This window comes from Streptomyces sp. NPDC059874 (assembly GCF_042731135.1).
Taxonomy (GTDB): domain Bacteria; phylum Actinomycetota; class Actinomycetes; order Streptomycetales; family Streptomycetaceae; genus Streptomyces.
Window position 1 is genome coordinate 1 of the sequence record NZ_JBHWJY010000034.1, and the last position, 56,611, is coordinate 56,611.

The window sequence follows — 56,611 nt, forward strand, 5'->3', positions numbered from 1 at the left end:
CATCACGTCCGGGCCACCGATCTGCTGGCGAAGCGCAGCCTCCCAGAGCACCGCATGAAACTCCAACGGCCTGTCACCCCATAGCCGTCCTTGCCACTTGATCCGCGTCGCCACCATGACCTCGATCTCGTCAGGATGCGTCCAGTCTGACGTGACACCCAACGCTCGGACATAGTCCGCGGTCTGGAGCAATCCGGGGATGAGGGCCAGGTGCCAGGTTCGAATGCGGGTGGCCACATCTTCCATTGCGACGTACTCGGCCAGGCCGCGCATGGTCGGCACCTGCTGCCACCAGCCCTTGGCCTTACGCCGCTCGCGGTCCAGTTTGGCCAGGGACAGCAGGCTGCGAACCTTCGCCTCGTCGGTCACGCCGTACAGCTTGCAGAGGGCGACGATGTCCGGATCCCGGAACGGGACCCAGCCGCGCTCCATCTTGGCGATCTTGGCCGCCGTCGCGCTCAGCACCTGCGCCGCTTGCGGCTGCGTCAAGCCCGCTTCGTCGCGCAGCCGCAGCAGTTCACCGCCCAGCCGACGCGCCAGCACCGTGGATACCCGGTTGTCCGTGGGCACTTGGTCCACCTCCTTGTACCGGAGGCAGTCTTCCGCGCCCTGCCCGGAGGGCACAACTACTCCCTGGGGATAGATTTCCCCGGAAGAGCTTGCACCCCCAGCGAGCGGAGCCCTACCGTCGGTGACGAACTGCTCACCGCACAGCGTCAGTTGGCGGAAGTGCACCGCGCTGCCCACAAGGCGGCGCCGGCATGCCACCGCCCGCACAGGAGGTGCTCGGGACATGGACCAGCTCACCCGGTACGACGTACGGAACTACCCGCCCCGGCAGGACTCGGTGCCCACGGCCCGGCGCCGCGCCGCATGGCTCGCCGTGGTGTGGGGGCACCCGCAGCTCGCGGCCGATGCGGCCCTGCTGACCAGCGAGTTGACCACCAACGCCCTCATTCACGGCTCGGTGTGGGACCGGTACCTCCGGGTCGAGGTCGAGCTCCGCGGAGCAGTGCTCCGCATCGCGGTCACCGATCCGAAGGGAGAGCGGCAGCCCGAGCCGCGAGCAGCCGCACACGACGACCAGTACGGGCGCGGCCTGCACATCGTCAGCGCGCTCTCGGAGCGGTGGGGGGCGGCCGAGCGGGTCGTCGGGAAGACCGTCTGGGCGGAACTGGCCATCGACGGCACGGCGGCGCCCCTCCTCGACTTCGTGTAGTCGGAGAGCCGAATCCGACACCGCCAACTAGCCTGAGCCGCATGACTGTTGAGCTGACCGAAACCGTGCGGCAACTGCTGGACGCGCCGCATCCCGCCGTCCTGTCCACCCTCAACCCCGACGGCAGCCCGCAGAGTTCCGTGGTCTGGGTGAGTCGGGACGGGCACGACATCCTGATCTCCACCGAGCAGGGCCGCCGCAAGGAGCGGAACATCGTCCGGGACGGACGGGTCGGTGTGACCGTCTTCGACCTGGCCAACCCCTACCTGTACGCCGAGATCCGCGGCACCGCCACCGTCACCGAGGACACCGGCCGGGCGGTCGCGGTCCGCATCGCCGAGGAGTACCTGGGCCCGGGCGGCGGCAAGGAGTACGCGGAGGGCGCCGACGCGGCCGTCCGCGTCGTCGTGCGCATCACCCCGACCAAGGTCCTCGGCAACGCCGCCAAGGCCGACGGCTGAGACCCGGGCAGGCAAAAGCCGGGAGCCCCGGCCTCCGCTCTGCGCGGGGGCCGGGGCTCCGTGGTGTGCGTCGGGTGATCAGCCCTGGGTGAAGTACCCCAGCAGGTCGGTGATCACGTGCGTCGAGCCGCCCCACGGGCCGTTGTAGACGCTGATCCTGCCGTCCCCGACCGGGGTCGTCACGTGGTTCGGAACCGTGATCCCCGGGAGGGTGTTCAGGCTGCTGGCATTCGGACGGGCCGCGCCGAAACCGTACGCCGTCAGGTAGCCCGCGCCGGCGGACTCGGTCGCCGTCAGGTTCACCACCGCGCCCACCGCACCGGCCGGCACACCGGCCGCCGTCGTGGTGCCGCCCTGGGCGAGCTTGCCCGTGTCCCGGGTGTCGGCGAGACGCTTCGGAACGACCGGCGTGAAGAGCGCCTTGCCGTCCTTGCCGTAGTAACCCACCGCGTCGACGACCAGGTGCGTGGAGCCCCAGTGGTTGTAGAGGGTGATGGTGCCGTTCGGGCCGACCGGGACGATGACCTGGTTGGCCTTCGCCTTGCCGGGCTCCGGGTTCAGGTTCGAGGCCACGGGCCGCTTCGCCGGGTCCGGGTAGGCCGACACGAACGAGTTGGCCGTCGCGTCCGTGCTGGTCAGGTTGAGCGCGACCGCCGAGGCGTCCGCCGGGATGCCGGCCACGCCCGCGACCTTGACCGTACGGGTCTGACCGCCGCCCAGCGCGCCGCCCGCCTCACGGGTGTCGGCGAGCCGGCTCGGGTTGATCGGGCTGAACTTCTGCCCGATGTTCGGCTGGTAGTAGCCGACGAAGTCGACGATCAGATCGGCCTGGCCCGCGTTGAGCGTGAACCACGACTGTCCGAGCGCGCTGACGGGGACGGTCACCGTGTTGGAGACCGTGCCGCCCGCGCGGACGTTGAGGTTCGAGGTCGTCGGACGCTCCTGCGCGTACGGAGTCACCGCGAGGAAGGCGTCCTGAGTGACGTTGGTGACGGTCACGTTGAGGACCACCGAGGCCATGCCGCCCGACATGACGTGCCCCGGCACGTTGAGGCCGACCGGTAGGACCGTCGAGGTGGGCACGCCGCCGCGCAGCGAGCCACCGGTGTTCCGGGTGTCCAGCAGGCGGAACGGCTCCGTCGCCACAAAACCGGAGGCGGCGTAGTCGACCTTCACGGCCTTGGTGACCTTGGACGCGGCGCCCTTGGTGTCCTTGAGGGAGACCGTCACCTTGTACTCGCCCGGCTTGTCGTACGCGTGCCGGACGCTGCGCAGGTCGGTGCCGTAGTCGAGGGCGCTGCCGTCACCGAAGTCCACGGTCGCGCTCTCCAGCGGCCACGGAGCCGCCGAGGAGCCGAGGTCGACGGCGACGGTCAGCGGCGAGATGCGCTCGATCGGGTTGTCCGAGGTCGGCAGGACCGGCGCGGAGGTGAAGTTCGCGGTCAGCGGACCGGCCGGGGTCACCTTGGTCGGCTTCTCGGTGAAGACCCGCTTGCCGGCGCCGTTGACGGCCGCGACCTTGACCACGTAGTCGCCCGGCTTGCCGTACACGTGCTTGGCGAGACCGTGCGCCCCGCCGCCCTGCTTGGTGACCACCGGGGCCGACCCGTCACCGAAGTCGACCTCGTAGGTCATCGCGGTCGGCCAGTCGCTGTCCGAGACGGCCTGGACCTCCACCTCGGTCCCCACCGGCGCGTGAACCGGGTTGACGATCACCCAGACCTGGCTCAGGCGGTCATGGGTCTCATAGGCGCCGCGGTCGATGAAGCCGCCGTCCTTGCCGGTGTTGGGAACGTTCGGATCGTCCGACGTCAGGTTCCCCTCGAAGTCGCTCGGCAGTACGCCCGGCGCCGTCGGGTCACCGGAGTCGACGGTCGGGGAGCCCGCCTCCGGGCCGACGCCTTCGGACGTCGGAGTGATGATGTCGTGGGCGCCCTGACCGGTGGCCGCGGACAGGGCGGCCTGATCCTTGTAGACGGTGCCGGCCCAGTTGTAGGCCACCACGTCCGGAAGAGTGGGGGCGAGGGCGATCAGGTTGTAGTCGGCACGAGTGCCCGCCTTCGCGCCCGCCGAGACCGCGATGCCGTGGCGCGGATCGGTCGGCGACGTACAGCGGGTGGAGCCGCCCCTGGTGAGGACCACGTTGTTGAACACGGCCGAACCGGTCGACCCTCCGTTGACCGAGATGGTCGACCCGCACCAGCCCTGGAGCGTGTTGTTGGTGACGACGGTGCCGGGCGCGTCCACCGCGCCGACCCCCGGCCCGGAGAGGCCCGCGATCACGCTGCGGCTGACGACGGTGCGCTGTGCGCCGCCCTCGATCCGGACGCCGCCCAGGTTGCCCCGGGTGACACGTACGTCCGTGCTTCCCTCACCGACCTGTACCGCGGGAAGGTAACCCCTCGAGGCACGGAACCGATCGAGCTCGATGTCGTTGGAGCGCGTGACCTGGACGCCGGCCCGGGCGAACACACCGCGCATCACCACGTGCGAGGCGCCGCTGACGGACAGCGGCTTGGTCAGACCCACCTGGAAATAGCCGTCGGGGTCGGCCATGAAGGTGATCGGCTTGCCCGGTTCCCCGGAGCGGTCGACGGTGACGGTCTCGCCGTAGTCCCAGCCCGCCATGATCCGCACCGTCTGGCCCGGCTGTACGACCTTGGCCGCCGCCGAGATCGTGCAGTAGGGGACGGCCTGCGTACCGGCCCCGGAGTCGGAGCAGTTGGAGCCGTCTTGGTTGTTCACGTAGAGGTTGGTCGGAGTCTCGGCGGCGGCCGCGGCGCCGGCCGGCACACCGAGAAGAGTGACGAGACCTGCGGTGAGCAGGACCGTCGTGCGAGTGGGACGCACCAGGAGGGTTTCCTTCACGAAGAGGCGATGTACGCCATCACGAGCGCGGCGCCGCACGACTGGTAGACGTCTTGTTCCCCCAGCGACAGTCGGGCGCACGCAAACCCACGATGTCTCCGATCATCATCCAATGGCCGAAAGCCGCTGTCACCCCCATTCGCCCCTGAGAAACAGGAGCCCCGGCTCCCGCGGGGTGCGGGGGCCGGGGCTCCGTGGTGCGCGCCGGGTGATCAGCCCTGGGTGAAGTAGCCCAGCAGGTCGGTGATCACGTGCGTCGAGCCGCCCCAGGGGCCGTTGAAGACGCTGATCCTGCCGTCTCCGACGGGGGTCGTCACGTGGTTCGGGACGGTCAGACCCGGCAGCGTGTTCAGGCTGCTCGCGTCCGGCCGGGCCGACCCGAAGCCGTACGCCGTCAGGTAGCCCGCCCCCTCGGACTCGGTGGCGGTCAGGTTCACCACGGCACCGACCGCGCCGGCGGGGACACCGGCCACCGTCGTGGTGGCACCGGCGGCGACCTTGCCGGTCAGCCGGGTGTCACCGAGACGCTTCGGCACGACCGGCGTGAAGAGGGCCTTGCCGTCCTTGCCGTAGTAGCCGACCGCGTCCACGATCAGGTGCGCGGAACCCCAGTGGTTGTAGAGGGTGATCGTGCCGTTCGGGCCGACCGGGACGATGACCTGGTTCGACTTGGCCCTGCCCGGCTCCGGGTTCAGGTTCGACACCTCGGGCCGCTTGGCCGGGTCCGGGTAGGCGACCACGAACGAGTTCGACGTCGCGTCCGTGCTCGTCAGGTTCACGGCGACGGCCTTGGCGTCCGCCGGGATCCCCGCCACGCCCGCGACCTTGACCGTACGCGTCGTACCACCGGCCACCGCGCCGCCGGCGTTACGGGTGTCCACGACCCGGTTCGGGACGATGGGGCTGAACTTCTGCCCGATGTTCGGCTGGTAGTAGCCGACGAAGTCCACGATCAGGTCGGCTTGGCCGGCGTTGAGCGTGAACCACGCCTGCCCGAGCGCGCTGACGGGGACGGTGACCGTGTTCGACACCGTGCCGCCCGCGCGGACGTTGAGGTTCGAGGTCGACGGACGCTCCTGGGCGTACGGAGCCACGCTGACGAAGGCGTCCTGGGTGGCATTGGTGACCGTCACGTTGAGGACCACCGAGGCCATCGAGCCGGACATGACGTGATTCGGCACGTTGAGACCGACCGGCAGGACCGCCGAGGTGGGCACACCGCCACGCAGCGCGCCGCCGCTGCTCCGGCTGTCCAGCAGACGGAACGGCTCCGTCGCCACGTACCCGGACGCCGCGTAGTCGACCTTCACCGTCCTGGTGACCTTGGACTCGGCACCCTTGATGTCCTTGAGGGACACCGTCACCTGGTACTCGCCCGGCGTGCCGTAGGCGTACCGGAAGTTGCCCAGCTGGTTGCCGAGGGCGGGGCGGCTGCCGTCACCGAAGTCCACGGTCACGTTCTCGACCGGCCACGGCGCCGCCGAGGCGGCCGTGTCGACGGCGATGGTCAGCGGCGAGATCCGCTCGATCGGGTTGTCCGAGCTCGGCAGGACCGGCGCGGACGTGAAGTTCGCGGTCAGCGGGCCCGCCGGGGTCACCTTGGTCGGCTTCTGGGCGAAGACCTTCTTGCCGACGCCGTTGACGGCCGCCACCTTGACCACGTAGTCGCCCGGCTTGCCGTACACGTGCGTGGCACGCCCGTGCGGATCACCGCCCTGCCTGGTGACCACCGGGGCCGACCCGTCGCCGAAGTCGACCTCGTAGGTCATCGCGGTGGGCCAGTCGCTGTCCGAAACCGCCTGGACCTCCACCACGGTCCCGACCGGCGCGTGGTCCGGATTGACCACCATCCAGGTCTCGTCCAGGCCGTCCTGCTTCTCGTTGGCACCGCGGTCGATGAAGCCGCCGTCCTTGCCGGTGTTGGGCACGCGCGGGTCGTCCGCGATCGGGCGGCCCAGCCTGTCCGTGGGCAGGACGCCCGGCGCCGTCGGGTCGCCGGAGTCGATGGCCGGGGAGCCGTCCACCTCGTCGACGACGCCGGAGGCCGACGGGGGGAGGATGTCGTGCGCGCCCTGCCCGGTCGCGGCCTTGAGCGCCGCGGCGGTCTCGTAGGCGGCGCCGGCCCAGTTGTAGGCGCTCAGCTGGCTCTTGCCGCCGTCGATCAGCAGGTTGTAGTCGGCGCGCGTGCCCGCCGCGGCGCTCTGCGACACCGAGATGCCGGTGTGCTGCTTGCCTGACGGGCAGGGGGTGAAGTCGACCGGGTAGACCAGGTTGTTGAACAGCGCGGACCCGGTGGAGGCGCCACTGAGCGAAACAGCTGCCGAGCAGTCGATGTACAGGGTGTTGTTGGTGACCACGGTGCCCGGTGCGTCCGTCGCCGTGACCCCGTCCTCGTCGTAGTTGCGGATCCAGTTGCGGCTGAGGACGGTCCCCCGGGCGCCGCCTTCGATGCGGACGTCCGACACCATGCTCCGGGTGAGGCGCACGTCGGTGCTCGCGCCGCCGACCACGATGTCACCGTCCATGGAGGCGATCCGGTCGAGCTCGACGTCGGTGGAACCGGTGACCTTGAGGAGACCGGAGCCGTGCAGGTCGCGGAGCACCACGTGGGAGGCGCCGCTGACGGTCAGGGTCTTGTCCTTGCCCAGTGCCGCCTTGTTCCGCTCCCCGTCCCCGGGGAGGCGCTCGGTGACGAAAGTGATCGGCTTGCCGGGCTCACCGGAACGCTCGACGACGACGTTCTCGCCGTACGCCTTGCCCGGCCTGATCTGCACGGTCTGGCCGGGCCGCACGACCTTGGCCGCCGCCGAGACGGTGCAGTACGGGACGGCCTGCGTACCGGCCCCGGAGTCCGAGCAGTTGGAGCCGGCGAGGTTGTTCACGTAGAGGTTCGAGGGGGTCTCGGCGGCCATGGCGGCCGGAATGCCGAGGAGCGTGACGAGACCCGCGGTCAGCAGGACCGTCGTGCGAGTGGGACGCACCAGGAGGGTTCCTTCGGGAAGAGACGACGTGAAGTCACGAAGGATGATGCGGCGCCGCACGGCTGGTGGATGTTCTGTTCCCCCACCCCCAGCGACAGCCGGGCGCACGCTTTCCCCCGAAAACTACGATCATCATGCAATGGCCGAAAGCGAATGTCACCACTTCTGGGTGACATCACTACGGCAACTCCGGCCGTACCGCCGCCCATTCGTCCACCGCGCCCGCCAGCGGATCACCGTCCCCGAGGTGCGGACGTACGAGTTCCAGCCACGGGATCAGGAACTTTATGCGCCGCAGGTGCACGATCTCGGCGTGCGGGAGGTCCCGCCAGATCCGCCCCCGCGCCGCCGCCTCCCGCGGGGTCAGGTCGATCAGTGCCAGCAGCTCCCGGCACAGCGCCGCCGGGTCGCCGCCGCGCTCCGGGCCGAAGGTGCGGATCAGGTAGCCGCGTACGTACGCCACCTCGGGCGCCCTGACGAGGTCGCTCGTCCCCTCGGCCCGCGCGCAGCGGTACGTCGCGGCCAGCGCCACCCGTCCCCAGCGCAGCCGGGTCCCGTCCGGCAGCCCCTCGTCCTGCATGCGCGAGCCGGCCATGACGCGCAGGGTCCGCGGGGCGGGCTCGTCGGACAGCGGCGGGTCGGTGGCCAGCCAGGCCTCCAGGTCCGCCAGCGCGTGCCCGTCGGGCGGCACCGAGGTCAGCACCTGACCCCGGCTCAGCAGCGCGACCACGGCGCCCGTGAGGTGGACCTTCGCGGTGTGCCCGGCGTCGAAGGAGCCGACGGGCCGCCCGTACCGCTCTATGCGGCGCAGCCAGAGCCGCAGCTCCCCGACGGCGTAGACCTGCCCGGCCCGTGCGACCCCGCCGACGCAGCGGACGACGCACACGCCGCCCGTGACGTCGGCCTCCTCGACTGAGTACACCTGTAGTTCGGCGAATGGCACCCCGACCCCCTCCCGGCGGGAGGCTACCGGGAGCCGCGGCCCCTCAGGCCCCGGACGGCTCCTCCAGTACGAGGCGGATCTCGCTGACCTGGTAGCCGGCGCGGTCGAAGGCGGCGGCCATCGGGACGTTGACGGTGTCCGTGGTCGCGGTGATCCGCTCGGCGCCCTCGGACGCGTGGAAGCGGGTGATCTCGCCCAGGATCTCGTCGATCAGGCCCTGGCCGCGCTGCTCCGGTACGACGCCCAGGTAGCCGACGTTGCGGTGGTACGGGGTCGCCGAGGGGATCGCCATGCCGGCCAGGGTGCCGTCGGGCAGGTGGGCCAGGCGCCACCAGGAACGCTCGCCAGGGCAGTCCCGGTAGAACTCGATGTCCTCGCGGGCCAGTTGCTCGGCGTCCATCGACCGGAGCTCGGTCTGCGTGTGCAGATCGAGGCTGCCGGACGACAGCCGGACGAAGGCGTCCAGGAACTCCTCGTCGGTGCCCTCCCGGAAGACGAGCCGGCCGCCGGGCTCGGTGGTTCCGGCCTCCGGCGTCCATTCGTAGCGCAGTCGCTCGATCTCACGCGTCAGGCCGGCCTTGTCCGCGGCCTCCTGGCGCCAGGCGACCGCCGCGGCGAGCGCCGGGTCGGTCCGCCAGTCGCGGGGCAGCGAGATGTTGTAGATCGGCAGGTTTCCGAAGGCGGCGTGCCCGGCCGCGAGCAGCCCGGCGGCCACGGCGGCCGGATCGGCCACCGAGGAGCGCACCTGGAGGCAGTCGAGCGCGATGGGCCGCTCGCTGTCGGCGCGGCCCCACCACAGGGCGCGGGCGAGGACTTCCCCTTCCTCGTCCTCGGCGAACCAGATCCACTCGGCGCGGAACTGGTTCGCGTCGAGCTCCTCACGGATCTTCTCGGTGGTCATGGCGGCGACGGGGCCGTCGGCCGGGTAGGCCAGGGCGCGGTCGATGTCTGCGGGGTCTGCTGTGGCAGCGCGGAAGATCATCCGGCGATGGTCACACAGCGTGGTTCCGGCCGCCAAGGGATTCACGTCCCGCGGCCGCCGAAATGGTCGCGCCAACAGCCGGCGCGCGGGCGGTCCGGCGGAGGGTTTCCGTCCGGGGTCGCGGCGGGGCGCCCGCCTGCGAGGCGAGACCGCGTGCGTGACACGCGACCCGGTAATGGTTCAGGCCAATGTTTCCGCGGGAGTAGGTTGGTTCACCGTGACACACGTCAACCAGGGCGGCGGCTGGTTAATTTGACTTCGCGTCAGGGGGCGATCAGCGATCCCCGCGCTTCCTTGGGAGGTACCGTGATCAGCAAGATCTCGTCTCGCAAGCGCCATGCCTTCGGCAGTGCTCTCGCCGCCGTCGGCCTCGCCGCCACCGCGCTCGTGGTGACGGCTCCCGCCGCGAGCGCCGGAGGCACGGCCGCGCTCGGCTGCTACCAGAACTGGTCGATCAGCTCGGGCCAGGGCTATGCCAACGGCCAGTGGTGCGACGGCAACACCCGCGTCACGGGAACCGTCCACGACACCAACGCGGACGGCCGCTGTCCGTTCGTACGCGCCTACGTCTCGGGCGGCGGCTACCGCGACAGCGCCTGGGCCGGCCCCAAGGGCGACTCCTCGCCCGTGGACATCTACGCCCCGGCGGGGAAGACCTTCACCTCGGTGCAGATGAGCTACATCACCTGCTGATCGGGCACAGGTGGAACCACGCGTACTCTCCCCCCGCCGGCGGGGGGAGAGTACGCGCCGCTTTTCCGATCAGGACCAGGTGATCAGGCGGCGGGGGTGTTCCAGGACCGCCGCGATGTCGGCCAGGAAGCGGGAGCCCAGTTCGCCGTCGATGAGACGGTGGTCGAACGACAGGGCCAGGGTGGTGACCTGGCGCGGCTTCACCTTGCCCTTGTGGACCCACGGCTGGAGCTTGATCGCGCCGACCGCGAGGATCGCGGACTCGCCGGGGTTCAGGATGGGCGTGCCGGTGTCGACGCCGAAGACGCCGACGTTGGTGATGGTGATGGTGCCGTTCTGCATGTCGGCCGGGGAGGTCCTGCCGTCGCGGGCCGTGGCGACCAGCGAGGACAGAGACTCCGAGAGCTCGCCGAGGGTCTTGGCGTGGGCGTCCTTGATGTTCGGGACGATCAGCCCGCGGGGGGTGGCCGCCGCGATGCCCAGGTTGACGTAGTGCTTGAGCACGATCTCCTGGGCCGCCTCGTCCCAGGACGCGTTGACGTCCGGGTTGCGGCGGATGGCCACCAGGACGGCCTTGGCGATCAGGAGCAGCGGGTTGATGCGCAGCCCCGCCAGGTCCGGGTCGTCCTTGAGCTCCTGGACCAGCTTCATCGTGCGGGTCACGTCGAGAGTGATGAACTCGGTGACGTGCGGCGCGGTGAAGGCGGAGCCGACCATCGCCTGGGCGGTGACCTTGCGGACGCCCTTGACCGGGATACGGGTCTCCCGCGCCGAAGGCTCGACCGCGAGGGCCGGGGCCGCGGCGGCCTGTACGGCCTGGGCCGGGGCCTGCGCCGCCACCGGGGCCGGTGCGGCCTGCGGGGCGACGGCCGCGGCGGCCGCCGCGTGGACGTCCTCGCGGGTCACGACCCCGCCGTCCCCGGTGGGGACGACGGAGGCCAGGTCGATGCCGAGGTCCTTGGCCAGCTTCCGTACGGGCGGTTTGGCCAGCGGACGCTCACCGGCCGGCTGGGCCGGGACGGCGGGCAGCACCGGAGCGGCCGGAGCCGGAGCGGCGGCGGCCACCGGGGCGGCCGTGCCGTTCTGCGCGGCCACGGCGGGCGCCGGGGCCGCCTTGCGGGGGCGGCGCTTGGTGGAGGCCTCGGAGACCCCGTAGCCGACCAGGACGGGCTGGCGGGCGGCCGGGGCCGCCTCCTCGGCAGCCGCCGGGGCGGCGGCCGGGGCAGCGGCGGCCGCAGCCACCGGCTCCGACTCCGCGCCGCCCTCGGTCTGCACCGAGATGATGACCTGGCCGACGTCGACCGTGACGCCCTCCTCGAAGAGGAGCGCGTGCACGACACCGTCGAAGGGAATCGGCAGCTCGACGGCCGCCTTCGCCGTCTCGACCTCGCAGACGACCTGACCGTCGGTGACGGTGTCACCGGGCTGGACGTACCACTTGAGGATCTCGGCCTCGGTCAGGCCCTCACCCACGTCGGGCATCTTGAATTCACGGATGGTCATGAACGTGGCTCCTCAGTACGCCAGCGAGCGGTCGACGGCGTCGAGCACCCGGTCCAGGCCGGGCAGGTACTCGTCCTCCAGGCGGGCCGGCGGATACGGGGCGTGGAAACCACCCACACGCAGCACCGGCGCCTCCAGGTGGTAGAAGCACCGCTCCGTAATGCGAGCGGCGATCTCCGAGCCCACGCCCAGGAAGACCGGAGCCTCGTGGACGACCACCAGCCGGCGGGTCTTCTCCACCGACGCCTGGATCCCGTCGAAGTCGACCGGGGACATCGACCGCAGGTCGACGACCTCCACCGACTTGCCCTCCTCGGCGGCCGCCGCCGCCGCCTCCAGACACACCTTCACCATCGGACCATAGGCGGCCAGGGTCACGTCCGCGCCCTCACGCGCGACCCGGGCCTTGTGCAGCTCCCCGGGGATCGCGTCGGTGTCGACCTCGCCCTTGTCCCAGTAGCGGCGCTTCGGCTCGAAGAAGATCACCGGGTCGTCGCTGAGGATCGCCTGCTGGAGCATCCAGTACGCGTCCGACGCGTTCGACGGAGAGACCACCTTCAAGCCCGGGACGTGCGCGAAGAGCGCCTCCGGGGACTCGCTGTGGTGCTCGACCGCACCGATGCCACCCGCGTACGGGATACGCACCACGACCGGCATCTTGATCTTGCCGAGCGCACGCGCGTGCATCTTCGCGAGCTGCGTGACGATCTGGTCGTACGCCGGGAAGACGAACCCGTCGAACTGGATCTCCACCACCGGCCGGTACCCGCGCAACGCCAGACCGATCGCCGTGCCGACGATGCCCGACTCGGCGAGCGGGGTGTCGATGACCCGCTCCTCGCCGAAGTCCTTCTGCAGACCGTCGGTGATCCGGAAGACACCGCCCAGCTTGCCGACGTCCTCACCCATGATCAGGACCTTCGGGTCCGTCTCCAACGCCTTGCGCAGCGACTCGTTGAGCGCCTTCGCGATCGACATCTTCTCGATGGCCATGGTGGTCACTCCCCACCCTCGAAGGACGCGAGGTAGGCGGCGAACTGGGCGCGCTCCTCGTCGACGAGCGCGTGCCCGTCCGCGTAGACGTTCTCGAAGATCGCCATGGTGTCGGGGTCGGGCATGGCGCGCACGACCTCGCGCACCCGCTTGCCCAGGGCCTCGCTCTCCGCCTCCAGCTCCTCGAAGAACGCCTCGTCGGCGCCCCCGGTGGCCAGCAGGTGGGCCTTCAGGCGCAGGATCGGGTCCTTCGCCTCCCAGGCCGCCGTCTCCTCGTCCCGCCGGTACTTCGTCGGGTCGTCGGAGGTGGTGTGCGCGCCCATGCGGTACGTGAACGCCTCGACCAGGGTCGGGCCCTCGCCGCGGCGGGCCCGCTCCAGGGCCCAGCGGGTCACGGCCAGGCAGGCCAGGACGTCGTTGCCGTCGACGCGGACGCCCGGGAAGCCGAAGCCCTGCGCGCGCTGGTACAGCGGCACGCGCATCTGGCGCTCGGTCGGCTCGGAGATCGCCCACTGGTTGTTCTGGCAGAAGAACACCACGGGGGAGTTGTAGACGGCCGAGAAGGTGAAGGCCTCGGCCACGTCGCCCTGGCTGGACGCGCCGTCGCCGAAGTAGGCGATGACGGCCGAGTCGGCGCCGTCCTTGGCCACACCCATCGCGTAACCGGTCGCGTGCAGCGTCTGCGAGCCGATGACGATCGTGTACAGGTGGAAGTTGTTGGTGTTCGGGTCCCAGCCGCCGTGGTTCACACCGCGGAACATGCCGAGGAGGTTCGTCGGGTCGACGCCCCGGCACCAGGCCACACCGTGCTCACGGTAGGTCGGGAAGACGTAGTCGTCGTCGTTGAGAGCCCGGCCGGAGCCGATCTGCGCGGCCTCCTGGCCGAGGAGCGAGGCCCACAGGCCCAGCTCGCCCTGGCGCTGGAGCGCGGTCGCCTCACCGTCGAAGCGGCGGGTGAGCACCATGTCGCGGTACAGCCCGCGCAGGTCCTCGGTGGTGATGTCGGCGACGAAGGGGGCGAACTCGGCGTTCTCCGCGTTCTCGACGCGGTCCCCTTCGGGCGTCAGCAGCTGTACGAGCTGAGGTTCAGCGTCCTGCGTCTGCGCGGTGGCAGCGGCGGGCTTGGCGGCGCTTGCCGCGCCTGCCGCCCGCTTGGTGCCGCTGCTGCGTCGCGGCTTGCGCGCGGCAGTGCTCTCCACGGTCACTTGGTGCTCCTCCGTCGGTCCGGCACCCGGGTTCTCCGGGGTCCAGTGCGGCTCACCTGGATCCGTACCAGCGCACGGGGTGGGTGCGCGTCGTGTACGGGATCAAGGCGTGACAGGTGCCCCGGCGAGTGCCCTGCGCATTGCACGTTACCCAGTGCGCCGCATAACTGCGAAACCCCGCTTGACCTGCGATTTTGCTTGGATTTCCAAGTAAATCCGCAGCTGCGGGAACAACCACTGGTCACAGCCTTGCAGGGGGCCGGAACAACGGCACGTTATCCCGGGTAACTCCGGCAGGGAAGAGGTGAGTGTGTGAAACTGACTTCGTGCGCGAAGACGGAAAAATCAAGGTATTCCTCCTGGACGACCACGAAGTGGTGCGTCGGGGCGTTCATGAGCTGTTGTCGGTCGAAGAGGACATCGAGATCGTCGGCGAGGCCGGTACGGCCGCCGACGCCCTGGTCCGCATTCCCGCGACCCGCCCGGACGTGGCCGTGCTCGACGTCCGGCTGCCCGACGGCAGCGGTGTGGAGGTGTGCCGGGAGGTGCGCTCCCAGAACGAGGACATCAAGTGCCTGATGCTGACCTCGTTCGCCGACGACGAGGCACTGTTCGACGCGATCATGGCCGGCGCCTCGGGCTACGTGCTCAAGGCGATCCGCGGAAACGAGCTGCTCAGCGCCGTACGGGACGTGGCGGCGGGCAAGTCGCTGCTGGACCCGGTGGCCACCGCACGGGTGCTCGAGCGGCTGCGCGACGGCAAGAACGGCAAGGGCGACGACCGGCTCTCCAACCTCACCGAGCAGGAGCGGAAGATCCTCGACCTGATCGGCGAGGGCCTGACCAACCGCGTGATCGGCGAGCGGCTGCACCTGGCCGAGAAGACGATCAAGAACTACGTCTCCAGCCTGCTGTCCAAGCTGGGCATGGAGCGCCGCTCCCAGGCCGCGGCCTACGTGGCCCGCCTCCAGGCCGAGAAGCGGAACTGATCACCTTTTCAGATGACGCAGCGTGACGCCCCGTGGAGCCGTACTCGTCGAACCGGGTGTTCCACGGGGCGAGCTGTTCAATTCGGGACCAACGTCCCCGATCTTGGGGGCGGGCTCCTCTTTTCGGCACGGTGTCGGTACACAAAAGTGGAGCGCATGTCCCCAGAGGAACTCCACGCCATCGAACTGCTGCGCCGGGTGCCGTACGGCCGAGTCGCCACCAGCATGCGCGCGCTGCCCTTCCTCGCCCTCGCCCGCCACATCGTGGTGGAAGGCAAGGTCGTGCTGAGGATGCACGCCGGCTTCGGCTACCACCACGCCTGCAACGGCAGCGTGGTGGCCTACGGGGCGGACAACTTCAATTCCCGGGACGCCCGACTGTGGTCCGTCCAGTTCACCGGAACGGCCCAGATCGTCGAGCCGACCACCGCCGAACTGGAACTGTTCGGCCCGGGCCCGCATTTCGTGGACGGAGCGGTCTTCGACCCCGTCTACATGCGCATCGAACCCCAGTTCGTGAGCGTGCACTCGCTCGCCGAAAATCTCGACCGCGCATACCAGCACGCCCTCTGACGCACCGACCGGCCGCTATTCCTCTTCGCTCTGGCTTCCGCCGCCGGTGCCCGTGCTCTTCGACGGCGACGGCGAGAGCGTGGGCGGCTGGGTCTTGGTCTGCGTGGGCGTCGGCGAGGTGCTCTTGGACTCCGTGGGCGTCGGCGAGGTCGACATCGACGGGGAGGTCGACGGCGTGTAGCTCGGCGTCCTGCTGCGGCTCGGCGTGCCCGTGGACTCGTTGTACGAGGGAGTGTTCTCCGGGGTCTGGTGCGACGGCGTGTGCTCCGACGCCCCGGGCGTGCTCGGCTGCGTGGCGGGGGTGCTCTGCTGGGTGGTCGGGGTGTTCCCGTCCTTCTTGTCCTGCACGGTGCTGACGGCGTAGGCCACGCCCGCCGCGACCGCGACGATCGCGAGCACCGCGAAGAGCCACATCTTCCAGCGGCTGCCGTTGCGGTCGTCGTATCCCTCGTAGCCGTCGTGGCCACCCCGTCCGCCCTGACCGCCGCCGGGAAAGGCGGTGCCGTCGTCCGGGTTCAGCGGCGGCACCATCGGCTGCTGGAACTGCGAGGTCATGGAGTTCGAGCCGTAGGCCGGCCGGCCGCCCGTCCCGCCGCCCACGGGCATGGCCGTGGTCTGGCTCGCGCCTCGGCCGTGCGGCAGGGCCATCGTGACCGGGCCGGTGTTCCAGGTGCCGGCGTTGGGCCCCTGGTCGTGCAGCATCTGGAGCGCGTACTGGACCAGCCCGCGCATCTCCTCGGCGCTCTGGAACCGGTCGTCCGGGTCCTTGGCGAGGGAGCGCATGACCAGGCCGTCGAGCTCCTGCGGGATGCTGTGGCCCTCCGGCAGCTGCGAGGGCGGCACCGGGGCGTCCTGCACGTGCTGGTAGACCACCGAGAGCGGGGTCTCGCCGGTGAACGGGGGCCGCAGCGCGAGGAGTTCGTACAGCAGGCAGCCGGTCGCGTACAGGTCGGAACGGTGGTCCACGGCCTTGCCGAGGGCCTGTTCCGGCGACAGGTACTGCGGGGTGCCCATGACCATGCCGGTCTGAGTCATCGTCGACTGCGCGCCGTGCAGGGCGCGGGCGATGCCGAAGTCCATGACCTTGACCGCTCCGGCGTCCGTGATGATCACGTTCGCCGGCTTGATGTCGCGGTGCACGATGCCGTGCTGGTGCGAGTAGGCGAGCGCTTCGAGCACGCCCGAGACGATGATGAGCGCCTGCTCGGGGCCCGGGGCCTCGGCACTGATCAACAGGTCGCGAATGGTGCGGCCCTCGACCAGCTCCATCACGATGTACGGAACGGTGTTCGGGCCGACCCGGTCCTCGCCCGAGTCGTACACGGCGACGACGGCATGGTGGTTGAGTCCGGCGACGGACTGCGCCTCACGCGTGAAGCGGGCCTTCGAGACGGGGTCCTCGGCCAGGTCGGCGCGGAGCAGCTTGACGGCGACGGTGCGGCCCAGGCGTACGTCCTCGGCGGCGAACACCTCCGCCATGCCGCCACGGCCCAGCCGGTGCGTCAGCCGGTAACGACCATCTCCGACCAGGCCACCGGCGCCCCAGTGCTCAGGACCCTCGGTCATCCCGGCGCCGTTTCCCTCGGGTTCGGGTGCCATCAGTCCTCGCCGTCGTCTCTCTTGGCCGCTGCTGGGCGGTAGTCCTCTTCTTTGGTGCTCCGGTGAACGCTACAGCCTCGGACCCGGTCGCCGTTCGGACAAGACGTCCTGTGGCAGGCCGGTCACAGAACGGGTACCTGGCTTGACGTGTGCTTGCCCTCCGGCAGACTGGGCGCGACACAAGCAGCTGAGGGGAAGCAACAGTCATGAGCCAGGACGGCACTCAGGGCCGGTACGCAGGCGGTTCCCTGGCCCGTGGCCGTTACCAGCTACGGGATTTGCTCGGCGAGGGCGGCATGGCCGCCGTGTACCTCGCTCACGACACGGCGCTCGATCGCCAGGTGGCCATCAAGACGCTGCACACGGAGCTGGGGCGCGAACAGTCCTTCCGCGAGCGGTTCCGGCGCGAGGCCCAGGCTGTAGCCAAACTGTCGCACACCAACATCGTCTCGGTGTTCGACACGGGTGAGGACGAGTTCGAGGGCTCGCTCATGCCGTACATCGTCATGGAGTACGTGGAGGGGCAGCCGCTCGGCTCCGTGCTGCAGGCGGACATCGCGCAGTACGGAGCGATGCCGGCCGACAAGGCCCTGAAGGTGACGGCCGACGTGCTGGCCGCCCTGGACACCAGCCACGAGATGGGGCTCGTCCACCGCGACATCAAGCCGGGCAACGTCATGATGACCAAGCGCGGCGTGGTCAAGGTCATGGACTTCGGCATCGCCCGCGCCATGCAGTCGGGGGTCACCTCGATGACGCAGACCGGCATGGTCGTCGGCACCCCGCAGTACCTGTCGCCCGAGCAGGCGCTGGGGCGCGCGGTCGACGCCCGCTCCGACCTGTACTCGGTCGGCATCATGCTGTTCCAGCTGCTGACCGGGCGGATCCCCTTCGACGCGGACTCGCCGCTGGCCATAGCGTACGCACACGTGCAGGAGGAGCCGGTCGCCCCGTCCTCCATCAACCGCGCGGTGACCCCGGCGATGGACGCGCTGGTGGCGCGCGCCCTGAAGAAGAACCCGAACGAGCGTTTCCCCACGGCGGCGGCCATGGCGGACGAGATCGCCCGGGTGCTGGCCGCCGGACAGACCGGTGCGCCGGCCATCATCCCGGGCGCCACCACGGGCGGCAACGGCGCGGGTGTGGCCTCGGCCGTGTTCCCGCCGGTGGACTCCGGCTTCCAGCCCCCGCCGCATTCGGTGCAGCAGCCGTACCCGGCGCCGCAGACCCCGGCGCCCGGTCCGTACGGGCCTCCGACGCCGGCCCCGCAGGCGCACGCGCAGGGCGGCTACGCGTACCCGCACACTCCCCCGCCGCAGCAGCAGTACTCGCCGCAGACCCCGCCGCCGTACACGATCTCCCCCGCGACCACGCAGAGCCAGTCGGGCTCGGGCGGCGCCGCCGGCGGCGGCAAGAAGAACATGCCGGTGGTCGTGGGCGCGATCACCGTGGCGCTGCTGGCGATCGGCGGCCTGATCGCGGCGATCATCGCGAACGGCGACGACGACAAGGACGCGAAGAACGTTGCGTCGCAGGGCAGCTCGACCGGCGCCGCTCCCTCCGCCAAGCCCAGCAGCAAGGGGCCGGACCCCTCGCGCACGATCGACCCGAAGCTGTGCAAGGAGCCGGTGAGGCACTTCAGCGAGGCGGGCAAGTACTCGGCGCCCGACCTGCGGTACAAGGACCTGAAATCCGTGAAGGCCTGCATCCAGGCCTCGGGCGGCAAGTACGAGGTCGTCCCCAAGGACGAGGCCGTGTACGGCAAGGACCAGGTGCTCGACCAGTCCCCGCGCCCCGGCGACAAGATCGAGAAGGAAGGCACGACCTACACGCTGACCGTGTCGACCGGAATCCCGGAATAGCGCGGCGACTGCTCCAGACCGGCATCCCGGGCACCCCGATGGGGCGCCCGGGATGCCGCTTTTGTCTCGTTATGTAAATCTGAGCGCATATCTCCGCACGATCTGCACGCTCGGGACGGGAGGGGCACCCCGTGATCCAAGGCTTCCGCCCGACCCGCCGGCCGGCCCGCGCCGCGCTCACCGCGGCCGCGCTCACCGCCGCCGCACTCGCCGCCGCCGTGCTCGCGCCCATCGGCCCCGCCCACGCCTGGTACCTCGCTCCGGCCCCCCGCGCCGCCGCCGCCCCCGCGCCGCCGGACGACGCCCAGCCGGAACTGGCCGGCTCCGCGGCCGGCGTCGGCCGGGACCGTCCCGGCAGACCGGTCGGCGAACCGGCGAACCCGGAGCTCGTCGTGGCCGCCCGACCCGTGCCGGTCCGGCCGCGCACCGAACCGCAGGAACCCCCGCGGCCGGAACCGACCCCGCCGCCCGCGGCGGTCAGCGCGCTGGGCACCGAGCCGAACGAGCGGGCCGCCGATCTGGCCGCGCACATACTGCCGCTGGGGACCGGGTTCGCCCTGATGGGCCTGGGTCTGGGCTACCTCGGGATGCGGCTGCGCCGGTCCGCGTAACCAGCCGGAGGCAGCACCGGCGGTGGTTGCCGGGAACGAACATACTCGGTATACATACCGAGTATGTCGATCCGTCACGGCCTGCTCGCCCTGCTCGAACGGGGCCCCAGGTACGGCTCCCAGCTGCGCACCGAATTCGAATCCCGCACCGGCTCCACCTGGCCGCTCAACGTCGGGCAGGTGTACACCACCCTGGCCCGCCTCGAACGCGACGGCCTCGTCGCGCCCGGCGGCGAGGACTCCGCCGGGCACACCCTCTACGCCATCACCGACTCCGGCCGCACCGAACTGCGCGAGTGGTACGAGCGCCCCGTCGACCGGGCCAACCCACCCCGTGACGAGCTGTCCATCAAGCTCGCCATGGCCGTGGGCGCCCCGAGCGTGGACATCCGCGCCGTCATCCAGTCCCAACGCCACGCCACCATCAAGGCGATGCAGGACTACACCCGGCTCAAGGCCACCGCGCTCGCCGCGGTCGAGAGCGGGCGGTCCCGCGAACGCGACGACGTGGCCTGGCTGCTCGTCCTGGAACAGCTGATCTTCCAGACCGAGGCCGAGGCCCGCTGGCTCGACCACTGCGAAGCCCGGCTGGTCAGGCTCTCCCAGCCGGCCGACCGGAGAGCCGCGCAGCCCGAACCGCCCCAGGCCGAACCGCCCGTTGCCGCTGCCGGCGAGGACGCCGTGACCGCGTCTCCGGCCCCGACCGCCACCACCCGGCCCCGTACCGCCCGCACGCGGCGAGGCTGAACCACCGTTCCAGGGGGGACCCTTCATGCCCGAACAGCACCAGCAGCCCCAGCCCCGGCAGCCCGTCCTGCAGTTGGACCGACTCGTGCGCACCCACGGCAGCGGCGCCACCGAGGTACACGCCCTGCGCGGCATCGACCTGTCCGTCCACCCCGGCGAACTCGTCGCCGTCATGGGCCCCTCGGGCTCCGGGAAGTCCACGCTGCTCACCCTCGCGGGCGGCCTCGACACCCCGACCAGCGGCCGGGTGATCGTCGAGGGCACCGACATCACCACCGCGAGCCGCAAGGAGCTGGCCGCCCTGCGCCGCCGCAGCATCGGCTACGTCTTCCAGGACTACAACCTGATCCCGGCGCTCACCGCCGCGGAGAACGTGGCCCTGCCCCGCGAACTCGACGGCACCTCCGCCCGCAAGGCCCGCGTCTCCGCGCTCGCCGCGCTGGAGGAGATGGGCCTGGGCGAACTCGCCGACCGCTTCCCCGACGAGATGTCCGGCGGCCAGCAACAGCGCGTGGCCATCGCCCGCGCCCTGGTCGGCGACCGCCGCCTCGTCCTCGCCGACGAACCCACCGGCGCCCTCGACTCCGAGACCGGCGAGTCCGTCCTGGCCCTGCTGCGCTCGCGCTGCGACGCGGGCGCGGCCGGAATCCTCGTCACGCACGAACCGCGGTTCGCCGCCTGGGCCGACCGCGTGGTCTTCCTGCGCGACGGCAGCGTCATCGACGAGACCCTGCGCAGCGAAGCCGACTCCCTGCTCTCCGGGCAGGCGGCCCGCCAGTGACCTCCTCGCTCCAAGGCTGGTACCACTCCTGGGTCGCGGCGCTGCGCATCGCCCGCCGCGACGCCTGGCGCGCCAAGGGCCGCAGCTCCCTGGTCCTCGCGATGCTCGCCCTGCCGATCGTCGGGGTGAGCGCCGCCGACCTCACGCTGCGCAGCGCCGAGCTCTCCCCCGCGCAGCAGGTCACCCGCCAGATCGGCGCCGCCGACGCCCGGGTGAGCCCTTCGCACATCGGCGGGCCCATCCTCCAGAAGCCCGACGGCTCCAGCTACGCGCCGGTCGGCGGCTTCAAGGACTACGCCGGCGGGCCCCGCCCGAAGGAGGAGCAGCCGGATCCGGTGGGCGCCGCGCTCCCGCCCGGCGCCCAGGCGATCAAGGACTCCCACGCCTACGCCAAGGTCCGCACCAAGCACGGACTGCTCGACACCCAGCTGCGCGAACTCGACACGCACAGCCCGCTGACGGCCGGCCTGATCACGGTCGACCGCGGCCGGCTGCCCGAGGTCGCGGGCGAGGTCCTCGCCACCACCGCCTTCCTGAAGAACTCCGGGCTCCACGTCGGCTCCTCGGTCACCCCGCGGGGCGCGAACTCCTCGTACAAGATCGTCGGCGCCTACGAGCTGCCCGACGAGCTCGACCGGGACGAGCTCCTCGCCCCGCCCGGAACCCTGTTCGCCCCGCTCGACCGGGCTCTTCAGGCCTCCGGAGCACCCGGGTTGCACCCCGAGGTCTCCTACCTGGTCAAGCTCGGCGGTGATGGTTTCACGTGGAACATCGTCAAGGCGGCCAACACCAAGGGCCTGGTCGTCATCTCCCGCGCCGTCGTCCTCGACCCGCCCGCCGACTCCGACGTCCCGCTCTACCAGCAGGAGTCGAAGGAGCAGTTCACCCGCGACAGCGGCGGCTCGGCGAGCGAGCTGGCCATCCTGGCCACCGTCGTCGGCCTCGCCATGCTGGAGATCTGCCTGCTCGCCGGACCCGCCTTCGCGGTCGGCGCCCGGCGCTCGCGCCGTCAGTTGGGCCTGGTCGGCGCCAACGGCGGCGACCGGCGTCACATCCGCTCCATCGTGCTCTCCGGCGGCCTGGTCATCGGCGCCGTGGCCGCCGTCACCGGTACCGTGGTCGGCGTGGCGCTGACCGTCGTGCTCCGGCCGGTGCTGGAGGAGCAGATCGGCAACCGCTTCGGCGGCTTCGACTTCCGCCCGCTGGAACTGGCCGGGATCGCCCTGCTCGCCGTGGTGACCGGACTGCTGGCCGCGATCGTCCCGGCCGTCACCGCCTCCCGGCAGACCGTGCTCGCCTCGCTGACCGGCCGCCGCGGGATCCGCCACGCCAACCGGGTGCTGCCGATCGTGGGTCTGGTCGCCGTCGCCGCCGGCGCCGCGATCGCCCTGTACGGCACCACCTCGCAGATGGGCTCCACCGTCGTGGCGGCCGGCAGCGCCCTCGCCGAACTCGGCATCGTCGCCCTCACCCCGGTCCTCGTCGGCCTCTTCGGACGGCTCGGGCGATGGCTGCCGCTGTCGCCGCGGCTCGCGTTGCGCGACGCCGTGCGCAACCGGGGGCGCACGGCGCCCGCCGTGGCCGCCGTACTGGCCGCCGTCGCCGGATCCGTCGCGGTGGCCACGTACCAGCACAGCCAGGACGTGCAGTTGCGACACGAGTACGTGGCCGACCTGCCGCACGGCACCGGGCTGCTGCAAACCACCGAGAACAGCGCCCACAAGGAGGTGCCCGCCCTTCGCGAGGCCCTCGCCAAGCAACTCCCGCTGAATCAGCGGGCGGACGTCGACCGGCTCGTCGTCGGCAAGCCGGGCTGTGCGCAGTACTCCTCGGAACCGGGCTGCGGCCGGGTCCAGATCATCGCGCCCAAGGAGCAGCGCTGCCCGCTCTACGACAGCGCGAACGGGCCCGCCTCCTTCGACCCGAAACAGGCGAAGGAGCTGCGCAAGGACTGGCGGTGCCAACAGGACCGGCACAGCATGCAGAACGACATCGTCGTCGCCGACGAGAAGCTGCTCTCCGTACTGGCCGTGACCGATCCGGGCTCGGTGGCCGCCCTCAAGGCCGGACAGGCCGTCTCCTTCGACAAGCGCAACGTCAAGGACGGCAAGCTCACCCTGCGGATCATCACCGACCCGCAGGCCGCCGACGGCCTCGGCAAGCCCGGTGAGGACCCGCCGGGCCAGGACAAGGTCCTCCCCGTTCACCAAGCACCCGACAGCGCCGAGGGCTGGGGCCTCGAGGCGATCCTGCCGGCCGCGGCCGTCAAGGCGACCGGGCTGACCACGGCCCCGCTCGGCTCCTTCTTCAGCCTCGACGGGACGGCGAGCACCGAGCAGCGCCAGAGCATCGCCGGGGAGATCGACCGGATGGGCGTGGAGGCCTCCCTGCGCATCGAGGCGGGCTACCAGGGGGACGACCGCCTCGCCCTGCTCGCCCTCACCGTCTTCGCCGGCCTGGTCACCATCGGCGCGGCAGGCATCGCCACCGGGCTCGCCCAGGCCGACGCCGAGGCCGACCTGAAGACCCTGGCGGCGGTGGGCGCGGCGCCGCGGGTGCGGCGCACGCTGAGCGGCTTCCAGTGCGGGGTGGTCGCCCTGATGGGCGTGGTCCTGGGCTCGGCGGCCGGAATCCTGCCGGCGGTCGGGCTGCGGCTCACCCAGCAGCGGGAGCTGGAGCGGCTCTACGCATCGGGGATCGACATGGGCTACACCTCGGTGGACGAGGTGCCGTACGTGCCGATCGCGGTGCCCTGGGAGACCCTGGGCGGGCTGCTGATCGTGGTCCCGCTGGGCGCGGCGCTGCTGGCCGCCCTGGTCACCCGTTCGAGCGGCGCGCTCGCCCGGCGGACGGCAGGCTGATCCCGTGCCCCCGTACAGGGTGGATCACGCTCGTGCGGGGGCACACGTCTGCTGACGAAGGTGTGCGAGAGAATGACCGGCATGGAGATGCCGAGGAGTGAACGGTCGCAGGACAGCCCCCCGAACGTCTTGATCGTGGGACAGGACGGGATGGCGGTCGGCGGCGCCGATGACGAGTCGCGCGAGGTCCCGGTGACGGAGATGGTCGAACAACCCGCCAAGGTCATGCGGATCGGCAGCATGATCAAGCAACTCCTGGAAGAGGTACGTGCCGCGCCTCTCGACGAGGCGAGCCGGGTCCGGCTCAAGGACATCCATGCCGCCTCGGTGAAGGAGCTGGAGGACGGCCTGGCCCCCGAGCTCGTGGAGGAACTGGAGCGCCTGTCGCTCCCGTTCACCGAGGAGGCCATTCCCTCGGAGGCGGAACTGCGCATCGCGCAGGCGCAGTTGGTGGGCTGGCTGGAGGGCCTCTTCCACGGCATCCAGACGGCCCTGTTCGCACAGCAGATGGCGGCACGGGCACAACTGGAACAGATGCGGCGCGCGCTCCCTCCGGGGGCGCCGACGGACGACGAAGACGGCCACGGTCCGGTCCGCTCCGGCCCGTACCTCTAGCCTCCGGCGGTCAGCGAAAGCACGGCGGGTCCGGCTACACAGCCGGGCCCGCCTCCGTCATGTGCGGCGCAGCTTCCTGGGGATCCGCCCCAGACCCCGCTCCTCAAACGCCGGAGGGGCTGGGTTGTGCCAGGCAGGCGGCATGAGCCAAAATCCAGCCTCGCCGGCGTTTGAGGCGCGGGGTCTGGGGCGGAGCCCCAGCAGGGGCCCCCAAAATCCAGCCTCGCCGGCGTTTGAGGCGCGGGGTCTGGGGCGGAGCCCCGGCAGGGGACCTGGGCCCCTGTAAGGGCCCGGTAAGTGCGGCTCCCCGCAGGGGACATGGGCCGCGCATACTCAGAGGCATGGACTACGACGCGATCGTGCTGGCCGGCGGCGCCGCGAGGCGCCTCGGCGGGGCCGACAAGCCCGCGCTGAGCGTCGGCGGCCGCACCCTCCTCGACCGCGTCCTCGACGCCTGCGCGGACGCCGCGACCACCGTCGTGGTCGGCGGCCGCCGCGCGACCGCGCGCCCGGTGCGCTGGGCCCGCGAGGAACCACCGGGCGGCGGCCCGGTCGCCGCGCTGGACGCCGGGCTCCGCCAGACCACCGCCGAGCTGGTCCTCGTGCTCTCCGCCGACCTGCCGTTCCTGGACCGGGACACCGTACGGGCGCTCCTCGACGGTGTCGGGGCCGCCGAGGGGGCCTTGCTGCGGGACCCGGACGGCAAGAACCAGCCTCTGGTCGCCGCCTATCGGGCCGAGCCGCTGCGCCGTGAGATCGCCTTGCTCGCCACCGAACACGGCCGGCTGACCGGGCTCCCGCTCCGCGTCGTCACCGCCGAACTCGACCTCACCCGCATCGCCGCGCAGCCACTGGCCTCCTTCGACTGCGACACCTGGGAGGATCTCGCGGCCGCCCGGGCCAGGATCAGGGACCATGGGACCGTGTTGGACCAATGGATCACCGCCGTCAAGAACGAGCTGGGCATCGACCTCACCGTCGACACCAAGACCCTGCTCGACCTCGCCCGTGACGCCGCACACGGCGTCGCCCGGCCCGCTGCCCCGCTGACCACCTTCCTCGTCGGCTACGCGGCCGCCCACGCCGCGGCCACCGGCGCCGACCCCGCCCAAGCCGTCGCCGAGGCTTCCCGCAAGGCCGCCGACCTGGCGCTGCGCTGGGCCGCCGAAGCCGACGCGGACGCCGAACAGAACGGCTCCGGATGACCCCCACCGACGCCGAACACGCCCTCGACCAGGCTCTGGCCCTGGTCAGCCGCAGCAACCCCGGCAATCCCGGCCACGGCCCGCACGGCGGCTCCGGCTCCGGCTCCGGCTCCGGCTCCGGCTCCGGCAGCTCGGACCCCCGCTCCGGCTCCGGCTCCGGCCACCGCGCAGCCGCCTGGCCGCGGGCCCGGGAGGCCGCCGTCCAGGCGGGCAGCGGGGTCCGGGCGCGTACCCACCGGGTGCCCCTCGCGGACGCCCTCGGCGAGGTACTGGCCGCGCCCCTGGACGCCCTGACCGACCTCCCGTCGTTCGACACCTCCGCGATGGACGGCTGGGCCGTCGCCGGCCCCGGCCCGTGGACCGTGCGCACCGGCAAGGACGTGCTCGCCGGTACCGATCGGCCCGAGGCCCTCGCGGACGGCGAGGCCGTACGGATCGCCACCGGCGCCCGGATTCCCGCCGACACCACCGCCGTCATCCGCAGTGAGCACAGCCGCCAGTCCGGCGCCCAGCTCTTCGCCGAGCGGCCCGTCGTCACCGGCCAGGACATCCGCCCGCGCGGCCAGGAGTGCCGCTCCGGCGACCTGCTGCTGCCCGCCGGATCCCTGGTCACCCCGGCCGTTCTCGGCCTCGCCGCGGCCGCCGGGTACGACGAGCTGACCACCCGGCCCCGGCCCCGCGTGGAGATCCTGGTGCTCGGCGACGAGCTGCTCACCGAGGGCCTCCCGCACGACGGCCTGATCCGCGACGCGCTCGGCCCCATGCTCGGCCCCTGGCTCACCCGGCTCGGCGCCGAGGTCGTGGCCACCCGGCGGCTCGGCGACGACCCCGCCGGGGTCGAGGCCCTCCTCAAGGCCGTCACCACCTCCACCGCCGACCTCATCGTCACCACCGGCGGCACCGCCTCCGGGCCCGTCGACCACGTCCACCCCGTGCTGGAGCGGGCCGGGGCCGAGCTGCTCGTCGACGGAGTCGCCGTACGCCCGGGGCACCCGATGCTGCTGGCCCGTGTCGGCGACCGGGCCGACGGAAGGCACCTGGTGGGGCTGCCCGGCAACCCCCTCGCCGCCGTCTCCGGGCTGCTGACCCTCGCCGACCCGCTGCTGCGCGCCCTCGCCGGCCGCCGCCGGCGCCCCCGCTACACGGCGACGATCCAAGGTGACGTACCGGGCCACCCGCACGACACCCGGCTCGTCCCGGTGCTGCTCGGCGACGAGCACGCGGTCCCGCTGCGCTACAACGGCCCCGCGATGCTGCGCGGCGTGGCGGCCGCCGACGCGCTGGCCGTCGTACCGCCGAACGGCGCGCGGTCCGGTCAGGAACTGGAGATCCTGGATCTGCCCTGGGCCTCGGGGGGATGTTTCACGTGAAACTTCACGGCCAAGACGCCATGGCCCGCGGCGCCGACGAGAAACTCGTCTCCCGGCGCATCAAACTGCCCAAGCGGGTCGTCGAAAGACCCCTGCGGCAGGTGTCCCGGCGCCTGTTGATGGCCCTGTTCGTGATGTGCCTGACGGTCCTGATCGTGTGGACGGACCGCGAGGGCTACCACGACAACGCCAACGAGAAGGTCGACTTCCTCGACTGCGTCTACTACGCGACCGTGACGCTCTCGACGACCGGCTACGGCGACATCGTCCCGTACAGCGACAGCGCGCGACTGGTCAACGTCCTGCTGATCACGCCCCTGCGCGTGCTGTTCCTGATCATCCTGGTCGGTACCACCCTGGAAGTCCTCACGGAGCGGACGAGGGAAGAGTGGCGACTGAACCGCTGGAGGAAGAACTTGCGTGACCACACAGTCGTCGTCGGCTTCGGCACCAAGGGCCGTTCCGCCCTGATGACACTGCTGGCCACCGGACTGTCCAAGGAGCAGGTCGTCATCGTCGATCCCAGCGCCAAGGTGATCGACACGGCCAACGCGGAGGGATTCACGGGCGTGGTGGGCGACGCCACCCGCTCCGACGTGCTGCTGCGCGCCGAGCTGCAGAAGGCCCGCCAGATCGTCATCGCGACGCAGCGGGACGACACGGCGGTGCTGGTCACCCTGACGGCCCGCCAGCTCAACCGGGGGGCGAAGATCGTCGCCGCCGTCCGCGAGGAGGAGAACGCGCCGCTGCTGCGCCAGTCCGGCGCCGACGCGGTCATCACGAGCGCGAGCGCGGCCGGCCGGCTGCTGGGCCTGTCGGTGCTCAGCCCGAGCGCGGGCACGGTGATGGAGGACCTGATCCAGCAGGGCAGCGGCCTCGACCTCATCGAACGGCCCGTGAACAAGGCCGAGGTGGGCAAGTCAGTACGGGAGACCGCCGACCTGGTGGTGAGCGTGCTGCGCGGACACCGGCTGCTGCCGTACGACGACCCGCACGCGAGCCCGCTTCAGCTGACGGACCGTCTCATCACCATCGTCCGCGCGGTACCGCCGGCTTCGGCGCCGGTGACACTGGGCCCTGCCGAGTAGTCGGGCGCGATTGCCCTCGGCTAGCCTCCGGGCCATGCATGCGATCACCATCGAGCAGCCCGGCGGCCCCGAGGCCCTCGTCTGGACCGACGTACCCGATCCGGTGGCGGGCGAGGGCGAGGTGCTCGTCGAGGTCGCGGCGAGCGCCGTGAACCGCGCCGACCTCCTGCAGCGCCAGGGGTTCTACAACCCGCCTCCCGGCGCCTCCCCCTACCCCGGCCTGGAATGCTCCGGACGCGTGAGCGCGATCGGGCCCGGGGTGTCCGGCTGGGCGGTGGGCGACGAGGTGTGCGCGCTGCTGTCGGGCGGCGGGTACGCGCAGCAGGTGGCCGTCCCCGCGGGGCAACTGCTGCCGGTCCCGGCGGGCGTGGACCTCGTGACGGCGGCCGCGCTGCCCGAGGCGGTCGCCACGGTGTGGTCCAACGTGTTCATGGTGGCCGGACTGCGCCCCGCCGAGACCCTGCTGGTGCACGGCGGGTCCAGCGGCATCGGCACCATGGCGATCCAGCTGGGCAAGGCCGTGGGCGCGAAGGTCGCGGTGACGGCCGGCGGACCGGAGAAGCTGGCGCGCTGCGCGGAGCTGGGCGCGGACGTCCTGATCGACTACCGCGAACAGGACTTCGTGGAGGAGATCAAGGCGGCGACCGGCGGGGCCGGGGCGGACGTGATCCTGGACATCATGGGCGCGAAGTACCTCGACCGGAACGTGTCCGCGCTGGCCGTGAACGGCCGGCTCGCGGTGATCGGACTCCAGGGCGGGGTGAAGGCCGAGCTGAACCTGGCCGCGCTGATGGCCAAGCGGGCCGCGATCACCGCGACCACACTGCGTGCCAGGCCACTGGAGGAGAAGGCGGCCATCGTGGCGGCCGTACGGGAACACGTATGGCCGCTGGTGTCCGCGGGCCGGGTCCGCCCGGTGGTGCACGCGACGCTCCCGATCACGGAGGCGGCCGAGGCCCACCGCGTGCTGGAGGCGAGCAGCCACGTCGGCAAGGTGCTGCTCACGGTGCCTACGGCCTGAGCGCGGCGGCCACCAGCCCCTCCAGGGCGTCCCGGTCGACCTCCTCGGCCCCGGACGGGGCCGGGACGGCCGCTGCGCGGGGCTGTCCCCTACCCGCCCTTCCACCGTTCCCCGGGTTCTGCCCGGACCCGGTCCTCAAACGCCGGACGGGCTGGGAAATCCGGCCTCGCCGGCTTTTGAGGCGTGGGGGTCCCCCCGGACGAAGTCTGGGGGGAGGGTCCGGGGCGGAGCCCCGAGAAACGGAGAAAAGGCGGGGTGGGGAGCAGCTCCGCGCAGCGGAACCCGCACGCCCACCCCGCCCCGTCGGACGACTACAGGCTGCGCAGCAACACGGCCGGAGACTCCACGCAGTCCGCGACGTAGCGGAGGAAGCCCCCCGCGGTACCCCCGTCGCAGACCCGGTGGTCGAACGTGAGGGACAGCTGGACGACCTGACGCACGGCCAGCTCCCCCTGGTGGACCCACGGCTTCGCCATGATGCGGCCCACGCCGAGCATGGCCGCCTCCGGGTGGTTGATGATCGGCGTGGAGCCGTCGACCCCGAACACCCCGTAGTTGTTCAGGGTGAACGTCCCGCCGGTGAGGTCCGCCGGGGACAGCTTCCCGCCCCGCGCCAGCTCCGTCAGCCGGGCGAACTCCGCCGACAGGGACTCCGGGTTGCGCGTGTGCGCGTCCCGGACCACCGGCACCATCAGCCCGCGTTCCGTCTGCGCGGCGAAGCCCAGGTGCACCGACGGCAGCCGGACGATCTCGTTCGCCGCCAGATCCACCGTGGAGTTGAGCTCCGGGTACTTCGCGAGCGCGGCCGTGCAGATCCGGGCCAGCAGCGCCAGCACCGAGATCTTGGGCCCGCCGACCGCGTTCATCGCGGCCCGCGCGGCCATCAGCTCGGTGGCGTCGGCGTCGACCCAGCAGGTGGCGTCCGGGATCTCCCGCCGACTGCGCGACAGCTTCTCCGCGACCGCGCCGCGCACGCCCTTGAGCGGCACGCGGTCACCCTGCGCGGGCGCGGCGACGGCGACGGGCTCGGCAACGGCGACGGGCTCGGGCGCCCGCAGCGCCGCCAGCGCCGCCTCGACGTCCGCCCGCATGATCAGCCCGTCCGGCCCCGACCCCGACAGCCCGCGCAGGTCGACCCCGCCGTCCCGCGCCAGCTTCCGCACGAGCGGCGAGATGACGGGCACCGGGCCGGCCGAAGCATCCACCACCGGCTGCGGGACCGGCGCGGCGACCGGCGGCGCGACCGGTGCGACCGGCGCGGCGACCGGCATCGGCGCAGGCGCCTGCACCGCGGCGGTGACGGGTCGCACCCGTCGCCGACGCGCCGGGCGCGAGTGGTCCGTGCCGTAACCGATCAGGGGCCGGGGCGAGTTCCCGGAGCCCGAGGACTCCGCCTCGGGTGCGGCCGGCTCCACCTCGGCGCCCGCCCCCACCGCCACGGTGATCAGCGGCGCCCCGACGGGGAGTTCCGTGCCCTCCTCCCCGAAGCGGGCCGTGACGACCCCGCCGTAGGGGCACGGAACCTCCACCATCGCCTTGGCCGTCTCGACCTCGACCACGGGCTGGTCGATGGCGACGACATCGCCCACCGCGACCAGCCAGCGGACGATCTCGGCCTCGGTCAGGCCCTCCCCGAGATCGGGAAGCTTGAACTCCATTACCTGCGGCATCAGTTCTCCCACTGCAGGCGGGCCACGGTGTCCAGGATCCGGTCCACACCGGGCAGGTGGTGCTTCTCCAGCATCGGCGGCGGGTACGGGATGTCGAAGCCCGTCACCCGCAGCACCGGCGCCTCCAGGTGGTGGAAGCACCGCTCCGTGACGCGGGCGGCGATCTCCGCGCCCGGTCCGCCGAAGCCGTTGGCCTCGTGGACCACGACGGCGCGCCCGGTCCGGCGTACGGACTCCACGACCGTCTCCTCGTCGAACGGCACGAGCGAGCGCAGGTCCACGACCTCCAGGTCCCAGCCCTCCTCGCGCGCCGCCTCGGCCGCCTCCAGGCACACCGGCAGCGAAGGCCCGTACGTGATCAGCGTGGCACTCGTGCCCGCCCTCCGCACCAGCGCCTTCCCGATGCCCGGGACGGCCGTCGGCGCCTGCGGCGACCAGTCGGCCTTGGACCAGTACAGCCGCTTCGGCTCCAGGAAGACGACCGGGTCGTCGCTCGCGATCGACGCGCGCAGCAGCCCGTACGCGTCCTCGACGGTCGCCGGGGTCACCACGTGCAGGCCGGGCGTGGCCACGTAGTACGCCTCGGAGGAGTCGCAGTGGTGCTCCACGCCGCCGATCCCGCCGCCGTACGGCACCCGGATGGTGATGGGCAGCGGCATCGCGCCGCGCGTACGGTTGCGCATCTTCGCGACGTGCGAGATCAGCTGCTCGAAGGCCGGGTACGCGAACGCGTCGAACTGCATCTCCACGACCGGCCGCAGCCCGTACATGGCCATGCCGACCGCCGCGCCCAGGATGCCGGCCTCCGCGAGCGGGGTGTCCGTGCAGCGGTCCTCGCCGAACTCCTTGGCGAGCCCGTCGGTGATCCGGAAGACCCCGCCGAGCGTGCCGACGTCCTCGCCCATGACGTGGACCGTCGGGTCCTCGGCCATCGCGTCGCGCATCGCCCGGGTCAGGGCCTGCGCCATCGTCGCGGGCTTGACCCCCGACTTCGCGGACTTCGCCGCCACCGTCGTCACTCCTGGTCCTCGGCTTCCAGCTCGGCGCGCAGCATGGCCGCCTGCTCGCGCAGCAGGCCGGTCTGCTCCGCGTAGACGTTTTCGAACAGGTCCATCGGGTTCAGCACGGGGTCGGCGTTCATTCCCTCGCGCAGGGCCGCGGCCATCGCCTCGGCGTCCTCGCGGGCCTGCGCCACGCCGGCCTCGTCGAGCATCCCGAGCGCGGTGAGCTCGCGCTCCAGCAGGTCGATCGGGTCGTGCGCCTTCCAGGCCTCGACCTCGGCGTCGCCCCGGTAGCGGGTCGCGTCGTCGGCGTTCGTGTGGGCCTCCATCCGGTACGTGACGGCCTCGATCAGGGTCGGACCACCTCCGGCCCGGGCCCGCCGGACGGCTTCGGTCAGCACCTCGTGCATCGCCGCGATGTCGTTGCCGTCGACCAGCCGGCCGGGCATGCCGTATCCGACGGCCTTGTGGGCCAGCGTCGGGGCGGCGCTCTGCTTGGCGAGCGGGACGGATATCGCGAAGCCGTTGTTCTGCACGAGGAAGACCACCGGGGCCTGCCAGACGGCGGCGAAGTTTAGCGCCTCGTGGAAGTCGCCCTCGCTGGTGCCGCCGTCGCCGACCATGGCCAGCGCGACGACGTCGTCCCCGCGCAGGCGGGCCGCGTGCGCCAGGCCCACCGCGTGCGGCAGCTGGGTGGCGAGCGGGGTCGACAGCGGGGCTATCCGGTGCTCGCGGGGGTCGTAGCCGGTGTGCCAGTCGCCGCGCAGCAGGGTCAGGGCCTGGACGGGGTCCAGTCCGCGCGCCACGGCCGCCAGGGTGTCGCGGTAGCTCGGGAAGAGCCAGTCCTGGTCCTCCAGGACCAGCGCGGCCGCGATCTCGCAGGCCTCCTGGCCGACCGTGGAGGGGTAGACGGCGAGCCGCCCCTGCTTGGTCAGTGCGGTGGCCTGGGCGTTGTAGCGACGGCCGCGCACCAGTTCGGCGTAGCAGCGGCGCATCAGCGCGGGGTCGAGCCGGCCGGCCGCCTCGGTGCCCAGTACCCGGTAGGGCTCGGCGTCGGGCAGCAGCGGAGCGGCGTCCGTACGGGGCCTCCAGGCGGGCGGCGGGGTGGAACGGTGGGACGCACCGGCACCGGGCAGCTCTTGGACCGTCATGGCGGCGTACACCTCCTCGTGGGAAGCGGGCTGGGGCACCCCCAGCGGTAGCTGGGGGAAGCGACGGCTCGGGTGTGAGGCGCCTCACCTACCGATTGTTCGGTTGTTCGCGCAATTTGGCTACAGGCGGCTCCAGGCTGTGGACAAACGGGCGCCGGGGCTCTGGGATGGACGCAGGACGTCCAGGAGAGGGAGGCATCGGGCAATGCCGGATGAACAAATGGCCGGAGCGGGTTCCGCATCGGTCCCATCGGGGGGCGCCACATCGGCCCCACCGGTGCCACCCGTCGCACCCAGGCCCCTGGATCCGATCGACCGGTCGATCATCAGACTGCTCCAGGCGGACGGCCGCGCGTCGATACGGTCCGTCGCGGAACAGGTCCACGTCTCGCGCGCGAACGCCTACGCCCGGATCAACCGGCTGATCGACGATGGGGTGATCCGGGGGTTCACGGCCCGCGTGAACCACGAACGGGCAGGTCAGGGCGCCTCCGCCTACATCACCCTGAAGATCGTCCAGAATTCCTGGCGCACGGTCCGCGAGAAGCTCCGCGAGCTGCCGGGCGCCGCGCACATCGCCCTGGTCAGCGGTGATTTCGACGTCCTGCTGCTGGTGCACACCCCGGACAACCGGACCCTGCGCGAGCTGGTCCTGACCCGCCTCCAGTCCATCCCGGAGGTGCTCTCGACCCGCACCCTGCTGGTCTTCGAGGAAACGGATCTCCTGGACGCCGGCCCGGGCCCTTCGGGCGCGCCGGTCATCGCCGAGGAGTAGGGGCGGCAACGGGCCGCGCAGGCCGCTCAGCGGGCCGTGCGCAGGCCGCTCAGCGGGCCGTGCGCAGCCCGTCGAAGGCCATGTGGACGACCGCGTCGGCGAGTTGGGCGTGGCTCGTGCCCGGGTGCGGTCGGTACCACTCGACCAGGGAGTTCACCATGCCGAAGAGCAGCCGGGTGGCGAGCCGGATGTCCACGTCCGCGCGCAGGTCCCCGTCCGCCGCCGCCGCCTTGAGCAGGTCCGCCACCTGGTGGTCGAACTCGCGGCGGCGCTCCAGGGCCCACCGCTCCGTGCGGGTGTTGCCGCGCACGCGCAGCAGCAGCGTCACGTACGGCAGCTCCGAGACCAGGACCTCGACCGTCCGGCGCGTGACGTACTCGACGCGCTCGACCGCGCGGCCCCGTATGGCTCCCGGCTCCTCCAGGATCGCGAAGAGCCCGTCGAGGGCCCGGCTGACGGCCCGCCGCAGCAGCTCCTCCTTGCCCGTGACGTGGTGGTAGATCGAGGACTTGGAGATGCCGGCGGCCTTGGAGAGGTGCTCCATCGAGGTGCCGTCGTAGCCGCGCTCGTTGAAGACCTGGACGGCGACGGACAACAGCGTCTCGGGTGTGTACGTGTCCCGCTTGGCCGTGGTCATTCAGTCTCCCCCGAATCGTCCGCCGTCTCGCCGTCGTCGCCCTCGCCGCCCTCGTCCTCGCCCGCCTCGTAGCCCAGCTTGAACAGGGCGAGCGAGGGCGCGTACCGGCCGCCGGGACAGCGCTCGTCGAGGTGGTGCAGCAGGTCGTACGCCCAGTCCCGGCCGAGCCGGTCGTGCCATTCGGCCGGGCCCACGGGGTAGTTGACCCCGAGCCGCATCGCCGTGTCGATGTCCTCGGCGGAGGCGACGCCGCGCGCGACCGCGTCGGCCGTCAGGTCGATCAGCATCGCGACGGTCCGGGCGACGATCATGCCGGGGACGTCGCCGATGACGGAGACCTTCTTGCCGAGCCGCTGGAAGAGGCCGATCGCCTCGGCGAGGGTCCGCTCGCTGGTGTCCGCGCTGGCGGAGAGCGCGATCCGGGTGGCCGCCCGGTAGTCGAGCGCGAGGTCGAAGTAGACGACGTCCGCGAACTCCACGGAGGTCTTGCCGTCCGCGAGGACCAGCTGGCCCTCGCCGGGCAGCTGGATGTACGGGCCTCCGCTCCCGGTGGCCGTGACCGCGATCCCGGCCTCCTCCAGGAGGTCGGTCAGCTCCGCCGCGGGCCCCAGGTCGCCGACGACGGTGACCTTCTCCGGGGCGTCCTCGGGGCCGGCGGTGTGCGGGCCGGGCACCTGCGCGTCCGGGCCGTACGGGTACCAGCCGTGCCCCGACTTGCGGCCGAGGCGGCCCGACTGGACCAGCCGGCGCTGAGCGAGGGACGGTGTGAACTTGGGGCTGCGGAAGAAGGACTCCCACACCGAGCGGGTCACGGCCTCGTTGACGTCCTGGCCGATCAGGTCGGTCAGCTGGAACGGGCCCATCTTGAAGCCGCCGCTCTCGCGGAGCACGGCGTCGATGGTGGCCGGGTCGGCGCCCTGCTCCTCGTACACCGCGAAGGCCTCGGCGTAGAAGGGGCGGGCGATCCGGTTGACGATGAAGCCGGGGGTGTCGGCGCAGCGGACCGGGGTCTTCCCCCAGCCGAGGACGGTGCGGTACGCGCGGTCGGCGGCGGCCGGGTCGGTCGCGAATCCGCTGACCACCTCGACGAGCGGGAGCAGCGGCGCCGGGTTGAAGAAGTGCAGGCCGAGGAAGCGGCCCGGGTGCGCGAGACCGGCGGCGAGCTCGGTGACGGAGAGGGAGGAGGTGTTGGTGGCCAGCAACGCGTCCGGCGAAACCACCTCTTCGAGCGCCTTGAAGAGCGCGCTCTTGACTCCGACGTTCTCGACGACCGCCTCGACGACGAGGGCGCAGTCGCCGAGGTCCGCGAGGGCGGCCGCCGAATCGATTCGGCCGATCGCGTCCTCGGCCTCGGCCCGATCGAGGCGCCCCTTGGCGGCCATCCGCTCGACGCGGTCCTGCACGAAGGAGACCCCGTCGGCGGCGAGGGAGGCGTCGATGTCGTAGATCAGCACGCGGTGACCTGCGAGAAGGGCGACCTGGGCGATGCCCTGCCCCATGGTTCCCGCGCCGATGACCGCCACTGTGCGGGACCGCTCGATTGCTGTCATGTCCTGATCCTCCCGCACCGACTTATCCACAGGTCTGCCGGGCCCTCTTGTCCCGACCGATCGTTCGGTTACTCTAACTCCAGTCTGCTCTCCTTCGCCCGGCTCAACGAGGAGTTGGTCCCTGATGGCCGCCGAGCTCACCGTCCCCCAGCTGTCCGCGCTCTCCGACAGGCACCGGCCCACCCTGGACCAGGCCCTGTCCGCGATCCGCAGCCGCGCCTACTGGTCCCCGCACCCCGAGCACCCCAAGGCGTACGGCGAGACCGCCCCCGCCGACGGGCTCGCGGCCTTCAAGGCCCTCGACGGCACCCGCTTCGAGCTGGACCAGCCCGGCACCGACGGCTGGACCGGCGGCGAGGTGTCCCCGTACGGCCCGGCGCTCGGCGTGGAGTACCCGCACGCGGACATGGACGTACTGCTGCCCGCGATGAAGGCCGGCATGGCCGCCTGGCGCGACGCGGGCCCCGAGGCGCGCGCCCTGGTCTGCATCGAGATCCTGTCGCGCATCTCCGCCCGCACGCACGAGTTCGCGCACGCGGTCATGCACACCAGCGGCCAGGCCTTCATGATGGCGTTCCAGGCGGGCGGCCCCCACGCGCAGGACCGCGGCCTGGAGGCGGTCGCCTACGCGTACGAGGAGCAGACCCGGGTCCCGGGGCAGGCCGACTGGTCGAAGCCGCAGGGCAAGAAGGACCCGCTGGAGCTCGGCAAGACCTTCACCGCGGTCCCGCGCGGCATCTCCCTGATGATCGGCTGCAACACCTTCCCGACGTGGAACGGCTACCCGGGCCTGTTCGCCTCCCTGGCCACGGGCAACCCGGTGCTGGTCAAGCCGCACCCCCGCGCCGTCCTCCCGCTGGCGCTCACGGTCAAGGTGGCCCGCGAGGTCCTCGCCGAGACCGGCTTCGACCCGAACCTGGTGGCCCTCGCCGTCGAGCGCCCGGGCGAAGGCATCGCCAAGGCCCTCGCCGTCCGCCCCGAGATCAAGTTGATCGACTACACCGGGTCGACGGAGTTCGGCGACTGGCTGGAGGCCAACGCCCGCCAGGCGCAGGTCTACACGGAGAAGGCGGGCGTCAACACCGTCGTCATCGACTCCACCGACAACTACAAGGGCATGCTGTCCAACCTGGCCTTCTCGCTCTCCCTCTACAGCGGCCAGATGTGCACCACCCCGCAGAACCTGCTGATCCCGCGCGACGGCATCGACACCGATGCGGGCCACAAGACGTACGACGAGGTCGTCGCCGACCTCGCGGCCTCCGTCGGCGGCCTGCTGGGCGACGACGCCCGGGCCAACGCGCTGCTCGGCGCGCTGGTCAACCCGGACGTCAAGGCCCGCCTGGAGGCGGCGGCCGCCCTCGGCGAGGTCGCGCTGCCCTCCCGCGAGGTCGCGAACCCCGAGTTCCCGGACGCGGTGGTCCGCACGCCGGTGATGGTCAAGCTGGACGCCGCCAAGCCGGACCCGGAGGCGCCCTACCTCTCGGAGTGCTTCGGCCCGGTCTCCTTCGCGGTGGCCGTGGACTCCACCACGGACGCCCTCGACCTCCTCCGTCGGACGGTCCGCGAGAAGGGCGCGATGACGGTGGGCGCCTACACCACCTCCCCGGACACCGAGCGGGCGATCGAGGAGGTCTGCCTGGAGGAGTCCGCGCAGCTCTCGCTGAACCTGACCGGCGGGGTCTTCGTCAATCAGACCGCGGCCTTCTCCGACTTCCACGGCTCGGGCGGCAACCCGGCGGCCAACGCGGCGCTCTGCGACGGCGCGTTCGTCTCGAACCGCTTCCGCGTGGTGGAGGTCCGCCGCCAGGCCTAGTCGGCGGCGTTCGGCCCACCCCAGTGGAACAGGGCCATGGCGACACTCGTCGCCAGGTTGTAGCTGGAGACCTGCGGTCGCATCGGCAGGGACACCAGGTGGTCGGCGCGGGCGCGCAGCTCGGGCGAGATCCCGTGGCGTTCCGAGCCGAAGGCGAGCAGGGCGTCGTCGGGGAGGGTGAGGGCACGGATGTCCTCACCCTCCGGGTCGAGCGCGTAGAGCGGCCCGGGCGGCAGCTCGTCCAGCTCCAGCCGCTCCACCGTCGTGGCGTAGTGCAGCCCGGCCCCGGCCCGGACCACATTCGGGTGCCAGGGGTCGAGATCGCCCCGGGTCACGACGCCGGTGGCGCCGAAGCCGGCGGCGAGCCGGACGACGGCACCGACGTTGCCGAGGTTGCGGGGGTTGTCGAGCACGACGATCGGCGCGCTCCGCGGCATCCGGCCCAGCCCCGCGATGCCCTGCGCCCGGTCGGGCCGCAGGGCGAGCGCGGCGACCCCGGTGGGGTGCACGCGGGGCAGGAACTTCTTCAGCGGAGCCGGCCGCACGAGCCGGGCCACGTCCTCCTCGACATCCGGAGCCAACTCGCGGGCGAGGCCCCGTACGGCGTCCGGCTCGTCGGCGACGACCATCCGCACGTCGGCCCCGAACCGCAGGGCGTGCTTCAGCGCGTGAAACCCGTCGAGCAACACGAGATCCCCCGCCTGGGCGGCCTCCTGCCACTGCCGCACGGTCTCCTCGGGGCTCTGCTGGTCACTCATACCCCCGACCCTACGGTCCGACCCCACACCAGCCGCCGCACGGGCCCTCTCCCCGCCCCGCCGGGTATACCGCTGCGCGGGGCTTCTCCCCGCCCCACCCTTCCACCGTTCCCCGGGCGCTGCCCGGACCCGGGCGGAGCCCCACCCATTCAGCCTCGCCGGCGTTTGAGGCGCGGGGTCTGGGGCGGAGCCCCAGGGAACGGTGGAAGGGCGGGTAGGGGACAGGCCCCGCAGGGCACGGCTCAGCGGCCGGCCGGGCCAGGCGCCGCCTCCACGGCGGCCACGGCGGCCACGGCCGGCTCCGCAACCCGCCGCCGCGCAGCCACCCGCGCAGCGACCCGGGCCCCCACCCACACCAGAAACCCCGTCGGCAGAAACACCGCATCGGCGGCGATCATCGCCAAAGAAAAGAACGGCAGCCCCAACAGCACCGCGATCCCCGCGTGCTCCAGCATCATCACCCCGAGCAGCACGTTCTTGATCCGCCGGTTGAACAGCGTGAACGGAAAGGCGACCTGCACCGCCACCGTCCCGTACGTCAGCAGCATCACCACCGTCCCGCTGCCCGCCAGCACCCCCGACAGCCCCGGCCACGGCGTGAAGTAGTCCAGCCCCAGCGGGTAGTACAGGGCCGTCCCGTCCTGCCAGCGCGAGCCCTGGATCTTGTACCAGCCCGCCGTGGCGTAGATCAGGCAGACCTCCGCCATGATCACCAGCATCCCCGCGTTGTGCAGCAGGTTGGCCAGCACGTCCAGGGCGGCCCGCCGGTCCCCCTCCGGCTCATGGCGGTCCACCAGCCACCACAGCCCGCACAGCACCCACACCACCGCGAACGCCGCCAGCCAGCCCGCGCTGAACCGCCCGGTCGCCGCCCCGTACGCGTACACCGCCCCCAGCACGGCCCACAGCACCGGCCCGGCCGCCCCGGCCGCGGCGGAGGACCCCCGCCGGGCCCTGCGCGCGTCCAGCGACCACACCTGCGCGCAGCGGGTCAGTACCAGGTAGATCGCCATCAGGTGGATGACGTTGTCGCCGCCGTCGCCCATGAACACGCTGCGGTTCTGCAGCGAGAGCACCCCGACCATGAACACGACCGACACGGCCCTGGTCCGCCAGCCCAGCAGCAGCGCGACGCTCGCCAGTACGGCGACCGCGTAGACGATCTCGAACCACACCGTCGAGTCGGACCACATCAGCACGCTGAAGGCGCCGTTGGAGGCGGTCAGCCGGTCGGCGAGCTCCCAGCTCCACGGCCCGTCCGGCCCGTACAGCTCGGCGCGGTTCGGGAACTCCCGCAGCAGGAAGAAGAGCCACGTCCCGGCGAAGCCGATGCGCACCACGGCGCTCTGGTACGGGCCCAGCGCCCGCCCCGTGACCTGCTCCAGCGCCCTCGCCAGACCGGCTCTCACACGGTCCACCACGGCAGCTCCCGGTAGTACGTCTGGGTGTCGGTGGTCTCGTCGCTCCACTTCGGCGCGGCGACCGCCGTCGTCGCCGAACGCAGCTGGACCCGCAGCAGCCGTCCGCCCGCGGCGTCCACGTGGTCCGGGGTCAGCCGGTCCACCGCGATCCGCCGCAGGTACTGCTCGGACAGCTCGCCGCGCTCGCCGTTCGGCTCGTTCTCCTCGTCGTGGGAGCCGGTGAAGAAGTCCCACGCCCTGCGGAGCTCGTTCTGCTCGGTGTGGCTCGGCAGCAGGCTGTGCCGGATGGCCGCGCCGTCCTCGGCGCTCAGGTCGCGCCAGTCGGTGGTGACGAGTTCCCCGTCGGCGGTCCGCACCTGGGCGCGCACCTCCACGGAGATGTTCTGTTGGAGCGGGTTGGGCGCGAAGAGCTTCCAGTTCTGTTCGAACTCGGGGTAGATCCAGCCGTCGATCGTGTCCGCGTGCTGCTTGCTCACCGTGTTGGACGGGGCGACGTGCAGGAAGACCAGCGCGAGGTGGGTACAGGCGGCCACGGCCACGGCCCCCAGGGCGAGGGCGGTGAGGATCCGGTACGGGGTGGGCAGTCCGGCGATCCCGGCCGCCCGCGGGGGCACTGGAACGGGTGACGTGACGGGTGCCGGGACGAGTGCCGGAACGGGCGGCTCGCCGGGCGGTGCGGCGGCCCCTTCGGCGCTCTCGTGCTCGTACGAATCCATCCCGCCCCGATCGTCCGGCGTCCACAGGGTTGACCACAGAGGTTGACACCCTACGGGCCGCCGTCTCACCATTGAAGAGCATGAACCGAACGATCGGTCGGTCGGGCGGATGGCAGAGCCATAAAGGCAGACACTGACGAGGGGCCGGGATGGTGGCAGTGACCCCGGAGACAGATCCGGACATGAGCGCACAGCTCGCGGCGGCGTTCGACGCGGCCGTTGCGGCGGAGGAGCGCGTGGAACCGCGCGACTGGATGCCCGAGGCGTACCGCGCGACCCTGGTCCGCCAGATGGCCCAGCACGCCCACTCCGAGATCATCGGCATGCAGCCGGAGGCGAACTGGATCACCCGCGCCCCCTCGCTGCGCCGCAAGGCCATCCTGATGGCCAAGGTCCAGGACGAGGCGGGCCACGGGCTGTACCTCTACAGCGCGGCGGAGACCCTCGGCACCAGCCGCGACGAGCTGCTCGACATGCTCCACGCGGGCAAGCAGAAGTACTCGTCGATCTTCAACTACCCCACCCTGACCTGGGCGGACGTCGGCGCCATCGGCTGGCTCGTGGACGGCGCGGCGATCACCAACCAGGTGCCGATCTGCCGCTGCTCCTACGGGCCCTACGCGCGCGCCATGGTCCGGATCTGCAAGGAGGAGTCCTTCCACCAGCGGCAGGGTTTCGAGCTGCTCATGGCCCTCTCCAAGGGCACCGAGGCCCAGCACGCGATGGCGCAGGACGCGGTGGACCGCTGGTGGTGGCCCTCCCTGATGATGTTCGGCCCGCCGGACGACGAGTCGTCGCATTCGGCGCAGTCGATGGCCTGGCGGATCAAGCGGCACTCCAACGACGAGCTGCGCCAGCGGTTCGTGGACATCGCCGTCCCGCAGGCGGAGGCCCTGGGCCTGACCCTGCCCGACCCGGACCTCAAGTGGAACGAGGAGCGCGGGCACCACGACTTCGGTGCCATCGACTGGGCCGAGTTCTGGGACGTGCTCAAGGGCAACGGCCCCTGCAACGAGCAGCGGCTGAGCCAGCGGCGCACGGCGCACGAGGAAGGCGCCTGGGTGCGCGACGCGGCCGCGGCGTACGCGGAAAAGCAAGCGGCGAACGCTGCCGCGAAGAACGCAGAGAACGCAAAGAACGACGTGGAGGCACGGGTATGACGCAGAACTGGCCCCTGTGGGAGGTGTTCGTGCGCTCGCGGCGAGGCCTCTCGCACACGCACGCGGGAAGCCTGCACGCCCCCGACGCGGAGATGGCCCTGCGCAACGCCCGCGACCTGTACACCCGGCGCGGCGAGGGCATCTCCATCTGGGTGGTGCCCTCCACGGAGATAACCGCCTCCTCGCCGGACGAGCGCGACCCCTTCTTCGCCCCGTCCGCCGACAAGCCGTACCGGCACCCCACCTTCTACGACATCCCGGAGGGGGTGAGCCACCTGTGACCAGCACCGATGTCACCATGTCGGCCGCCCTCGCCCTGGGCGACGACGCGCTGATCCTTTCCCACCGTCTCGGTGAATGGGCCGGGCACGCCCCCGTCCTGGAGGAGGAGGTCGCCCTCGCCAACATCGCCCTCGACCTGCTCGGCCAGGCCCGCATCCTGCTGTCCATGGCCGGGGACGAGGACGAGCTGGCGTTCCTGCGCGAGGAGCGCGCCTTCCGCAACCTCCAGCTGGTCGAGCAGCCGAACGGCGACTTCGCGCACACCATCGCCCGCCAGCTCTTCTTCTCCTTCTACCAGCACGAGCTGTACGGGGAACTGGCGCGCGGCGACGGCCCGTTCGCGCCGCTGGCGGCCAAGGCCGTCAAGGAGACCGCGTACCACCGCGACCACGCCGAGCAGTGGACCCTGCGGCTCGGCGACGGCACGGAGGAGAGCCACGCTCGCATCCGGGCCGCGCTGGCCGCGCTGTGGAAGTTCACCGGCGAGATGTTCCAGCCGGTCGAGGGGCTCGACGGCGTGGACTGGGACGCCCTGGAACAGCGCTGGCTGGCCGCGGTGGGCGACGTACTGGTGCGGGCCGGGCTCGCCCTGCCAGAAGGGCCCCGCACCGGGGCCTGGGCGGCCGGCGCCGGGCGCCAGGGCCTGCACACTGAGCCCTTCGGCCGGATGCTCGCCGAGATGCAGCACCTGCACCGCAGCCATCCGGGGGCGTCATGGTGACCGACACCGGGACGAGCCGACTGGAGGCGGAACTGGCCGAGCTGGCCGGCTCCGTGCCCGACCCCGAACTGCCCGTGCTCACCCTCGGGGAGCTCGGCGTGGTGCGCGGGGTGCGGATGCACGAGGACGGCCACGCCGAGGTCACCCTCACCCCCACCTACACCGGCTGCCCGGCCATCGAGGCCATGTCCGCCGACATCGAGCGGGTCCTGACCGGTCACGGCATACCCGAGGTCCGGGTGACCACCGTGCTGTCCCCCGCCTGGTCCACCGACGACATCAGCGCCGAGGGCCGCCGCAAGCTCGCCGAGTTCGGCATCGCCCCGCCCCGGCCGCACGCGGCCGGCGGGCCGGTCCCGCTCACCCTGTCCGTCCGCTGCCCGAACTGCGGATCGACCGACACCGAACTGCTCAGCCGGTTCTCCTCCACCGCGTGCAAGGCGCTGCGCCGCTGCGTCGCCTGCCGCGAACCGTTCGACCACTTCAAGGAGCTGTAGATGGCCGCACCCCGCCACGGCGCGTTCCACCCGCTGACGGTGGCGGCAGTCGACCGGCTCACCGACGACTCGGTGGCCCTGACCCTGCGGGTTCCCGAGGAACTGCGCGAGGACTACCGGCACGCCCCCGGCCAGCACCTGACCCTGCGCCGCACCGCCCCCGAGGGAACCGCGGAGATCCGGCGCACCTACTCGATCTGCTCCCCCGCCCCGGCGCCGGCCGGTCCGGGTCCGGAGCTGCTGCGGGTCGGCGTGCGGCTGGTGGAGGGCGGCGAGTTCTCCACGTTCGCGCACAAGGAGATCGTCGCCGGGGACGTGCTGGACGTGATGGTCCCGGCCGGCCGGTTCGTGCTGGAGCCGACCGCCGCCCCGGCCGCGGGGCACTACGCGGCGATCGTCGGCGGCAGCGGCATCACCCCGGTGCTGTCGATCGCCGCCTCGCTGCTGGCCGCGCGCCCCGACGCCCGGTTCTGTCTCGTACGCAGCGACCGCACGGCGGCGTCGACGATGTTCCTGGAGGAGGTCGCCGACCTCAAGGACCGCTACCCGGCCCGCTTCCAGCTGGTGACGGTCCTCTCCCGCGAGGAGCAGGAGGCCGGGCTGCCCTCGGGCCGGCTCGACGAGGAGCGCCTGGCGGCCCTGCTGCCCGCGCTGCTGCCGGTGGCGGAGGTGACGGGCTGGTTCCTGTGCGGCCCCTACGGCCTGGTGCAGGGCGCGGAGCGGGCCCTGGCCGCGCTGGGAGTCGTCCGGACCCGGGTGCACGAGGAGATCTTCCACGTCGAGGACACCGCCCCGGCCCCGGTGCGCACGGCTTCGACGGCCGCGTCCCACGTGCGGGTCACCGCCCGCCTCGACGGCCGCTCCGGCACCTGGCCGGTCCAGGACGGCGAGTCCCTGCTGGACGCGGTGCTCCGCAACCGCGCGGACGCCCCGTACGCCTGCAAGGGCGGCGTCTGCGGCACCTGCCGGGCGTTCGTGGTGTCGGGCGAGGTCACGATGGAGCGGAACTTCGCGCTGGAGTCCGAGGAGACGGAGGCCGGTTTCGTGCTGGCCTGCCAGTCGCACGCGGTGACGGAGGAAGTGGAGATCGACTTCGACCGCTGAGGCGAGGCGCCCGGCCCCCTGTGCAATTACAGGAACCTGTTCTATCTTGACGCACCGTCAGACCGAACGGGATCCGGTGCGCGCACGGGAGGACAGGCAGTGGACTTCACCTTCACCGAGGAGCAGCAGGCGGCCGTCGAAGCGGCGAGGGCCGTGTTCGCGGACGTCGCGGCCGACGGCGTGCCCAGCCCCGCGCTCACCCCCGGGGCCGTCGCCGACGACTTCGACCGACCGCTGTGGGCCAAGCTCGCCGGCTCCGACCTGCTGGGCCTGGTCCTCGCCGAGGAGCACGGCGGCGCCGGCCTGGACGCCATCGCCCTGTGCCTGGTGCTGCGCGAGGCGGCCAAGGTCCTGGCCCGGGTGCCCCTGCTGGAGCACTGCGCCACCGCCATGGCCGTCCAGGCCCACGGCAGCCCCGAACTGGCCGCCGCCCTGCTGCCCGGCGCCGCGCGCGGCACGCTCGTCCTGACCGTCGCCGCGCACGGCCGCTCCGGCCACGACCCGGCCGAACTCGCCGTCACCGCCCGCCCGGACGGCACCGGGTGGACCCTGGACGGCACCCAGACCGCCGTCCCCTGGGCCCAGAGCGCCGACTGGATCGCCGTACCCGCCCACACCGGCGAAGGCGAAGCCGTCCTCGCGTTCGTCGCGCGCACCGCCTGCGGCCTCACCCTCGCCGAACAGGTCTCCACCAACGGGGAGCGGTTCGCCGAACTCACCCTGGACGGCGTACGGGTGGCCGCGACGCACCTCATCGACACCGCGGCCGCCTGGGAGCGGCTGCGCCAGCTCCTCGCCACCGGGACCTGCGCCCTCGCCCTCGGGCTCGGCGAGGGCGTCCTCGCCATGACCAGCCAATACACCAGCAAACGCGAGCAGTTCGGCTTCCCGGTGGCCACCTTCCAGGCCGTCGCCGTCCAGGCCGCGGACCGGTACATCGACCTGCGCGCCATGGAGGTCACCCTCTGGCAGGCCGCCTGGCGGCTCGACGCGGCGACCGCCGGCGCGGGCGGCCCGCTGCCGAGCTCCGGTGACGTCGCGGTCGCCAAGATCTGGGCCTCGGAAGGCGTACGCCGGGTCGTACAGACCGCCCAGCACCTGCACGGCGGCTTCGGCGCCGACACCGACTACCCGCTGCACCGCTACCACGCGTGGGCCAAGCAGCTGGAACTCCAGCTCGGCCCCGCGGCAGCGCACGAGGAAGCCCTGGGCGACCTGCTGGCCGCCCATCCCCTCGCCTAGAGCACGAAGGCCGGGTTCCCGCTCTCCGTCACCATCGGGCGCCCGGCACGTTCCCATGCCTGCATCCCGCCGTCGATGTTCACGGCGTCGATCTCCTGGCGCACCAGGTACTGGGTGACCTGCGCGGAACGCCCGCCCACCCGGCACATCACGTGCACCCGGCGGCCGTCCTCGATTGCCTCCGTCAGCTCACCGAAGCGAGCCACGAAGTCGCTCATCGGGATGTGCAGCGCACCCTCGACGTGCCCGGCCGCCCATTCGTCGTCCTCACGGACGTCCAGGACAAAGCCTTCGGAGGGCACCGCGGCGGCGTCCACCGAGGGAAGCGGTCCGAAGTTCATACGTCGCCTTCTCTCATCACAGATCCGACTCCCAACCTATCCGACCGGGCAAACTCAACCCCGCCGGCGCGTGAGGCGCGGGCAACAATCCAACCCCGCCGGCGCGTGAGGCGCGGGCAACAATCCAACCCCGCCGGGGCTTGAGGCGCGGGGACCAATCCAGCCCCGCCGGGGTTTGAGGCGCGGGGACCAATCCAGCCCCGCCGGGGCTTGAGGCGCGGGGACCAATCCAGCCCCGCCGGGGCTTGAGGCGCGGGGACCAATCCAGCCCCGCCGGCGTTTGAGGCGCGGGGTCCGGGGCGGAGCCCCGAAAGCCCGGGCGCAGCCCGGGTCCGCTCGCGCAACGGCGCCGCACCCGGCACCCCGCACCCCGCACCCCGCACCCGGCACCCGGCACCCGGCACCCGGCACCCGGCAACGGGACCGGCCCACTCACTCCGCGGCGAGCGCCCCGGCCAGCTCCGCTTCCCGCTCGGAAACCTGCGCGAGCAGCTGCTCCGCGATCTCCTCCAGCAGCCGGTCCGGGTCGTCCGGAGCCATCCTCAGCATGGAACCGATCGCACTGTCCTCCAGCTCCTTGGCCACGAGCGCCAGCAGCTCCTTGCGCTGCGAGAGCCACTCCAGCCGGGCGTACAGCTCCTCGCTCTCGCTCGGCGCCGCCGCCTCCGGCACGGGCCCGGCCGCCCACTCCTCGGCCAGCTCGCGCAGCAGCTTCTCCTCACCCCGCCCGTACGCCGCGTTGACCCGCGCGATGAACGCGTCGCGCCGCTCCCGCTCGGCCTCGTCCTGGGCGAGGTCCGGATGGGCCTGGCGGACCAGCTCGCGGTAGAGGCGGCGCACCTCCTCCGTCGGCCGCACCCGCTCCGGCGGCCGCACGGACTGATCGGTGAGCATCGCGCCCGCGTCGTCGGCGATCCCCTCCGAGCCTATCCAGTCGTGGAACAGCTCGTCCACCCCGGGCATAGGCATGACCAGCGAGCGCGCGTCCCGCGCCCGCCGCAAGTCCTCGGGGTCCCCGGTGCGGGCTGCCTTCGCCTCGGCGATCAGCGCGTCCAGTTCGTCGAGCCGCGCGTACATCGGGCCGAGCTTCTGGTGGTGCAGGCGGGAGAAGTTCTCCACCTCCACCCGGAAGGTCTCCACCGCGATCTCGAACTCGATCAGCGCCTGCTCGGCGGCCCGCACGGCCCGCTCCAGCCGCGCCTCGGGCCGCTCGTCGGCGGTCTGCTCAGGCTGCTCGGTGTGCTCACTCACCCGGCCAGCCTACGGCCCCCGACGCCGGGGCCATGTTTCACGTGAAACATCCGCCGGAGAGCGTCCGCGGGGCGGGGACACGGCGGGGTGTCCCCGCAGGACGAGCGCGCACCACCCTCACCTGTCGCAGCGGTGCCTCAGTGCGCGAGGACGAGGCGACACCCCGGCGGGGCACCGCCCCACGTCCCCGGGGGCTGGACGGGACCGGGCTTCGCGCAGCCCGTCCCGCTCGGGCCCCGGCGCCGCACCAGCCGCCCTGCCCGGCATCGCCCCGCACAGCCCGCCACCCGCAGCGCACCCCGACCGCAGCGCACCCCGACCGACCGCAGGGCCCCACCAAGACCGCGCGGCCCGCCGCGAGGCGCTCGTCAGACGCCCAGCTCCGCCGCGATCCGCCCGCTCCGCACCGCCGCCACCAGATCCGCGTGGTCGGCCTCCGTGCGGTCCGCGTAGGCCACCGCGAACGCGGCCATCGCCTCGTCCAGCTCCTCGTTCTTGCCGCAGTACCCGGCCAGCAGTCGCGGATCGGCGCTGTGCGCGTGCGCCCGGGCCAGCAGGGCCCCGGTCATCCGCCCGTAGTCGTCGATCTGGTCGACGGCCAGCGCCGCCGGATCCACGCTCCCCTTGCGGTTGCGGAACTGCCGCACCTGGAACGGCCGGCCCTCCACCGTGGTCCAGCCCAGCATGATGTCCGAGACCACCTGCATCCGCTTCTGCCCGGCGACCACGCGGCGTCCCTCGTGCTCCACCGGCGCCGTCTCGAAACCGGCCGGCAGGTGCGGCAGCAGCACCGAGGGCCGCGCCTCCTTCACCTGGAGCACCAGCGGCTCGCCCCGGTGGTCCAGCAGCAGCACCACGTACGAGCGGGTGCCGACGCTCCCGGTCCCCACCACGCGGAAGGCCACGTCGTGGATCGCGTACCGGGCCAGCAGCGGCAGCCGGTCCCCCTGGAGCGTGTTCAGGTACGGGCCGAGCGAGGCCGCCACGGCCGCCGCCTCCGCGTCCCCGACCCGGCGCAGCACCGGCAGAGCGTCCACGAAACGCCGCCCCGCGACTCCGCCGCGAGGCCGTCCCCCGTCCGCGACGATCTCCGTCGACCTGGCGGCGAAGCGGGCCGAGGTGTTGTTTCGGGCCTTCTGCGAGACCCGCTCCAGCGTGCCCAGCAGATCACGGGCATCGGTGTGCGAGACGAGCTCCTCGTCCGCGATGGCGTTCCACGCGTCCAGCGCCGGCAGCCTGGCCAGCAGCCGCATGGTCCGCCGGTACGCGCCCACCGCGTCCAGCGCGGCCGCCCGGCAGGTGTCCTCGTCGGCGCCGGCCACCCGCCCGGCCAGCACCAGCGAGGTCGCCAGCCGCTTCACGTCCCACTCCCACGGACCGAACACGGTCTCGTCGAAGTCGTTCAGGTCGATGACGAGCCGCCCACGCGCGTCCCCGTACAGGCCGAAGTTCGCCGCGTGCGCGTCCCCGCACAGCTGCGTGCCGATGCCGGTCACCGCGCCGCCGGACAGGTCGTGAGCCATCAGCCCGGCCGCCCCGCGCAGGAAGGCGAACGGGTTCGCGGCCATCCGGCCCACCCTTATCGGCGTCAGCTCGGCGACCCGCCCCGCGTTGGACTCCTCCACCGCCCGTACGGCGTCCGGCCGCCCGGCCGGCGCCTCGAAGCGGGCGTGCGCCGCCCGCGGCACGCGGACGCGCAGCGCCCGGCCCTCCTCCTTGGGCGAGCCGGCCGCCACCCGCGGGGCGAAGCCCGCCACCACCGGTATCCGCTGCCCCGCAACCGCCGCCATCCGCGCCGCCCCCACCCGTCACCCGTACATTGATCGCCTTCGGAAGGGCTGACCGTATCTACAGCCCGGCGTCCCTGGCCAGCAGTGCCGCCTGCACCCGGTTCTCGCACCCCAGCTTCGCCAGGATCCGGCTCACGTACGTCTTCACGGTCGCCTCGCTCATGTGCAGCCGCCGGCCCGCGTCCGCGTTCGACAGGCCCTCCCCCAGCAGCGCCAGAACCCCGCGCTCCCGTTCGCTCAGCTCCGCCACCTGCCGTCGGGCCTCCTCGCCGCGCACGGCGGCCTTCCCCGACGCCAGCTGGTCCACCACGTGCCGGGTCGCCCCCGGCGAAAGGTACGCGTCCCCGGCGGCGGCCGCCCGCACCGCGCCAATCAGCTCGCCCGGCGCCGAGTCCTTCAGCAGGAAACCCGCGCCGCCCTGGCCCAGCGCCCGCAGCACGTTCTCCTTCTCCCCGAAGGTGGTCAGGATCAGCGCCCGCACGTGCGGCACGGCCCGCCCCAGCTCCCCCAGCGCGGTCAGCCCGTCCATCACCGGCATCTGGATGTCCAGCAGCACCACGTCCGGCGCGTGCGAACGGGCCAGCTCCACCGCCTCCCGGCCGTTCGCCGCCTCCGCGACGACCTCGATGTCCGGTGCCGAGGTCAGGATCATCCTGATCCCGGCCCGGATCAGCGGCTCGTCGTCGGCGATCACCACTCTGATCACTTCGGCTGTCACCCGCGCTCCTACTGCTTGACCTCGTAGACCTGCTTGTCGACGAGCTTGCCGTCCTTGAAGCAGAACCGGAAAACGGTGTCGGTGGTGAGATTCTCCTGCGGCTCCGTCGACAGCAGCACCAGGCAGCTCGAATCGTCCGGACGCGGCGGCCCCTTCCGGTCCATCCCCTGCGTCAGCAGGTTGTCCCCTTCGGGCAGCCGGCCGCGCACCGTTTCCTCGGACTCGCCCACCCGCACCGCGTCGAACTCGGCGTGGTCGATCATCGACTTGTTCACCGAACCCACCAGGAACGCCAACCCGACACCCGCCACGATCACCAGCAGCACCACCGCCGCGAACGCGATCCCGCAGCCCATGGCCACGCTCCCGCCGCGCCCGCGCACCCGTACGGCCAACTCGCGATCCACCGCGTCCCAGTCCATCGGCGGCACGCTCCGGGGAGCCTTGGGGCCCCACAGCCCACGCGCCTGGGCCTGCTGCCCGAAGTCGTCGGCCGGCTCCTCGACCCCGGCCGGCTCCGCCCCGTACGGCAGCACGCCGGCCACCCGGAACCCGCCGCCCTCGGTCACGCCCGCGTGCACCATCCCGCCCACCAGCCGCGCCCGTTCACGCAGCCCCGTCAGCCCCTGCCCGCCCGACACCACCTCGCCGGCCCCCGGACCGGCCGCCGGCCCGTTGGCGATCTCCACCACCAGCGAGTCGTCCTCGTAGCGCAGTTCCACCGTGATCGGCGCCCCCGGAGCGTGCTTGTACGCGTTCGTCAGCGCCTCCTGCACGATCCTGTACGCCGCGTGGTCACAGGCCGCGACCAGCGGCCTCGGCCGCCCCGACCTGGTCAGCCTCACGTCGGTACCCGCGCCCCGCGCGGCCTCCACGACCCCCTCGATCCCGGCCACCCCGCGCGCCGCGGGCTGGGCCGCCTCCTCCACGGCCGGCGGCGCCTCCACCCCGTCCCGCAGGATCCCGACGACCTCGCGCAGTTCGTGCATCGCCGCCACCGAGGCCTGCCGCAGCACGCCCACCGCCTCGCGCTGACGGTCGGTCAACTTGGGATCGACCTCCAGCGCACCCGTGTGCACGGAGATCAGCGCCAGCTGGTGCCCCAGGCTGTCGTGCATGTCCTGGGCGATCCGCTGCCGCTCGCGCAGCCGCGCCTGACCGGCGACCATCGCGCGCTCGCGCAGCAATTGGCCGTTGCGTTCCTGCAGCGCGCGCAGCAGCGTCCGGCGCTGGGACCAGTACCGGCTGGCCAGGCCCGGCATCAGCGTGACCACCAGGAACACCAGGGTGGAGAACACCAGCACCAGCAACGGCCGCATCTGCGCCCACTGGTCCCACACGCTCAGACCCACCGCCGCGAGAAAGGCCAGCGTGAACGCGACCAGCGCGCGGCCCACCCCCACGATCCGGCGCCCCGCCGACCAGCCCAGCAGCACCGTGACCAGGAACGACCCCGGCAGCACGGCCCCCAGCGCCGAGCCCACCACGAGCGTGGTCCCCGGCAGCCGCCGGCGCAGCAGGGTCAGCACCACCACGACCGTCGCGGACACCGCCATCCGCAGCCCGGACCCCTTGTCGAGCTCCTCGACTCCCAGGCCGAGCACGCCCATCACGACGGCGATGGCCACATCCCCCGCCAGCATCCGCCGCGTCCAGGGCTCGGGCCCCTTCAACCAGTCCCAGCCCGCCCGCGCCTTCGCCATCGCATCCACGGGCCCGACCCTAGACACCCGGCCCCCGCGGGACTGCCCACTTTCGTCGTGCCCCGCTCGACGAAAGTCGAACGACCGCCGGCACGACCCGCGGTCTGGGATCCACGTCACACCCACATCACTCCGGGCCAGAACAACCGCGACAACACGAAACGGCCGCCACCGCTTTCGCGATGACGACCGTTTCGTCGATGTGGGCGAGGGGGGATTTGAACCCCCACGTCCCGAAGGACACTGGCACCTGAAGCCAGCGCGTCTGCCGTTCCGCCACTCGCCCGAGCAGCGTCCCAGTGGTTCTTCCCTTTCGGGCCGTTCCCCTGGCGACGTCGAAACATTAGCACGTCGGACGGGGTGGATTCACATCGCTTTTCCCGCACCCGCGCACCCCGCCGAGGACGGCCCCTCCCGCACTCCGCTCCCGGTGCGGGACACTGTCCTAGGGCCGCCCCTACGATCCCCTTGTGAGGACCAACACTCGTCCTCACAGGACCGATGGGGAACCAGCCGAATCCGCCACGCGTGGATACGATCAGTAAGCAGTACAGGGCGACAACGACGGAGGAGGTGCCCCATGGGAGTCCTGAAGCGGTTCGAGCAGCGACTCGAAGGTCTGGTGAACGGCACCTTCGCCAAGGTCTTCAAGTCCGAGGTCCAGCCGGTGGAGATCGCCGGCGCCCTCCAGCGGGAGTGCGACAACAACGCCACCATCTGGAACCGCGAGCGGACCGTCGTCCCCAACGACTTCATCGTCGAACTCAGCGCCGGCGACTACGACCGCCTGAGCCCCTACTCCGGGCAGCTCGGCGACGAGCTCGCGGGCCTGGTCCGCGACTACGCCAAGCAGCAGCGCTACAGCTTCATGGGCCCCATCAAGGTCCACCTGGAGAAGGCCGACGACCTCGACACCGGCCTCTACCGGGTCCGCAGCCGCACCCTCGCCTCCAGCACCTCCCAGGCACAGCCCCCGCAGGCCCCCCAGGGCCCGCAGGGCGGCTACGGCTACCCCCCGGTCGCCGCCCCGCCGATGCCCGCCGGACCGCCCCCGGGCGCCCCGCGCCGGCCGGCCGGAGGCGGACCGGCCCCCGTACCCACCACGGGCGCCCCCCGGCGCCACTGGATCGAGATCAACGGCACCCGCCACCAGATCTCGCGCCCCACGCTCGTACTCGGCCGAAGCACCGAAGCCGACGTGCGGATCGACGACCCCGGCGTCTCGCGCCGGCACTGTGAGATCCGGACCGGAACGCCCTCGACGATCCAGGATCTCGGGTCCACCAACGGCATCGTGGTGGACGGGCAGCACACCACCCGCGCTACGCTCCGCGACGGCTCGCGGATCGTCGTGGGCAGCACCACCATCATTTACCGGCAAGCCGAAGGGTGAAGCGGGGGCAATGTCAGAGCTGACCCTGACGGTCATGCGGTTGGGTTTCCTGGCCGTTCTGTGGCTGTTCGTCATCGTGGCCGTCCAGGTCATCCGCAGCGACCTCTTCGGAACGAGAGTGACCCAACGCGGCTCCCGCCGCGGCGGCGCCACCGGCGCCCCGCAGCAGGCCGGCCGGCAATCCGCGCCGCCGCAACAGCGCCAGCGCCGGGGTGCGCCCACCAAGCTCGTCGTCTCCGAGGGCACCCTCACGGGCACCACCGTGGCCCTCGCCGGCCAGACGATCACGCTGGGCCGCGCCCACGACTCCACGATCGTGCTGGACGACGACTACGCGTCCAGCCGCCATGCCAGGATCTACCCGGACCGGGACGGCCAGTGGATCGTCGAGGATCTCGGGTCCACCAACGGCACGTATCTCGACCGGACGCGGCTGACCACCCCGACGCCCATTCCGCCGGGCGCCCCGATCCGCATCGGCAAGACCGTCATCGAGCTGCGGAAGTAGTACGAGAATGAGCGAGCGGAGCGAGCGCGCTGCGGCGATCCGTCCCACCGAGGACACGGACACCCGCGCGCTCCCGACCGGAGGGTGGGCAGTGTGGCTCGAGACCGGTTGTACCCGGAGCCGACCGGCGAGGTGCGCATGAGTCTGTCCCTGCGGTTCGCCGCCGGATCGCACAAGGGCATGATCCGCGAGGGCAACGAGGACTCCGGCTACGCCGGCCCCCGTCTCCTCGCGATCGCCGACGGCATGGGCGGCCAGGCCGCGGGCGAGGTCGCCAGCTCCGAGGTGATCTCCACCCTCGTGCAGCTCGACGACGACGTCCCGGGCTCCGACATCCTCACCTCCCTCGCCACGGCCGTGCAGCGCGCCAACGACCAGCTGCGCCTCATGGTCGAGGAGGACCCGCAGCTCGAAGGCATGGGCACCACCCTGACCGCCCTGCTGTGGACCGGCCAGCGCCTCGGCCTCGTCCACGTCGGCGACTCCCGCGCCTACCTGCTGCGCGACGGCGTCCTCACCCAGATCACCCAGGACCACACCTGGGTGCAGCGCCTCGTCGACGAGGGCCGCATCACCGAAGAGGAAGCCACCACCCACCCGCAGCGCTCCCTGCTGATGCGCGCGCTGGGCAGCGGCGACATCGTCGAACCCGACCTCTCCATCCGCGAGGTCCGCGCCGGCGACCGCTACCTCATCTGCTCCGACGGGCTCTCCGGCGTCGTCTCCCACCAGACCCTGGAAGAGACCCTCGCCGACTACCACGGCCCCCGCGCCACCGTGCAGTCCCTGATCCAGCTCGCACTGCGCGGCGGCGGCCCCGACAACATCACCTGCATCGTCGCCGACGTCCTCGACACCGACAGCGGCGACACCCTCGCCGCCCAGGTCAGCGACACCCCCGTCGTCGTCGGCGCGGTCGCCGAGAACCAGCACCAGCTCTTCGACGGCGGCAACGCCATGCAGACCCCGGCCGGCCGCGCCTCGGGCCTGGGCCGCCAGGCCCCGCCCCCCGCCGGCGCCTTCGGCCCCCCCGGCAGCGGCGAGGCCCCCGGCTACGGATACCCCGACCAGGGCCAGGGCGGCGGCGCATACGGCAGCTTCGGCGAAGCCGAAGGCTACGACGCCGAAACCGGCTACGAGGACACCTACGACCACCCCCGCAGGCGCCGCGGCAAAGGGCGCAAGTGGGCCACCCGCACCCTGACCCTGCTGCTCGTCGCCGGCGTCATCGGCGGCGGCCTGTACGCCGGCTGGCGCTGGACCCAGACCCAGTACTACGTCGGCATGAAGGGCGAACACGTCGCGCTCTTCCGCGGCATCAGCCAGAAGCTCGGACCGCTGGAGCTCTCCAAAGTGGAGACCGACCGCCCCGACATCGAACTGAAGTACCTGCCGCCCTTCAAGCGCAAGCTCGTCCAGGACACCATCAACGAAGGCAGCCTCACAGCCGCCCGAGAGAAGATCGACGAGCTCGGCGTCCAGGCCTCCGCCTGCAAGAAGGACGAAGAACGCCGCAAGGCCGAAGCACAGGGCCAGACACCGGGCGCCACACTGACTCCCGCGGAGCAGCAAGTGGTCGGCCTGTGCGTCAAGCAGTAGACACTCGCGGGCACAGGGGGCCCGCCACACCATGAGCGTTGTCACCAACACGACCACCATCGGCGCCATCGAGCTGCCGAGCCGGCGTAACACCGAGCTCGTGCTGCTCGCCTTCGCCGTGGTCATCCCGATCTTCGCCTACGCCAACGTGGGCCTCGCGATCACCGGCAGCTTCCCCCCCGGCATGCTGCTCTACGGCCTCGGCCTCGGCGCCCTCGCCGGGATCGCGCACCTCGTCGTACGCCGCTACGCCAAGTACGCCGACCCGCTGCTGCTGCCCTTGGCCACCCTCCTCAACGGGCTGGGCCTCGTACTGATCTGGCGCCTGGACCAGTCCGAGCGGCTGCAAAACCTCGCCAAGCGCTCCTTCGGCGCCTTCACCGAGTCCGCACCCCGCCAGATGATGTACACGGCGCTCGCCATCGCCCTGTTCTCCGGCGTCCTGCTGGTCCTCAAGGACCACCGCGTCCTGCAGCGGTTCACCTACATCTCGATGGTCGCGGCCCTGGTGCTGCTCCTCCTGCCGCTCGTCCCCGGCCTCGGCGCGGACGTCTTCGGCGCCAAGATCTGGATCCGCGTCGCCGGATTCTCCATCCAGCCCGGCGAGTTCGCGAAGATCGTCCTCGCGGTGTTCTTCGCCGGCTACCTGATGGTCAAGCGCGACGCCCTGGCCCTGGCCTCCCGCCGGTTCATGGGCCTCTACCTGCCGCGCGGCCGCGACCTCGGCCCGATCCTGGTGATCTGGGCGATGAGCCTGCTCATCCTGATCTTCGAGAACGACCTCGGCTCCTCGCTGCTGTTCTTCGGCATGTTCGTGATCATGCTGTACGTGGCCACCGAGCGGACCAGCTGGATCGTGATCGGTCTGCTGATGTCGGTCGGCGGCGCCGTGGTGGTCGCCTCCTTCTCCAGCCACGTCGGCGCCCGCGTGAGCGCCTGGCTGGACCCCTTCGGCTGCTGGGGGCGCCGCGGTGCCGACGCCGGCGCCTGCGAGCAGATCGCCCAGTCGATCATGAGCTTCGGCTCCGGCGGGGTACTCGGCACCGGCTGGGGCCAGGGCAACTCCGACCTCATCGGGTTCGCCGCCAACTCCGACTTCATCTTCTCCACCGTCGGCGAAGAACTCGGCCTCACCGGCGTGATGGCCTTCCTCCTGCTCTACGGGCTCATCATCGAACGCGGCGTCCGCACCGCCCTCGCCGCCCGCGACCCCTTCGGCAAGCTCTTCGCCATCGGCCTCTCCGGCGCCTTCGCCCTCCAGATCTTCGTCGTCGCCGGCGGAGTCATGGGCCTCATCCCCCTCACCGGCATGACCATGCCCTTCCTCGCGTCCGGCGGCTCCTCCGTCCTCGCGAACTGGATCCTCATCGCCGTCCTCATCCGGATCAGCGACACCGCACGCCGCCCCGCCCCGGCCCCCGCCCCGTCCCCCGACTCCGAGATGACCCAGGTGGTCCGCCCGTCATGAACAAGCCCCTGCGCCGCATCTCGCTGTTCTGCGGGCTGCTCGTCCTCGCGCTGCTGATCCGTACGAACTGGCTCCAGTACGTCAAGGCCGAGGAACTCAGCACGCGCAAGGAGAACCGCCGGGTCCAGATCGCCCAGTACGCCACCGAACGCGGCAACATCATCGTCGC

Annotated in this window: 50 protein-coding genes and 1 tRNA gene (1 of these 51 cut by a window edge); 28 read left to right on the forward strand and 23 right to left on the reverse strand. The window is 72.0% G+C overall.

The genetic code is table 11. The annotated features are described in order from the left end of the window. Window positions 1-570 (reverse strand): helix-turn-helix domain-containing protein (locus ACFV9H_RS20420; RefSeq protein WP_385400052.1); only part of this gene is annotated, 570 nt, incomplete at its 3' end. Between the two features lie 223 nt (window positions 571-793). On the opposite strand from ACFV9H_RS20420, the gene ACFV9H_RS20425 reads away from it, so the two are divergent. Next, complete coding sequence (locus ACFV9H_RS20425) at window positions 794-1,219, forward strand: ATP-binding protein (RefSeq protein ID WP_385400055.1); 426 nt, start codon at window positions 794-796, stop codon at window positions 1,217-1,219. A 41-nt stretch (window positions 1,220-1,260) separates the two neighbouring features. Then, the gene (locus ACFV9H_RS20430) at window positions 1,261-1,680 is read left to right on the forward strand and encodes a PPOX class F420-dependent oxidoreductase (protein WP_385400058.1); all 420 of its coding nucleotides are present in this window, start codon (window positions 1,261-1,263) and stop codon (window positions 1,678-1,680) included. A 78-nt stretch (window positions 1,681-1,758) separates the two neighbouring features. On the opposite strand, the gene ACFV9H_RS20435 is transcribed toward ACFV9H_RS20430, so the two are convergent. From ACFV9H_RS20435 to ACFV9H_RS20450, 4 genes are all read right to left on the reverse strand, one after another. Continuing rightward, complete coding sequence (locus ACFV9H_RS20435) at window positions 1,759-4,530, reverse strand: PKD domain-containing protein (protein ID WP_385400061.1); 2,772 nt, start codon at window positions 4,528-4,530, stop codon at window positions 1,759-1,761. A gap of 230 nt (window positions 4,531-4,760) precedes the next feature. Beyond that, window positions 4,761-7,529 carry a PKD domain-containing protein gene (locus ACFV9H_RS20440; RefSeq protein WP_385400064.1) on the reverse strand — a complete coding sequence of 923 codons (2,769 nt, stop codon included), beginning with the start codon at window positions 7,527-7,529 and terminating at the stop codon, window positions 4,761-4,763. Window positions 7,530-7,707: 178 nt separating this feature from the next. Then, on the reverse strand, window positions 7,708-8,472 hold the full coding sequence (locus ACFV9H_RS20445) for a hypothetical protein (protein ID WP_385400067.1): 765 nt from the start codon (window positions 8,470-8,472) through the stop codon (window positions 7,708-7,710). Between the two features lie 43 nt (window positions 8,473-8,515). Continuing rightward, window positions 8,516-9,454 (reverse strand): GNAT family N-acetyltransferase, encoded by a 939-nt coding sequence (locus tag ACFV9H_RS20450; protein WP_385400069.1) that lies wholly within the window; start codon window positions 9,452-9,454, stop codon window positions 8,516-8,518. 306 nt (window positions 9,455-9,760) lie between these two features. On the opposite strand from ACFV9H_RS20450, the gene ACFV9H_RS20455 reads away from it, so the two are divergent. After that, on the forward strand, window positions 9,761-10,147 hold the full coding sequence (locus ACFV9H_RS20455; protein ID WP_385400071.1) for a hypothetical protein: 387 nt from the start codon (window positions 9,761-9,763) through the stop codon (window positions 10,145-10,147). 69 nt (window positions 10,148-10,216) lie between these two features. On the opposite strand, the gene ACFV9H_RS20460 is transcribed toward ACFV9H_RS20455, so the two are convergent. The 3 genes from ACFV9H_RS20460 to pdhA (ACFV9H_RS20470) are packed head-to-tail and all read right to left on the reverse strand — an operon-like array spanning window position 10,217 to window position 13,848. Beyond that, complete coding sequence (locus ACFV9H_RS20460; protein WP_385400073.1) at window positions 10,217-11,650, reverse strand: dihydrolipoamide acetyltransferase family protein; 1,434 nt, start codon at window positions 11,648-11,650, stop codon at window positions 10,217-10,219. A gap of 12 nt (window positions 11,651-11,662) precedes the next feature. Beyond that, the gene (locus ACFV9H_RS20465; RefSeq protein ID WP_385400076.1) at window positions 11,663-12,643 is read right to left on the reverse strand and encodes an alpha-ketoacid dehydrogenase subunit beta; all 981 of its coding nucleotides are present in this window, start codon (window positions 12,641-12,643) and stop codon (window positions 11,663-11,665) included. Between the two features lie 5 nt (window positions 12,644-12,648). Continuing rightward, window positions 12,649-13,848, reverse strand: coding sequence for a pyruvate dehydrogenase (acetyl-transferring) E1 component subunit alpha (gene pdhA / locus ACFV9H_RS20470; RefSeq protein WP_385400079.1), 1,200 nt, complete (start codon window positions 13,846-13,848; stop codon window positions 12,649-12,651). Between the two features lie 326 nt (window positions 13,849-14,174). On the opposite strand from pdhA (ACFV9H_RS20470), the gene ACFV9H_RS20475 reads away from it, so the two are divergent. Beyond that, a complete protein-coding gene (locus tag ACFV9H_RS20475) occupies window positions 14,175-14,837 on the forward strand; it encodes a response regulator (protein WP_384215185.1) in 663 nt (220 codons plus the stop codon). Window positions 14,838-14,993: 156 nt separating this feature from the next. Further along, entirely contained in the window at window positions 14,994-15,410 is a 417-nt protein-coding gene (locus ACFV9H_RS20480; protein WP_385400082.1) for a pyridoxamine 5'-phosphate oxidase family protein, read from the forward strand. A gap of 15 nt (window positions 15,411-15,425) precedes the next feature. On the opposite strand, the gene ACFV9H_RS20485 is transcribed toward ACFV9H_RS20480, so the two are convergent. Then, the gene (locus ACFV9H_RS20485; RefSeq protein ID WP_385400086.1) at window positions 15,426-17,009 is read right to left on the reverse strand and encodes a protein kinase; all 1,584 of its coding nucleotides are present in this window, start codon (window positions 17,007-17,009) and stop codon (window positions 15,426-15,428) included. A gap of 206 nt (window positions 17,010-17,215) precedes the next feature. Between ACFV9H_RS20485 and ACFV9H_RS20490 the strand changes: the two genes are divergently transcribed. The 10 genes from ACFV9H_RS20490 (at window position 17,216) to ACFV9H_RS20535 (ending at window position 29,170) form a co-directional block, all read left to right on the forward strand. Continuing rightward, window positions 17,216-18,871 carry a protein kinase gene (locus ACFV9H_RS20490; RefSeq protein WP_385400088.1) on the forward strand — a complete coding sequence of 552 codons (1,656 nt, stop codon included), beginning with the start codon at window positions 17,216-17,218 and terminating at the stop codon, window positions 18,869-18,871. Window positions 18,872-19,002: 131 nt separating this feature from the next. Further along, the gene (locus ACFV9H_RS20495) at window positions 19,003-19,482 is read left to right on the forward strand and encodes a hypothetical protein (RefSeq protein ID WP_385400090.1); all 480 of its coding nucleotides are present in this window, start codon (window positions 19,003-19,005) and stop codon (window positions 19,480-19,482) included. 63 nt (window positions 19,483-19,545) lie between these two features. Further along, a complete protein-coding gene (locus ACFV9H_RS20500) occupies window positions 19,546-20,229 on the forward strand; it encodes a PadR family transcriptional regulator (protein ID WP_385400093.1) in 684 nt (227 codons plus the stop codon). A 25-nt stretch (window positions 20,230-20,254) separates the two neighbouring features. Beyond that, window positions 20,255-21,010 (forward strand): ABC transporter ATP-binding protein, encoded by a 756-nt coding sequence (locus ACFV9H_RS20505; RefSeq protein ID WP_385400096.1) that lies wholly within the window; start codon window positions 20,255-20,257, stop codon window positions 21,008-21,010. A 101-nt stretch (window positions 21,011-21,111) separates the two neighbouring features. Beyond that, window positions 21,112-23,871 (forward strand): ABC transporter permease, encoded by a 2,760-nt coding sequence (locus ACFV9H_RS20510; protein ID WP_385400208.1) that lies wholly within the window; start codon window positions 21,112-21,114, stop codon window positions 23,869-23,871. A gap of 81 nt (window positions 23,872-23,952) precedes the next feature. Continuing rightward, entirely contained in the window at window positions 23,953-24,486 is a 534-nt protein-coding gene (locus tag ACFV9H_RS20515; protein ID WP_329382534.1) for a bacterial proteasome activator family protein, read from the forward strand. 341 nt (window positions 24,487-24,827) lie between these two features. Further along, a complete protein-coding gene (locus ACFV9H_RS20520; protein ID WP_385400099.1) occupies window positions 24,828-25,691 on the forward strand; it encodes an NTP transferase domain-containing protein in 864 nt (287 codons plus the stop codon). Next, the gene (locus ACFV9H_RS20525) at window positions 25,688-27,061 is read left to right on the forward strand and encodes a molybdopterin molybdotransferase MoeA (RefSeq protein WP_385400102.1); all 1,374 of its coding nucleotides are present in this window, start codon (window positions 25,688-25,690) and stop codon (window positions 27,059-27,061) included. The genes ACFV9H_RS20520 and ACFV9H_RS20525 overlap by 4 nt, the downstream gene beginning before the upstream one ends. Further along, a complete protein-coding gene (locus ACFV9H_RS20530; RefSeq protein WP_385400105.1) occupies window positions 27,049-28,149 on the forward strand; it encodes a potassium channel family protein in 1,101 nt (366 codons plus the stop codon). Before ACFV9H_RS20525 ends, ACFV9H_RS20530 begins: the two co-directional genes overlap by 13 nt. Window positions 28,150-28,183: 34 nt before the next feature. Next, complete coding sequence (locus ACFV9H_RS20535; RefSeq protein ID WP_385400108.1) at window positions 28,184-29,170, forward strand: NAD(P)H-quinone oxidoreductase; 987 nt, start codon at window positions 28,184-28,186, stop codon at window positions 29,168-29,170. Between the two features lie 311 nt (window positions 29,171-29,481). On the opposite strand, the gene ACFV9H_RS20540 is transcribed toward ACFV9H_RS20535, so the two are convergent. Genes ACFV9H_RS20540 through pdhA (ACFV9H_RS20550) form a run of 3 tightly spaced genes read right to left on the reverse strand, consistent with a single transcriptional unit; the run spans window position 29,482 to window position 32,992 of the window. Beyond that, window positions 29,482-30,840 carry a dihydrolipoamide acetyltransferase family protein gene (locus ACFV9H_RS20540; RefSeq protein ID WP_385400111.1) on the reverse strand — a complete coding sequence of 453 codons (1,359 nt, stop codon included), beginning with the start codon at window positions 30,838-30,840 and terminating at the stop codon, window positions 29,482-29,484. Then, the gene (locus tag ACFV9H_RS20545) at window positions 30,840-31,808 is read right to left on the reverse strand and encodes an alpha-ketoacid dehydrogenase subunit beta (protein WP_385400210.1); all 969 of its coding nucleotides are present in this window, start codon (window positions 31,806-31,808) and stop codon (window positions 30,840-30,842) included. The genes ACFV9H_RS20540 and ACFV9H_RS20545 overlap by 1 nt, the downstream gene beginning before the upstream one ends. 47 nt (window positions 31,809-31,855) lie before the next feature. Further along, the gene (gene pdhA / locus ACFV9H_RS20550) at window positions 31,856-32,992 is read right to left on the reverse strand and encodes a pyruvate dehydrogenase (acetyl-transferring) E1 component subunit alpha (RefSeq protein WP_385400114.1); all 1,137 of its coding nucleotides are present in this window, start codon (window positions 32,990-32,992) and stop codon (window positions 31,856-31,858) included. A 205-nt stretch (window positions 32,993-33,197) separates the two neighbouring features. Here pdhA (ACFV9H_RS20550) and ACFV9H_RS20555 point away from each other — a divergent pair, with 205 nt between their 5' ends. Next, window positions 33,198-33,767 carry an Lrp/AsnC family transcriptional regulator gene (locus tag ACFV9H_RS20555; RefSeq protein WP_385400117.1) on the forward strand — a complete coding sequence of 190 codons (570 nt, stop codon included), beginning with the start codon at window positions 33,198-33,200 and terminating at the stop codon, window positions 33,765-33,767. Between the two features lie 49 nt (window positions 33,768-33,816). Here ACFV9H_RS20555 and ACFV9H_RS20560 read toward each other — a convergent pair whose 3' ends face one another. Then, window positions 33,817-34,404 carry a TetR/AcrR family transcriptional regulator gene (locus tag ACFV9H_RS20560; protein WP_385400119.1) on the reverse strand — a complete coding sequence of 196 codons (588 nt, stop codon included), beginning with the start codon at window positions 34,402-34,404 and terminating at the stop codon, window positions 33,817-33,819. Continuing rightward, window positions 34,401-35,954 carry a 3-hydroxyacyl-CoA dehydrogenase gene (locus ACFV9H_RS20565; protein ID WP_385400121.1) on the reverse strand — a complete coding sequence of 518 codons (1,554 nt, stop codon included), beginning with the start codon at window positions 35,952-35,954 and terminating at the stop codon, window positions 34,401-34,403. The genes ACFV9H_RS20560 and ACFV9H_RS20565 overlap by 4 nt, the downstream gene beginning before the upstream one ends. A 124-nt stretch (window positions 35,955-36,078) precedes the next feature. Here ACFV9H_RS20565 and paaN point away from each other — a divergent pair, with 124 nt between their 5' ends. Further along, window positions 36,079-37,770: a phenylacetic acid degradation protein PaaN gene (gene paaN / locus ACFV9H_RS20570; protein WP_385400123.1), complete on the forward strand. Its 1,692-nt coding sequence runs from the start codon at window positions 36,079-36,081 to the stop codon at window positions 37,768-37,770. On the opposite strand, the gene ACFV9H_RS20575 is transcribed toward paaN, so the two are convergent. The 3 genes from ACFV9H_RS20575 to ACFV9H_RS20585 form a co-directional block, all read right to left on the reverse strand. After that, a complete protein-coding gene (locus ACFV9H_RS20575) occupies window positions 37,767-38,528 on the reverse strand; it encodes a TrmH family RNA methyltransferase (RefSeq protein WP_385400125.1) in 762 nt (253 codons plus the stop codon). The two genes, paaN and ACFV9H_RS20575, sit on opposite strands and share 4 nt — an antisense overlap. Before the next feature lie 242 nt (window positions 38,529-38,770). Next, window positions 38,771-39,946, reverse strand: a complete 1,176-nt coding sequence (locus ACFV9H_RS20580) for an HTTM domain-containing protein (RefSeq protein ID WP_385400126.1) — start codon at window positions 39,944-39,946, stop codon at window positions 38,771-38,773. Then, a complete protein-coding gene (locus tag ACFV9H_RS20585) occupies window positions 39,934-40,665 on the reverse strand; it encodes a DUF5819 family protein (protein ID WP_385400129.1) in 732 nt (243 codons plus the stop codon). Before ACFV9H_RS20585 ends, ACFV9H_RS20580 begins: the two co-directional genes overlap by 13 nt. 149 nt (window positions 40,666-40,814) lie before the next feature. Here ACFV9H_RS20585 and paaA point away from each other — a divergent pair, with 149 nt between their 5' ends. From paaA to ACFV9H_RS20615, 6 genes are all read left to right on the forward strand, one after another. Further along, the gene (gene paaA, locus ACFV9H_RS20590) at window positions 40,815-41,825 is read left to right on the forward strand and encodes a 1,2-phenylacetyl-CoA epoxidase subunit PaaA (protein WP_385400131.1); all 1,011 of its coding nucleotides are present in this window, start codon (window positions 40,815-40,817) and stop codon (window positions 41,823-41,825) included. Then, window positions 41,822-42,106 (forward strand): 1,2-phenylacetyl-CoA epoxidase subunit PaaB, encoded by a 285-nt coding sequence (paaB, locus tag ACFV9H_RS20595; RefSeq protein ID WP_030009045.1) that lies wholly within the window; start codon window positions 41,822-41,824, stop codon window positions 42,104-42,106. Before paaA ends, paaB begins: the two co-directional genes overlap by 4 nt. Before the next feature lie 17 nt (window positions 42,107-42,123). Beyond that, entirely contained in the window at window positions 42,124-42,828 is a 705-nt protein-coding gene (paaC, locus tag ACFV9H_RS20600; protein ID WP_385400213.1) for a 1,2-phenylacetyl-CoA epoxidase subunit PaaC, read from the forward strand. Next, window positions 42,822-43,325, forward strand: a complete 504-nt coding sequence (paaD, locus tag ACFV9H_RS20605; protein WP_385400134.1) for a 1,2-phenylacetyl-CoA epoxidase subunit PaaD — start codon at window positions 42,822-42,824, stop codon at window positions 43,323-43,325. Before paaC ends, paaD begins: the two co-directional genes overlap by 7 nt. Next, entirely contained in the window at window positions 43,326-44,429 is a 1,104-nt protein-coding gene (locus tag ACFV9H_RS20610; RefSeq protein WP_385400137.1) for a 2Fe-2S iron-sulfur cluster-binding protein, read from the forward strand. It abuts the gene before it with no gap. A 99-nt stretch (window positions 44,430-44,528) separates the two neighbouring features. Then, a complete protein-coding gene (locus tag ACFV9H_RS20615) occupies window positions 44,529-45,671 on the forward strand; it encodes an acyl-CoA dehydrogenase family protein (protein WP_385400140.1) in 1,143 nt (380 codons plus the stop codon). Here the strand turns inward: ACFV9H_RS20615 and ACFV9H_RS20620 are convergent. The 6 genes from ACFV9H_RS20620 to ACFV9H_RS20645 all read right to left on the reverse strand — a co-directional run bounded on the left by ACFV9H_RS20620 (window position 45,668) and on the right by ACFV9H_RS20645 (window position 51,760). After that, complete coding sequence (locus ACFV9H_RS20620; RefSeq protein WP_385400142.1) at window positions 45,668-46,012, reverse strand: rhodanese-like domain-containing protein; 345 nt, start codon at window positions 46,010-46,012, stop codon at window positions 45,668-45,670. The two genes, ACFV9H_RS20615 and ACFV9H_RS20620, sit on opposite strands and share 4 nt — an antisense overlap. A 432-nt stretch (window positions 46,013-46,444) precedes the next feature. Then, a complete protein-coding gene (locus tag ACFV9H_RS20625; protein ID WP_385400144.1) occupies window positions 46,445-47,263 on the reverse strand; it encodes a J domain-containing protein in 819 nt (272 codons plus the stop codon). A 368-nt stretch (window positions 47,264-47,631) separates the two neighbouring features. Beyond that, window positions 47,632-49,053 carry a DUF2252 domain-containing protein gene (locus tag ACFV9H_RS20630; protein WP_385400146.1) on the reverse strand — a complete coding sequence of 474 codons (1,422 nt, stop codon included), beginning with the start codon at window positions 49,051-49,053 and terminating at the stop codon, window positions 47,632-47,634. A 58-nt stretch (window positions 49,054-49,111) separates the two neighbouring features. Continuing rightward, entirely contained in the window at window positions 49,112-49,771 is a 660-nt protein-coding gene (locus ACFV9H_RS20635; RefSeq protein ID WP_385400147.1) for a response regulator, read from the reverse strand. A gap of 8 nt (window positions 49,772-49,779) precedes the next feature. Then, entirely contained in the window at window positions 49,780-51,474 is a 1,695-nt protein-coding gene (locus ACFV9H_RS20640) for a sensor histidine kinase (protein ID WP_385400215.1), read from the reverse strand. Window positions 51,475-51,677: 203 nt separating this feature from the next. Further along, window positions 51,678-51,760 (reverse strand) — tRNA-Leu (locus tag ACFV9H_RS20645). Between the two features lie 294 nt (window positions 51,761-52,054). Between ACFV9H_RS20645 and ACFV9H_RS20650 the strand changes: the two genes are divergently transcribed. The 5 genes from ACFV9H_RS20650 to ACFV9H_RS20670 all read left to right on the forward strand — a co-directional run. Then, complete coding sequence (locus tag ACFV9H_RS20650) at window positions 52,055-52,867, forward strand: FhaA domain-containing protein (protein ID WP_385400150.1); 813 nt, start codon at window positions 52,055-52,057, stop codon at window positions 52,865-52,867. A 10-nt stretch (window positions 52,868-52,877) separates the two neighbouring features. Beyond that, window positions 52,878-53,375, forward strand: a complete 498-nt coding sequence (locus ACFV9H_RS20655; protein ID WP_365164445.1) for an FHA domain-containing protein — start codon at window positions 52,878-52,880, stop codon at window positions 53,373-53,375. A 93-nt stretch (window positions 53,376-53,468) separates the two neighbouring features. Continuing rightward, a complete protein-coding gene (locus tag ACFV9H_RS20660; RefSeq protein WP_385400154.1) occupies window positions 53,469-54,974 on the forward strand; it encodes a PP2C family protein-serine/threonine phosphatase in 1,506 nt (501 codons plus the stop codon). A gap of 31 nt (window positions 54,975-55,005) precedes the next feature. After that, window positions 55,006-56,442: an FtsW/RodA/SpoVE family cell cycle protein gene (locus tag ACFV9H_RS20665; RefSeq protein WP_385400156.1), complete on the forward strand. Its 1,437-nt coding sequence runs from the start codon at window positions 55,006-55,008 to the stop codon at window positions 56,440-56,442. Next, window positions 56,439-56,611, forward strand: the beginning of a protein-coding gene (locus tag ACFV9H_RS20670) for a peptidoglycan D,D-transpeptidase FtsI family protein (protein ID WP_385400159.1). Its footprint extends 1,291 nt past the window's final position; the window shows 173 of its 1,464 coding nt (coding positions 1-173); the start codon lies at window positions 56,439-56,441; its stop codon lies beyond the right edge, outside the window. Before ACFV9H_RS20665 ends, ACFV9H_RS20670 begins: the two co-directional genes overlap by 4 nt.

Excerpts from the sequence above, each read along its gene's own strand:
- paaC (WP_385400213.1), top strand. The coding sequence starts at position 42,124 with ATGTCGGCCGCCCTCGCCCTGGGCGACGACGCGCTGATCCTTTCCCAC.
- ACFV9H_RS20545 (WP_385400210.1), bottom strand. The coding sequence starts at position 31,808 with ATGGCGCAGGCCCTGACCCGGGCGATGCGCGACGCGATGGCCGAGGAC.
- ACFV9H_RS20565 (WP_385400121.1), bottom strand. The coding sequence starts at position 35,954 with ATGACAGCAATCGAGCGGTCCCGCACAGTGGCGGTCATCGGCGCGGGA.
- ACFV9H_RS20430 (WP_385400058.1), top strand. The coding sequence starts at position 1,261 with ATGACTGTTGAGCTGACCGAAACCGTGCGGCAACTGCTGGACGCGCCG.
- paaD (WP_385400134.1), top strand. The coding sequence starts at position 42,822 with ATGGTGACCGACACCGGGACGAGCCGACTGGAGGCGGAACTGGCCGAG.
- ACFV9H_RS20480 (WP_385400082.1), top strand. The coding sequence starts at position 14,994 with ATGTCCCCAGAGGAACTCCACGCCATCGAACTGCTGCGCCGGGTGCCG.
- ACFV9H_RS20490 (WP_385400088.1), top strand. The coding sequence starts at position 17,216 with ATGAGCCAGGACGGCACTCAGGGCCGGTACGCAGGCGGTTCCCTGGCC.
- ACFV9H_RS20505 (WP_385400096.1), top strand. The coding sequence starts at position 20,255 with ATGCCCGAACAGCACCAGCAGCCCCAGCCCCGGCAGCCCGTCCTGCAG.
- ACFV9H_RS20535 (WP_385400108.1), top strand. The coding sequence starts at position 28,184 with ATGCATGCGATCACCATCGAGCAGCCCGGCGGCCCCGAGGCCCTCGTC.
- ACFV9H_RS20655 (WP_365164445.1), top strand. The coding sequence starts at position 52,878 with ATGTCAGAGCTGACCCTGACGGTCATGCGGTTGGGTTTCCTGGCCGTT.
- paaA (WP_385400131.1), top strand. The coding sequence starts at position 40,815 with ATGGTGGCAGTGACCCCGGAGACAGATCCGGACATGAGCGCACAGCTC.
- ACFV9H_RS20520 (WP_385400099.1), top strand. The coding sequence starts at position 24,828 with ATGGACTACGACGCGATCGTGCTGGCCGGCGGCGCCGCGAGGCGCCTC.
- ACFV9H_RS20540 (WP_385400111.1), bottom strand. The coding sequence starts at position 30,840 with ATGCCGCAGGTAATGGAGTTCAAGCTTCCCGATCTCGGGGAGGGCCTG.
- ACFV9H_RS20555 (WP_385400117.1), top strand. The coding sequence starts at position 33,198 with ATGCCGGATGAACAAATGGCCGGAGCGGGTTCCGCATCGGTCCCATCG.
- ACFV9H_RS20620 (WP_385400142.1), bottom strand. The coding sequence starts at position 46,012 with ATGAACTTCGGACCGCTTCCCTCGGTGGACGCCGCCGCGGTGCCCTCC.
- ACFV9H_RS20650 (WP_385400150.1), top strand. The coding sequence starts at position 52,055 with ATGGGAGTCCTGAAGCGGTTCGAGCAGCGACTCGAAGGTCTGGTGAAC.
- ACFV9H_RS20485 (WP_385400086.1), bottom strand. The coding sequence starts at position 17,009 with ATGGCACCCGAACCCGAGGGAAACGGCGCCGGGATGACCGAGGGTCCT.
- ACFV9H_RS20530 (WP_385400105.1), top strand. The coding sequence starts at position 27,049 with ATGTTTCACGTGAAACTTCACGGCCAAGACGCCATGGCCCGCGGCGCC.
- ACFV9H_RS20525 (WP_385400102.1), top strand. The coding sequence starts at position 25,688 with ATGACCCCCACCGACGCCGAACACGCCCTCGACCAGGCTCTGGCCCTG.
- ACFV9H_RS20515 (WP_329382534.1), top strand. The coding sequence starts at position 23,953 with ATGGAGATGCCGAGGAGTGAACGGTCGCAGGACAGCCCCCCGAACGTC.
- paaN (WP_385400123.1), top strand. The coding sequence starts at position 36,079 with ATGGCCGCCGAGCTCACCGTCCCCCAGCTGTCCGCGCTCTCCGACAGG.
- ACFV9H_RS20585 (WP_385400129.1), bottom strand. The coding sequence starts at position 40,665 with ATGGATTCGTACGAGCACGAGAGCGCCGAAGGGGCCGCCGCACCGCCC.
- ACFV9H_RS20610 (WP_385400137.1), top strand. The coding sequence starts at position 43,326 with ATGGCCGCACCCCGCCACGGCGCGTTCCACCCGCTGACGGTGGCGGCA.
- ACFV9H_RS20640 (WP_385400215.1), bottom strand. The coding sequence starts at position 51,474 with ATGGCGAAGGCGCGGGCGGGCTGGGACTGGTTGAAGGGGCCCGAGCCC.
- ACFV9H_RS20460 (WP_385400073.1), bottom strand. The coding sequence starts at position 11,650 with ATGACCATCCGTGAATTCAAGATGCCCGACGTGGGTGAGGGCCTGACC.
- ACFV9H_RS20465 (WP_385400076.1), bottom strand. The coding sequence starts at position 12,643 with ATGGCCATCGAGAAGATGTCGATCGCGAAGGCGCTCAACGAGTCGCTG.
- ACFV9H_RS20425 (WP_385400055.1), top strand. The coding sequence starts at position 794 with ATGGACCAGCTCACCCGGTACGACGTACGGAACTACCCGCCCCGGCAG.
- ACFV9H_RS20560 (WP_385400119.1), bottom strand. The coding sequence starts at position 34,404 with ATGACCACGGCCAAGCGGGACACGTACACACCCGAGACGCTGTTGTCC.
- ACFV9H_RS20510 (WP_385400208.1), top strand. The coding sequence starts at position 21,112 with ATGCTCGCCCTGCCGATCGTCGGGGTGAGCGCCGCCGACCTCACGCTG.
- pdhA (WP_385400114.1), bottom strand. The coding sequence starts at position 32,992 with ATGACGGTCCAAGAGCTGCCCGGTGCCGGTGCGTCCCACCGTTCCACC.
- paaB (WP_030009045.1), top strand. The coding sequence starts at position 41,822 with ATGACGCAGAACTGGCCCCTGTGGGAGGTGTTCGTGCGCTCGCGGCGA.
- ACFV9H_RS20575 (WP_385400125.1), bottom strand. The coding sequence starts at position 38,528 with ATGAGTGACCAGCAGAGCCCCGAGGAGACCGTGCGGCAGTGGCAGGAG.
- ACFV9H_RS20665 (WP_385400156.1), top strand. The coding sequence starts at position 55,006 with ATGAGCGTTGTCACCAACACGACCACCATCGGCGCCATCGAGCTGCCG.
- ACFV9H_RS20450 (WP_385400069.1), bottom strand. The coding sequence starts at position 9,454 with ATGATCTTCCGCGCTGCCACAGCAGACCCCGCAGACATCGACCGCGCC.
- ACFV9H_RS20500 (WP_385400093.1), top strand. The coding sequence starts at position 19,546 with ATGTCGATCCGTCACGGCCTGCTCGCCCTGCTCGAACGGGGCCCCAGG.
- ACFV9H_RS20630 (WP_385400146.1), bottom strand. The coding sequence starts at position 49,053 with ATGGCGGCGGTTGCGGGGCAGCGGATACCGGTGGTGGCGGGCTTCGCC.